Genomic DNA, 57,671 nt, shown 5'->3' with positions numbered 1-57,671 from the left:
TTATGATTCCTGGTTTTCGCGGCCACTGGTCGATGCCTTGCTCGATGCCCTGCGCCAGGGCTGCACGTTGGAGGCGATGGGGCTGGCAGGTGGAACTTTCTCTGTCCGGGTTGCACTGCCGTACGTCATGCGTAATACCGCCGGCGAGCCGTTGGAGTTTACCTCGGTAGCTGCGGACGGCGTACTGGCTGAGCTGAACCGACTGGTGTCGACACTGCCAGAGCGGTTTCGCCAGGCCCAGGTCGACTATTGGGCGAACGTCGGCTTCCATGGCGTTAGCCGGGATCGCTGGCTTGCGCAGGTCATCAAGTCGACCCTGCTGCAAAGCCTGCCCCTGCAAGACCTCGATGCCCAGCAACGTGACTGCGTATTGGGGCTGCTCAAGGGTGGAGCGCAGCTACCTTCGGTGTTCAGCGTCGAGGTGCAACTGAATGATGGCGCTGACAGCGTCACCCAGCTGCAGACGCAACTGCTTGTGCGTGGTGAGTGGGACGAAGGCGAGCAGGTGCTGTGGTGTGCCCCCAGTGGGGTGGTCAAAGGGTTTTCCGGCTACGATGCCTTCGCCACCGCATTGCGCGATGAGTTGGCCGAGACCCAGCGTTTTACCTCGTTGACTTGGCGCCGCCATGAATGCACTGGCGACGTGTTTTCCGTGCAGTGCACCCTGTTGCTTGAGCGCATGCTGGGCCAGGTGGATTGCTGGCAGGTTTCGACGTTCAATGATGTGGCGTCGCTGGAGCATTTCTATTCGAGCGCCAGCGACCCCGCGCAGTGGTTCATCGCGGGTTATCACGCTGCGGACGAGGCCGACGTTTCGACCCCTTTGGGGCTCTACCGCGCACAGGCACAAGATAAATTCGCGTTCCAGCGCGGGCTGTTCGAGCTGGCTTTGGCGCAGGCCGAGTCGCTAGGCAGCTCTGCCCTCGAGGGTGTCGAAGACCTGCACAGCTACACTGATGCGCAGCTCAGGCAGCAGATGCTGCTGGATCAACCCGATGAAACGAACTACTACGCCGCCGATTTGCTGCTGACCCTGACCACAGCGCGTGGCGTGCCCGGAGGGGTGGGTGTGGGGCCTGGGGATGGCGTCATCGAATCCCGCAGCATCACGCTGACCGAATTTGCCATCGGCAACCTGAGCGTGCTGGGCGATGCGGTGATCACGAAGATCGAGCATCGTGACGAGCAACTGATCGCCCCCTGGTTGACCGGCGACTATCTACGATCACTGGTCGAGCGTGTCGATATCGGCGGTCGCTATCCCACCTATGTATCCGAACAGCTCGACCCCGCCCTGCAGCCAGAGCGGGTCACCCGCTTTGCCCGCGAATGGCGCTGCTCCCTGCTGTTCAGTGCCCTCAGCGCCAAGCTGGGCGGCACGCTGAGTGAGGTAGGTCTGCAAGCTATCGTCGACTACTGTGCCGGACGGTTGGATGCCCAGCGCCCCCGAACCACGCTCATGCCGCTGGCGTTTCAGCGTGCGGTGGATCATCCGGCTCCGGATCTGGTCATGGGCATGTTCGTGCTGCACTCGGTCGAGCCGTTTTCGTTGGTACTTTATCGGCCGCTGTACGGCCAGCGGGGCTTGACCGAGTTTTCGGGCTTTGAGGCGCTGATGGAGGCGGTTCGCGACAATAAGGCGCTGCGCGAAAGTGTCCTGCAATGGCTCGATCCCCAGGCTCGCGCGGTATACGACCATGGTGGATTCTTCGAGCCACACCTGGGGGCACCGATCATCGATACTTCGCTGTTGCCGGGCCGGGCAGATCCACCGACCTTAATCCAACTGCCCTGGGTAGCGGATGTCGACCGGCTGATGTACGACGGCAATCGCCGCTTGCTGGTCGAGTTGGCCGGCCGGCAATCGGTCTCTACTCGCCAAAGCCGTTGGGCCCTGTTACGGCAGGGCGCCTGGCTGTTGTTCGATGTGGCCACACTGTTGCTGCGCGGGCCGATTGCCACGGTCGCCTGGCTGGCGCAGTCGGTGCTGGGGGCTATACGCGATGCGCAGGCATTCTCCGAGGGCAGCGCATTCGAGCGCAGCGCGGCGGTGGTGGATGCGCTGCTGAATCTGGGCATGGCGTTGGTGCATGTACGCTTGCCATCGGTCGACCCTGTCGGGCCGACGCGCATGACAAAACCACTGCCACGGCTTGCCATGGCCAGCACGGACAGCGCGCTGGCGGTAATGCCCGTACAAGGCGAGGCGTCTCAGCTGGCCAATCGTACCAGTCAGGTGCTGGATTTCTCCTGGCGAGGTGCACAGGGGGTCAATGTACTGACCTCCCAGCAGCGCACATCGCTTCGCCGTCTGGCTTCGGCCGTGGAACTGACGGGGGTGTCGCCGGATGCCTTGGGGGTCTATCAGGTGCAGGGCCGTCAATACGTCATCCTTGCCGGTGATACCTACCAGGTCGAATTGCAGGAAAGCGCTGCACGCATCGTTGGGCCGCAGGATGCGCATGGGCCCTGGCTTGTCCGGGGCCAGGGAAACTGGCGCATCGATACCGCGCTGAGACTGGTGGGGGGCGGGCCGAAGAGTCGCCTGGAGCTGGCGCAAAGGAAGAACAAGAGCGATTTCGAGCAGTTGAACCAGCGCCAGAACGAGTTGCTTGCAGAGCGCAACACCCTGGGCAATTTCTTCGAGGCGAGCAAGGACAAGGTCAAGGCCAAGGAAGCAGAGCTCGATCGGCTGCGCCAGCATGCCCAGTCGATCACCGATTCGAGCCTGGCAGCGAAGTTCGATGAGCGGATTGCCAGCGTCCAGGGGGAAGTTGCCATTGCGAAGGCGCTTTCCCTGGATGACCTCAAGAAGATGGTGGACTGCACCATAAGGTTGGATGACGTGATGACTTCAATGAGTGAGCAGCGCTTTGCGTCTCAGGCGTTGTTCGCTGTGCTGCCCCGTCAGCGGGGCATCATACGTCATGAGTTGATCGATTACGGCGTGGGGTTCTACAACGAAGCCGTGATGCAGGTGAACGAGGCGGATCTGCCTGATGTGCTCAATGGCATGGCCGCCAAGCCGGAGAGTGCCGAAGAGCTCAATCATTATCGGTTTGCCAGGGCGAAGTTGGAAAAGGTGCTGAGCTGGCAGCTGGATCTGATCGAAGTGTCCGAGGTGCTGGATGTGCTGATCGAGAGCTTGCAGAGCGACGGTCTCGTGCTATGGGACGCGGTGCTCGATACGAGGGTGGAGAAGCGTGCCGTCCTGAAGTTTCTGCAGGATAGCCGCAAGCTCAGCGGTATCGGCTTGCGCCTGCGGAGCTTGCTGGACCTTGGTGAACTGAGCCTGACGCGTGAGGCCCCGGTGGACGAGCGGGAATTGATTCAGGCGCTGGATTATCTGGCTGGTGACGAGCTCAAGAGTGCAGGCGCCGCCCATGAAGAGTTGATCACCGCCGACGGCCTGCCATTGACCACTCAACAGCAGGTACTGAGCAGTACCTTGGATACCTACCAGAGCACCCGGGCACGCTTGGATTATCTGGCCGAAACATCTCCCGAGCTGTTGGTAGAGGCCAAGGTCGCGCAATACAAGGACGTGCTGCACAGGCTGACCAGCCAGGCCGAACAGCTGCTTGCGCAGGTGGTGCGCGAGCTTGAGCTATCGACTCCGGCGCAGCCCAAGACGCGTCTGTATGCCCAGCGCCCTGGCACCTTGCGCATAGCGCGTACCTATGACGGGCGCAGTGTAGTGGGCGAGGAAGTCGAGGTTTCTGGCGAGCGGGTTGTTCAGCAGCATGATGTCACGGGTCAGGTGCTGCGCACGTTCCGCCAGGACGGCGATAGGTTCGTTGAGCAACGTCCTGCGGTGGCGGAGGAGCAAGGCACCGAAGCACCCGTCAATGCAGGGCTCGCCAGGGGTAAGGCCAGGGCCGCGCTGAAGCAGGTCGATGGTGTGATTCGTCTTGTGCGCAAGTATGCCAAGGCAGAAGACCCGTTTGGTATCCGTACCATCATCGACCATCATGTCAGCCAGCTGGAGGAGGCTGGGAAGCTGCTGAAGCGGGCTGGCATCGAAAGCGAGTTCGGCAGTCGCCTGGCCGACGACATCGAGCGCCTGGAATCGGTGCAGCGGGATTACCTGATTTCCACTTACACCTCGACCAGCCATCCTTCGGCCAACAGCCTCCGGTTTCTGGTGGAGCAGGAGCAGGTCCGGATCACTCGGACCGTGACCCGCAAGCCACTGGGCGCCGGTGATTTTCTCGATGTGTTCGAGATTCGACGCGTGCCCGCGCCCGGCAAGGCCAAGGGTGCGGGGTTATGGGAAGCACACTTCCACTACCCGGCCGCCGACACGCCTGTGCGGCAGTTCAGCAAGGGACATCTCAAACTGTGGGCGCAGCGCACGCTGGGGCGGGAGGCACAGCTGCGCGCTGCTGCCAGCGCCGGTGAACTGCTGGCCATTTATCGCGGTAATCTGCGCTGGGCGGATGTCGAGGGTCTGATTCCCTTCGAGTGAAGAGCTGGTGCGCACTTACTGCAGGCAAGTGCTTGTGCTACCGGCCTTCAGCGGTTCTGATACACGCCCTGTCGGCCATGTGCCGGCATCGCCTTGTTACTGCGTTCGGCGATCATCTGGCGCAGTGGGATCAGCTCGATGCCTTGGTGTTTGAGACCAGGCATCGCGCTTTCCAGCACTTGCAGCGTCTGCGGGTAGGGATGCCCGATCAGCACAGCCGACCCCTGCTTGCGGGCGAGCGCGACGCCTTGTTGCAACTGGGCGGCGATGGCCTCCGGGGTGCGCACGTCGTCCAGGAATACATCCCGCGACACGTGCGCCAGGCCAATGCGTTGGGCCTCGGCCGCCGCCACGGTGGCGGCGCTGGTGCGGCTGTCGACGAAGAACAGGTGGCGTTGCTGCAGTTCGCCCATCAGCCAGACCATGGGTTCACGTTGTGCCGTCATGCGGCTGCCCATGTGGTTGTTGATGCCCGCTGCGTAGGGGACTTTGGCCAGGGCGGCTTGCAAGCGGCTGGCAAGTTCCGGCAATGGCGCGCCGGGGTGCCAGGCGTAGGGCCCGGTGGCCGGGTCCATGGGCATGTGCAGGATCACCGTCTTGCCGGCCCTGTGGGCCTGGCGGGCGAAATCGCTGGCGTGGGGGGTGTCGGGCATGATCGCCATCGTGACTGGGCCGGGGAGGGCGAGGGTGCGGTTGTCGCGCTCGCTGCTCTGGCCCAGGTCGTCGATGATGATGCTCAGGTAGGCCTTGGCGGCCGGCGCCGCTTGCGCGACCCCGGCCAACAGGCACAACAACAGACACAGCAGGTAACGCATCGCGTGAATCATTTGCCCGAGGTGATGTTCAGCCCTTTGAGCAGGCTCAGCGCCTGGCTCAGTTGGAAGTCATCGTCCTGCGGACGTTCCTTGCGTTTGCTGCTGCCCGTCGGGCGGTCGGCGCCGCCGTTGCCGTTGCCCAAGTGGCCCTGCAGGTCGGCTTCCTTGAAGTTTTCGGTGTCGACTTCGGCGGTGAGCTTGGCCGGGCGCACCTCGATGTCCGGTACGATGCCCTGGGCCTGGATCGAGCGGCCGTTGGGGGTGTAGTACAAGGCGGTGGTGAGTTTCAGGGCACGGTCGTTGGCCAGCGGCAGCACAGTCTGCACCGAGCCTTTGCCGAAGCTGTCGGTCCCCATCAGCACGGCGCGCTTCTGGTCCTGCAGTGCGCCGGCGACAATTTCCGACGCCGAGGCACTGCCACCGTTGATCAGCACCACCAGGGGTACGCCTTCACTGGCGTCGGCCGGGTCGGCCGAGAAGCGCAGCTCGGAGTTGGCGATACGGCCCTTGGTGTAGACGATCAGGCCCTTGGTCAGGAAGTGGTCGGCCACTTCCACGGCCGACTGCAGCACGCCACCTGGGTTGTTACGCAGGTCCAGCACTACCCCGCGCAGCTTCTTGCCGTTGTCCTTGCGCAGCTTGGCCAGGGCTTTGCCCACTTCGTCGCCGGTCTTGACCTGGAACTGGGTGATACGGATGTAACCGTAGTCGTTCTCCAGCAGTTGGCTCTTCACGCTCTTGACCTGGATGACCGCGCGGGCCAGGGTCACATCAAACGGGTTGCCGCCATCGCGCACCAGGGTCAGGGTGATTTTTTCGCCGACCTTGCCGCGCATCTTGTCGACCGCTTCGGTCATGGTCTGGCCGCGTGTCGGGGCACCGTTGATCTTGACGATCAGGTCACCCGCCTGCACGCCGGCACGTGAGGCCGGGGTGTCGTCGATCGGCGACACCACCTTGATGAAGCCATCTTCCTGGCCCACTTCGATGCCCAGCCCGCCGAATTCGCCGCTGGTGCTCTCCTGCAGCTCCTGGAAGTCCTCGGGGCCAAGGTAGGCCGAGTGCGGGTCCAGGTTGCTGAGCATGCCCTTGATGGCGTTTTCCAGCAGGGTCTTGTCGTCTACCGGTTCGACGTAGGCGGCCTTGATACGGTCCATGACCTCGGCGAAGGTGCGCAGTTCTTCCAACGGCAGTGGTGCCTTGGCGGTCACCTCGGTGGCGGGCACTGCGGCAGCCTTGGCCGGCTCGGCGGCAGTGGCCAGGGGCGCGCCGACCGCCAGGGCGATGGACAGGGCCAGCTGGGTGAGACGAGGCGAGTGCAGCATGTCGAACGAACTCCTGATCCTGTAAGCGCTCCCTGGGGAGCATCGGCGCAGCACTCAGGCTACGCCGTAGAAATTTGACTAGCCCCGACACCACTGCGAGGGGTCGGTAGGCCGACCCTGCTGGCGAATGGCGAAGTACAAGCCTGCCGCGTCCTGGCCACCGCTGTCGCCAACGGTGGAAATGGCTTCACCAGCCTTGACGATATCACCGGCGCTCTTGAGCAGGCTCTGGTTGTGGCCGTACAGGCTCAGGTAACCGTTGCCATGGTCGAGAATGACCAGAAGCCCGGCGCCGCGCAACCAGTCGGCGAATACCACGCGCCCGCCGTGCACCGCACGTACCTGGGTGCCTGGGTTGGCGCTGATCATCACCCCGTCCCACTTGGCACGGGCATCGCTGCCACGGGCATCACCGAAGCGTGCCAGCAGTCGACCATTGACTGGCCATGGAAGTTTGCCCCGCGCGGCAGAAAAAGCGCCGCCGTAGTTCGCGCCATCGCTGGAAACCAGCGGGCCGAGGGTGGTGCGGGCTTTTTTCGGCGGCTCCACAGGCTCTGCAGGCTCACGGGCTCGGTCGCGTGCGGCGGCGGCGGCCAGCGCTTCCTGCTGGCGGCGCTTTTCCGCTTCCTGCTGCGCCAACAGGGCCTTCTTGCGTGCTTCTTCGGCTTCGCGGGCCTGGCGAGCGAGGGTTTCCTCGATGGTCTTAAGCACCTTGGCCAGGTCGGCCTGGTCCTGTTCGCGCGATTGCAGCTTCTGGTCGCGGTCCTTGACATCGCTGTTGAGCTTGGCCAGTACCTGCTGGCGCTTGCTGCGCTCGGTTTCCAGGGCCTGGCGACGGCTGTCGAGGTCAGCGCGTTGGGCCAGCAGCTGTTGTTGCTGGCTGGCAATGTCCTGCTCGACGTTGGCCAGTTGGCGCAAGGTCTCGTTGAAGGTGCGCAATTGCTCCAGGCGCGCCTTGCTCAGGTAGTCGTAATACGTGAGGGTGCGGGCGAACTTCTCGGGGTTCTGCTGGTTGAGCAGCAGTTTGAGGTATTCCTCGCGACCGTTGTTCTGGTAGGCCGAACGGGCCTGAATGGCGATCAGCCGCTGTTGTTCAACGCGGGCGCTCTGGAGTTTTTTTTTCTCGGTATCAAGGCGCTCCAGCTCGCCTTCAGTCTTTTTTAGTTCTTGCTGCAGGGCCTCCACCTGCTTTTCGAGGTTGCCGATGTCGGTCTCGGTGGCTTTGAGGTCCTTTTGCACACCGGCCTTTTCTTCCTGGAGCTTGCCCAGCGTCTTCTTGAGCTCGGCAATGTCCTGGCGGGTGGCGTCCAGTTGCTGCTGGGTCTGCGCACGCTCATCGGCAAAAGCCGGGCTGAGCAGGCAAGACAGGGCTAGGAGAATCAGGGCGCGAAGCATGGGGTTTGGCGTACCAAGGATGGAGACTGGCCTAGTATGCCCGCCTGGGCCGGCAAAAAAAACGCCTCGCTGCGGGTGCAGAGGGGCGTTTGTCCGGAATTCATGTGCCATTGGGGCTGCATGGCAGCCCCAGCGCCTGGGATCAGGCGTCGACCAGAATCGAAGTACCGGTCATTTCCACCGGCTTTTCCAGCCCCAGCAGTTGCAGCATGGTCGGCGCCACGTCGGCCAGTACGCCACCGTCGCGCACTTTCAGGTTGCGCTTACCCACATAGATGAACGGTACCGGCTCGGTGGTGTGCGCGGTGTGCGCCTGGCCGGTGCATTCGTCTTCCATCTGCTCGACGTTGCCGTGGTCGGCGGTGATCAGGGCTTCGCCGCCGACTTTCTCCAGTGCATCGACGATGCGGCCGACGCAGGTATCGAGTGCTTCGACGGCCTTGACCGCAGCTTCGAACACGCCGGTATGGCCGACCATGTCGCCGTTGGCGTAGTTGACCACGATCACGTCGAAGCGCTGCTGCTCGATGGCTTCGACGATGCGATCGGTCACTTGCGGTGCGTTCATTTCCGGCTGCAGGTCATAGGTGGCGACCTTCGGCGACGGGATCAGAATGCGCTCTTCGCCCTCGAACGGCTCTTCGCGGCCGCCGGAAAAGAAGAAGGTGACGTGGGCGTACTTCTCGGTTTCGGCGATGCGCAGTTGGGTCTTGCCGTTTTTTGCCAGGTACTCGCCCAGCACGTTGTTCAGGCTGGAGGGCGCAAAGGCTGCCGGTGCCGGGATTTTTGCCGAGTACTGGGTCAGGCCGATGTAGGCCGCCATTTTCGGCAGGCGCGCGCGGGCGAACTCAGTGAAGTCCGGCTCGACAAACGCACGGGACAGCTCGCGAGCACGGTCGGCGCGGAAGTTCATGAAGACCACGGCGTCGCCGTCTTCAACCTTGACCGCTTCGCCGATGCGCGTGGCTTTGACGAACTCGTCGCTTTCGTCACGGGCGTAGGCCGCTTCCAGGCCGGCCTGGGCGGTGTCGGCCGTGTATTCGGCTGCGCTGTCGACGATCAGGTTGTAGGCGGCGCTGACGCGGTCCCAGCGGTTATCGCGGTCCATGGCGTAGTAGCGGCCGATCAGGCTGGCGATGCGGCCCTTGCCCAGTTTGGCGAAGGTGGCGTCGAGCAGTTCGATCGACGACTGTGCGCTGCGTGGCGGGGTGTCGCGGCCATCGAGGAAAGCGTGCAGGTAGATCTTTTCCGCTCCGCGCTGCGCAGCCAGTTCGGCCATGGCCACCAGGTGGTCCTGGTGGCTGTGTACGCCACCATCGGACAGCAGGCCGAGGATGTGCACGGCCTTGCCGGCACTGGCTGCCTTGTCCACGGCACCGGTGAGCACCGGGTTTTTGAAGAACTCGCCATCGCGGATGGCTTTGGTGACGCGGGTGAAGTCCTGGTAGACGACGCGGCCGGCCCCCAGGTTCATGTGACCGACTTCGGAGTTGCCCATCTGCCCGTCCGGCAGGCCGACATCCATGCCCGAGCCGGAAATGAGGCCATGCGGCAAGGTAGCGCGCAGGCGATCATAGACCGGCGTATTGGCGGCAAAGATGGCGTTGTGTTCAGGGACTTCGCTGTGGCCGAAGCCATCCAGGATGATCAGGACCAGGGGTTTGGGCGTACTCGTCATCAATCAAACTCACGGTTGTTCAAAGATGATAAAGACACGCATTTTAGGGCAAATACGCCACCTGCGGCGAATATTCGTCCTGTTCCCTGACCAGCGCGGCCAATGCGGCAACATGAAGGTACCTTTCCGGCCGGCCCGTCGGGCTTTGGTGGCACTGGGGGGCTGTGTATACTGGCCGGCATTTTCAATCGCCTGGAACACCGCTGATGGTTGCTCACCTGATTCAATTCGCGACAGATCACTACATCCTGGTTGCGATCTTCCTCATTCTGCTGGTCCTGCTGCTGATCAACGAAATCCGTCGCGGCGGCCAGAGCCTGAGCAATGGCCAGCTGACGGCCCTGGTCAATGCCGAGAAGGGCCTGGTGGTCGACATTCGCCCGGCCAAGGAATATTCGGCCGGTCACATCGTCGGTGCGATCAACATTCCGCAGGACAAACTGGCCGCCCGCATGAGCGAGCTGGAGAAGCACAAAGAAAAGACCCTGATCGTCGTCGACGCAATGGGCCAGCAGTCCGGCACCCACTGCCGCGAACTGCTCAAGGCTGGCTACACCGCCGCCAAACTGAGCGGTGGCGTTTCCAGCTGGAAAGCCGATAACCTGCCCCTGGTGAAGTGATATGAAGCCCGTCATCGTCTATTCCAGCGACTACTGCCCCTACTGCATGCGCGCCAAGTACCTGCTCGAGAGCAAGGGCGTGGCCTTCGAGGAAGTCAAGGTGGACGGCAAGCCGCAAGTTCGCGCCGAGATGAGCCAGAAGGCCGGCCGTACGTCGGTGCCGCAGATCTGGATCGGCAGCACCCATGTCGGTGGATGCGATGACCTCTATGCCCTGGAGCGCGCCGGCAAGCTCGACGCGCTGCTGGCGGCCTGATTTGCACTGCATTCAAAAACATTAGGATAAGGATCTGCCATGACTGACCAACAGACCAACGGCGCTGCTGCAGAAGACAACAGCCCTCAGTTCTCCCTGCAACGCATCTATGTGCGTGACCTGTCGTTCGAAGCCCCGAAAAGCCCGCAGATCTTCCGCCAGACTTGGGAGCCGAGCGTTGCGCTGGACCTGAACACCAAGCAGAAAGCCCTGGAAGGCGACTTCCACGAGGTGGTGCTGACCCTGTCGGTAACCGTCAAGAACGGTGACGAAGTGGCCTTCATCGCTGAAGTGCAGCAGGCCGGTATCTTCCTGATCGCCAACCTCGATGCGCCTTCGATGAGCCACACCCTGGGCGCGTTCTGCCCGAACATCCTGTTCCCTTACGCCCGTGAAACCCTGGACAGCCTGGTGACCCGCGGTTCGTTCCCGGCGCTGATGCTGTCGCCTGTCAACTTCGATGCCCTGTACGCGCAAGAAATGCAGCGCATGCAGGAAGCGGGCGAAGTGCCGACCGTGCAGTAATTCTGCCTGTATCGAAAAAGCGCCTCTAGGGGCGCTTTTTTGTTGCCTGCAAGGGCGATCAGCTACCAGCGAACCCGTTCTGCCGCCATGCCTCGTACACCGTCACCGCCACGGTATTGGACAGGTTCAAGCTACGGCACCCCGGCCGCATCGGCAGGCGCAGGCGTTGTTCGGCCGGCAGGCTGTCCAACACCTCGGCCGGCAACCCGCGGCTCTCTGGCCCGAACAGGAACGCATCGCCCGGTTGGTAAGCCACTTCGTGGAAGGGGTGCGAGCCCTTGGTGGTGAAGGCGAACAGCCGCGGGTTGCCCAGGCTTTCCAGGCATCCGGCCAGGCTCTCGTGGCGCTTGAGCGTGGCATACTCGTGGTAGTCCAGCCCCGCGCGGCGCAGGCGCTTGTCATCCAGTTCGAAACTGATGGGTTCGATCAGGTGCAGGTGGCAGCCGCTGTTAGCGCACAGGCGAATGATGTTGCCGGTATTCGGCGGAATTTCTGGTTGAAAAAGGATGACGTGAAACATGCACGGCTCCAAGCGTGAAGATGACGGGCATTCTACCCCTGAACCGGACGTGCGTTCGAAGGCCTTCCCGCGGGTGATGCTGTCGTTGGCGATTGTCGGCTTGATGGTGGGGCTGATGATTGGTCGCCTGACTACGCCCGACGAGCGTGAGCTGCAGCAGGTGCAAGTGGTGCAGGACGGCCTGCAGTTGTGGTTCAACGAAGAGCCCAAGCTGCACGGCGAGAACGTGGAAGGTACAGTGGCATTGCTGTTCCAGGCCCAGGGCAAGGCCCAGCAGGGGCAACTGAGCCTGCAGGGCAAGCCGGTGAGCTGGCGGGTACAGAACAGCCAGGAAGGGTTGTTGCTGACGGTGGTGGCCGCGCGCCCCCTGCACGGCGAGTGGAGCGGTGCAGAGGACGACGGGCGCTGGCGTGTGCAGGTGAAATTGCACGAATAAAAGAGGGGATTTCCCGGCCTGCCTGTACCAGGGTCCCCAAAAGGGGTGCTGCGCATAAAGGGGGGATTTCCCGGCCTGCCTGTACCGAGGTCCCCAAAACGGGCGATGCTGCGAATAAAAGAGGGGTTCACCCGGCCTGCCTGTACCAGGGCCCCCGAAACTGGGTATGTATTAGCTATTGCAGGGGGCGTGCCAGTTTTGCAAAGCCCGTGAATGTTGGGCTTTGAGGGGGAATTGGCCGGGTTTTGAGGGGATTTGTGCCTTCGCGAGGTGCATCGGGCACAGGATCGGTGCATCGGGGCTGAAAAAGCCGGGCCTGCTTCGCAGGCCTATTGCGACACAAGGCCGCTCCCACAGGACGCCGCTCCGTTCAGAGGCGGCGCTATCCCTGTGGGAGCGGCCTTGTGTCGCGAAAGGGCCGCAAAGCGGCCCCCGGGATCTTGAGGGTTTACTCAGAACTCAGTGGTCTTCACCTTCCTCATCATCCCCACCCGCCACATTCATCCCCAGCTCCTTGATCTTGCGCGTCAGGGTGTTACGCCCCCAACCCAGCAACAGCGCCGCATCCCGGCGCCGACCGGCGGTGTGCTTGAGCGCCGTCTCGATCATGATCCGTTCAAAACTCGGCACCGCGCTGTCCAGCAGGTTGGTCTGGCCGCGCGCCAACGCCTGGTCGGCCCACTGGCGCAGGGCCTGCTCCCAGTTGGTCACCGGTGCGGCGTCCTGTGGCAGGTTCAGAAGCTCGGGCGGCAGGTCGCCGATCAGCACTTCGCGGCTGGAAGCCATCACGGTGATCCAGCGGCAAGTGTTTTCCATCTGCCGCACGTTGCCCGGCCAGGGCAGGTTGCGGATGAACTCTTCGGTCTCAGGCTTGAGGACCTTCGGCTCGACCGCCAGCTCCTGAGCGGCCCGGGCAAGGAAGTGGCGGGCGAGTGCGGGGATGTCTTCGCGGCGGTCGGCCAGGCGCGGGATATGGATACGGATCACGTTCAGGCGGTGGAACAAGTCCTCACGGAACTTGCCGGCTTGCACCAGTGACTCCAGGTTCTGGTGGGTGGCGGCGATGATGCGCACGTCGACCTTGACCGGTACATGGCCGCCCACACGATAGAACTCGCCATCGGCCAGCACGCGCAGCAGGCGGGTCTGGGTGTCGGCAGGCATGTCACCGATTTCGTCGAGGAACAGCGTACCGCCATCGGCCTGCTCGAAACGGCCCCGGCGCAGGTTGGCAGCGCCGGTGAAGGCCCCCTTTTCATGGCCGAACAGCTCCGATTCCATCAAGTCCTTGGGGATGGCGGCCATGTTCAGGGCAATGAACGGCGACGCCGCGCGCGGGCTGTGCCGGTGCAGGGCGTGGGCCACCAGCTCTTTGCCGGTGCCGGACTCGCCGTTGATCAGCACGGTGATGTTGGAGTGGCTGAGGCGGCCGATGGCGCGGAACACCTCCTGCATCGCCGGGGCTTCACCGATAATTTCCGGGGTACGCGCCAGGTTCTGTGGCACATCCAGGCCCTGCTGTTCCTGAGCGTGCTGGTTGGCGCGCTTGACCAGCGAGACCGCTTCGTCGACGTCGAATGGCTTGGGCAGGTACTCGAAGGCCCCCCCCTGGTACGAGGCCACCGCGCTGTCCAAGTCGGAATGGGCGGTCATGATGATCACCGGCAGGCGCGGGTGCTGTTCGCGGATCTGTGCCAGCAAGTCGAGGCCGCTGGCGCCAGGCATGCGAATGTCGGAGATGATCACGTCCGGTTGCTGGCGCGCCAGGCGCCCCATCACACCGTCTGCGCTGTCGAAGCTCTGGGTGGTCATGCCTTCTTGTTGCAGGGCTTTTTCCAGGACCCAGCGGATGGAGCGATCATCGTCGACGATCCATACGGTTTCACTTCGGCTCATGAGGCGGTGGCTCCTTGTTCCAGGGGCAGGTAGATCGAGAAGGCGGTGTGGCCTGCGTGGCTTTCACACTCGATCAGGCCCTGGTGCTGGCTGATGATGTTCTGGGTAATGGCCAGGCCCAGCCCGGTGCCGTCCGGGCGGCCACTGACCATGGGATAGAAGAGAGTGTCCTGCAGTTCCGGCGGGATGCCCGGGCCGTTATCGATGATCTCGACCCGCGCCACCAGGCGGTGGCGCACGTGGCCGATGGTGAACTGGCGCAAGGCGCGGCTGCGCAAGGTGATGCGGCCCAGCCGCAGTTCATTCTGCGAGCTGATCGCCTGCATGGCGTTGCGCACGATATTGAGTACGGCCTGGATCATCTGCTCGCGGTCGATCAATACGTCCGGCAGGCTAGGGTCGTAATCGCGCACCAAAGTGATGCAGCCCTGGCTTTCGGCGTCGACCAGGCTACAGACTCGCTCCAGCACTTCGTGAATGTTGGTCATGGCAAGCGACGGCAGCTTGTTAGAGCCGAGCATGCGGTCGACCAGGTTACGCAGGCGGTCGGCCTCTTCGATGATCACGTTGGTGTAGTCGCGCAGGCCTTCCTCGGGCAGTTCGCGGGCCAGCAACTGGGCCGCGCCACGGATGCCACCAAGGGGGTTCTTGATTTCATGGGCCAGGCCGCGCACCAGCATCTTGGTGGTTTCCTGCTTGCTCAGCTGAGCCTCTTCCTTGGTGATGCGCAGCAGCCGGTCGCGTGGGTGCACCTCGAGCAACAGCAGGGTCTGGCCCTGATGCAGGATTGGCGTTACCGCGTAGTCGACGGTGATGGTCTGCCCGGTCAGCGAAGTGAGCTGCGCTTCACGCTTGGTGAATGGATGCGCCTGCTCGACCGCCTGGCGCAGCGAGCTGAGTGCCTCGGTCGATTCGGTGAACAGCTCGCTGATGAACTGCCCATGGCTACGCTGGCCACTGACGGCCAGCAGCATTTCCGCTGCCGGGTTCATGTACTCCAGGCGCAGCTCGGCGTTGAGCAGCAACGTGGCGGTAGTCAGGTTGTCCAGAAGCAGACGGTGCTGTGCATCGCTGATGGTCATAAGGCGTCGTTGACCTCTTTTGGCGCTTGCCCGGCACTGCTTTGGCCTGGGCCGGACGCGGGGTGGTTCCGCTGGTGCGAGACTCTCGACAAGAAAATGCAAGAAACAAACCAAGGCTCCGAAAAGAAGCGGAATTGCCTGATAAAGACCTGGAATTGTGCTTATTCGGACCAGATTGCCCTGATTTATCGTTTCAAGTGACCCGTTTTGGGTTGCAGATTGAAGCGTTCGGCGTACTTATGCACCAATATAGAGCATTGCGATGTTCAGTGTTCTACACACACTTGTGCGGTCGCGCGGACCATGGCCCTGTACCTCATCGGGTCGTTGGCATGCCTGGCTAAGGCATCTGAGAGGTGGCGGGGGCAGTCATTCAGCGGTGCGCGGTCCAGATTGCCCAGTTCTGACAGCAGCGTTGCCTGGAGCATATCCAGGCGTGGGCGTAGTTCATGGGCAAGATCCCGAGCTTGCTGCGGGGGGCGCTTCGCCAGTGCCGTCCAGCGGTCGATCAGGCCGTACTGGATCATCTTGCTGGCTTCGATCTGGTCGGCAAAAAAGGCTGCTGCTCGTGCGGCAGGCAGGCCGTAATCCTGCGCCGCAGCCTGAGCCTGCTGCAGAACCTCTTGTTCGCGCGCGGGAGCCTCGACCGGCACACCGTTGTCCCATTTGTGCACGGCCACGGAGTAGGCCAGATCGAGGCGCTGCCCGATTGCCGTGAGTAAAGGCTTGAGTTCAGGTTGTGCGGGGGAGCTGCAGCCGAGAAGCGCAAAGATGGAGCACAGCACTACGGATGTGAGGCGCATGTCAATCTCCTTGTGGTCGGAGATTTGAGTGTGGGCAGTGAGCCAACTGTTGCTTGTAGGAAGCATCTGAAACGGATGTACGTATAACAAAAACGGCCTTCAGAAGAAGGCCGTTTTTGGTGTTTCAGATTGGCGCTAGACGCCAATCAGATCAGCAGCTGTAGTACAGCTCGTATTCCAGCGGGTGTACGAAGGTGCGGACCTTGATTTCTTCTTCGCTCTTCAGCTCGATGAAGGCATCGATGAAGTCGTCGGAGAACACGCCGCCCTTGGTCAGGAACGCGCGGCCTTTGTCCAGCTCTTCCAGAGCCTCTTTCAGGCTGCCGCACACTTGCGGGATGTTCTTGGCTTCTTCTGGTGGCAGGTCGTACAGGTTCTTGTCGGCCGCGTCGCCTGGGTGGATCTTGTTCTGGATGCCATCCAGGCCAGCCATCAGCAGGGCCGCGAAGGCCAGGTACGGGTTGGCCGATGGGTCCGGGAAGCGGGCTTCGATACGGCGGGCTTTCGGGCTGCCGACGTAAGGAATACGGATCGAGGCGGAACGGTTGCGAGCCGAGTAGGCCAGCATTACCGGGGCTTCGAAGCCTGGGACCAGACGCTTGTAGGAGTTGGTCGACGGGTTGGTGAAGCCGTTCAGGGCCTTACCGTGCTTGATGATACCGCCGATGAAGTACAGGGCGGTGTCGGACAGGCCGGCATAGCCTTCACCCGAGAAGGTGTTCTTGCCGTCTTTCCAGATCGACATGTGTACGTGCATGCCCGAGCCGTTGTCGCCGTACAGAGGCTTAGGCATGAAGGTGGCGGTACGGCCGTAGGCGTCGGCAACGTTGTGCACGACGTATTTCAGCGCCTGTACTTCGTCAGCCTTTTTCACCAGGGTGTTGAACTTGACGCCGATTTCGTTCTGGCCGGCAGTCGCCACTTCGTGGTGGTGAACTTCAACGGTCTGGCCCATTTCTTCCAGTGCGTTGCACATGGCAGTACGGATTTCGTGGTCGTGGTCGAACGGCGGAACCGGGAAGTAGCCGCCCTTCACGCCTGGACGGTGGCCTTTGTTGCCGCCTTCCACGTCAGCGTCGGTCATCCACGAGCCTTGCTCGGAGAAGATCTTGAACATCGAGCCGGAAATGTCCGACTTGAACTTCACTTCGTCGAAGATGAAGAACTCAGGCTCTGGGCCGGCGAAGACGGTGTCACCGATGCCGGTGCTCTTCAGGTACTCTTCGGCACGCTTGGCGATGGCGCGTGGGTCGCGATCGTAGCCCTGCATGCTCGACGGGTCGACGATGTCGCAGGTGATGATCAGGGTTGGCTCTTCGGTGAACGGGTCCAGGACGGCAGTGTCGTCGACCGGCATCAGGATCATGTCGGAGGCTTCGATGCCTTTCCAGCCAGCGATGGAGGAACCGTCGAACATCTTGCCGACTTCGAAGAAGTCTTCGTCCAGCGCATCACGCGACGGCATGGTCACGTGGTGCTGAATGCCTTTGGTGTCCGTGAAACGCAGATCAATCCACTTGACGTCATGATCTTTGATGAGTTGAACCGACTTCGACATGTTGTCCTCCGGATGGTCTAGAGCGCGGTGGGCCGCTGCCCTGGAAAAAGGGTGTTGCCGGGCGCGGATAGTCGGCCAAGCTTACCTGCCTCACAAGGGAGCAAATTGCATGCCAGTGCCCGAAAATGGCGAAGGCGGGATAAAAGGGGGCGTTTGTGGGCATTTGGCGTAGGGGTGGCGGGTAAAAATGCACCCTTTAGATGCGAGTTTTGGTGTCAACGCACCAATACAGTGCGCGATCTGGGCTTTGTGCTTTCTTTGAGGGCTTTCCGCGGGTTTGCACGCGAAAAGGCCGGAACAGGCGGCACAAAACCCGCCTCATGCATTTATCTCAAAGCTTCTGATCAAAAGTTGGTCAAATCCTGAGCAATTTCCGATATAATTCGCGCCCCTCATTTTCGGCAGGCCCTGCGCGCGCTGTTAACCAATGAAACTTATCGTCAAAGTCTTCCCAGAAATCACCATCAAGAGCCGGCCGGTGCGCAAGCGTTTCATCCGCCAGCTCGCCAAGAACATCCGCAACGTGCTCAAGGACCTCGATCCTGAGCTCGCGGTCGATGGTGTCTGGGACAATCTCGAAGTGGTCACCCGCATCGAGGACGAAAAAGTCCAGCGCGAGATGATCGAGCGCCTCACCTGCACGCCGGGTATCACCCACTTCCTGCAGGTAGAGGAATACCCGCTGGGTGACTTCGACGACATCGTCGCCAAGTGCAAGCACCACTTCGGTCACCTGCTGGCCGGCAAGCACTTCGCCGTGCGCTGCAAGCGCGGTGGCCACCATGACTTCACCTCGATGGACGTCGACCGTTACGTCGGCAGCCAGCTGCGCCAGCAGTGTGGCGCCGCCGGCATCGAGCTGAAGAAGCCCGAAGTGCTGGTGCGCATCGAAATCCGCGACCAGCGCCTGTACGTCATCCACAACCAGCACCAGGGCATCGGCGGTTACCCGCTGGGCGCCCTGGAGCAGACCCTGGTGCTGATGTCCGGTGGCTTCGACTCCACCGTGGCGGCTTACCAGATGATGCGCCGTGGCCTGATGACCCACTTCTGCTTCTTCAACCTCGGCGGCCGTGCCCACGAGCTGGGCGTGATGGAAGTGGCCCACTACCTGTGGAAAAAGTACGGCAGCAGCCAGCGCGTGCTGTTCATCAGCGTGCCGTTCGAAGAGGTGGTTGGCGAGATCCTCAACAAGGTCGACAACAGCTACATGGGTGTGACCCTCAAGCGCATGATGCTGCGCGGTGCCGCGCACATGGCCGACCGCCTGGAAATCGACGCGCTGGTGACCGGCGAGGCGATCTCCCAGGTATCCAGCCAGACCTTGCCGAACCTGTCGATCATCGACTCGGCCACCGACAAGCTGGTGCTGCGCCCGCTGCTGGCGAGCCACAAGCAGGACATCATCGACCAGGCCAACGAAATCGGCACCGCCGACTTCGCCAAGCACATGCCAGAATACTGCGGCGTGATTTCGGTGAACCCGACCACCCATGCCAAGCGTCACCGCATGGAGCATGAAGAGAAGCAGTTCGACATGGCGGTGCTGGAGCGCGCCCTGGAACGCGCCAAGCTCATCTCCATCGACCATGTGATCGACGAGCTGGGCAAGGACGTCGAAATCGAAGAAGTGACCGAGGCTCTGTCGGGGCAGATCGTCATCGACATTCGTCACCCTGATGCCCAGGAAGACGAACCTCTGGTGCTGGACGGTATCGAAGTCCAGGCCATGCCGTTTTATGCCATCAACAGCAAGTTCAAGCACCTGGACCCCACGCGCCAGTACTTGCTGTATTGCGACAAGGGTGTGATGAGCCGTTTGCACGCACACCACCTGCTCAGTGAGGGACATGCCAATGTGCGTGTTTATCGTCCGACATAAGACGCCGGGGCTGTATGGCGGCAGTATCCGCCATCGCCCTCCCGACCGCCGGGCCCGCTGAGCCTTAAACAGTACATATTGGCCGCCTACACTGGGCGGCAACCGAATCCTCTGATCGAGATACACTTGTGATCGAAAATCTGCGTAACATCGCCATCATCGCCCACGTTGACCATGGTAAAACCACCCTGGTCGACAAACTCCTGCGTCAATCCGGCACTCTGGAGCGTAACGAGCTCAACGACGAGCGCGTCATGGACTCCAACGACCAGGAAAAAGAGCGCGGTATTACCATTCTGGCGAAAAACACCGCCATCAACTGGAACGGCTACCACATCAACATCGTCGACACCCCCGGCCACGCCGACTTCGGTGGCGAGGTTGAGCGTGTAATGTCGATGGTCGACTCCGTGCTGCTGCTGGTCGACGCCCAGGACGGCCCAATGCCGCAAACCCGCTTCGTGACCAAGAAGGCCTTCGAAGCCGGCCTGAAGCCAATCGTCGTGATCAACAAGGTTGACCGTCCGGGCGCACGTCCTGACTGGGTTCTGGACCAGATCTTCGACCTGTTCGACAACCTCGGCGCTACCGACGAGCAGCTGGACTTCAAAGTGGTCTACGCCTCGGCCCTGAACGGCATTGCCGGTCTGGACCACACCGAAATGGGCGAAGACATGACCGCCCTGTACCAGTCGATCATCGACAACGTACCGGCTCCTTCCGTTGACCGTGACGGCCCGTTCCAGATGCAAATCTCGGCACTGGACTACAACAGCTTCCTCGGCGTTATCGGTGTTGGCCGTATCGCCCGTGGTCGCGTCAAGCCGAACACCCCGGTTGTCGCCATCGACACCAACGGCAAGAAGCGTAACGGCCGTATCCTGAAGCTGATGGGTCACCATGGCCTGCACCGCATCGACGTCGAAGAAGCCCAGGCTGGCGACATCGTCTGCATCAGCGGTTTCGACGAGCTGTTCATCTCCGACACCCTGTGCGCCCCGGACGCGGTAGAAGCGATGAAGCCGCTGACCGTTGACGAGCCAACCGTTTCGATGACCTTCCAGGTCAACGACTCGCCGTTCTGCGGTAAAGAAGGCAAGTTCGTCACCAGCCGTAACATCAAGGACCGTCTGGACAAGGAGCTGCTGTACAACGTTGCTCTGCGCGTTCAGGAAACCGATTCCCCAGACAAGTTCAAGGTTTCGGGCCGTGGTGAGCTGCACCTGTCGGTACTGATCGAAACCATGCGTCGTGAAGGCTTCGAGATGGCTGTGGGCCGTCCTGAAGTGATCATCCGCGAAGTCGACGGCGTCAAGCAGGAACCGTTCGAGAACGTCACCATCGACATCCCTGAAGAATCCCAGGGCAAGGTGATGGAAGAGATGGGTCTGCGTAAAGGCGACCTGACCAACATGGTTCCGGATGGCAAAGGCCGTGTTCGCCTGGAGTACAACATTCCAGCCCGTGGTCTGATCGGTTTCCGTAACCAGTTCCTGACCCTGACCAACGGTGCAGGCATCCTGACCTCGATCTTCGATCGCTACGACACCATGAAGTCGGGCCAGATGTCCGGCCGCCTCAACGGCGTACTGGTTTCGGTCGAGACCGGCAAGGCGCTGACCTACTCGCTGGAAACCCTGCAGGCACGTGGCAAGCTGTTCGTTGAACACGGCCAGGAGATCTACAACGGTCAGATCATCGGCCTGAACAGCCGCGATAACGACCTGGGCGTGAACCCGACCAAAGGCAAGAAGCTCGACAACATGCGTGCTTCGGGCAAAGACGAAGTCATCGCCCTGGTACCGCCAGTTCGCCACACCCTCGAGCAGGCCCTGGAATTCATCCAGGACGACGAGCTGTGCGAAGTGACGCCGAAGTCGATCCGTCTGCGCAAGAAGATCCTGGACGAAGGCGAGCGTACCCGCGCTGCCAAGAAAGCCAAGAACTGAGTTAGCTCAGGCTGAATGAAAACGCCCCCGGTCGTAAGGCCGGGGGCGTTTTTTTTGCCTTGCGTTCATCAAAAGTTAGTATTTCAGGTGTGTGGATTTCTGGTAAATGCCACTGTATCAGTAAATGTTTCCATGTGTCTGGGTGTTTGATTATTCATTAGTCTCATCTCTCTACTTTATTTGAGGGTGAGGGACTGAATATGTCTGATGTGATTGTCGGCAAGGATATATGCATTATCGATGACGGCATTACTGATAAAGAGCATGCGCAAATCTTGCAGCTCCTTACTGATTCGGTGTGGCGCTATGGGTGGCCTTATCCTTATTCGCCGCTTGAGCGCCCTTGCTGGCACAGTTTCATAGCCGGCTCTCGCAGAGACAAGTTGGAAGATTGCGAGCAGGAGCTGCGTGAGCGCTCGGACTGGGGTTTCCTGGCGGACATCTGGGCACGCATTAAAGCCGCTCACATGCCTTCAGCCGTATTGCTGGGTGTGTACGCGAACGGGCAAACCACCAGTCAGGATGGACCTATACATCGGGATAATACTGCGGAGGCGCCGGGACGAACTGTCATGCTGTTCTGTAGTGAACATTGGGCCACTTGCTGGGGAGGCGAGTTAATGTTCTACGACGCCGGCAAGGAGACCATCATTATGTCGGTACAGCCCAAGCCAAGAAGGGTTGTCGTTTTCAATGGCGAGATACCGCACGCCGCACGGGCACCTGCAGCAAGCTGTAACCGTCTGCGTATGAGTATTGCCTTCAAGACGATGATAAAGGAGTGATGGCAGATGGCTAAAACAGTTGAAATAATCCTGGGCTATGTCGATGCACCCGTCGCGGTGGGGGCGGCTTCGACCTCCACAGTGGATCAGTACGATAGCGACAAGTCTGGTTTCGATTTGGTGAACCAGAGTGCGCAGACAGGTGCTGCGGTCGCAGGCGTCACGTCGATTGTAAAGCTGACAGCGGGTTTTACACCATTTCTGAACATAAAAACGAATACCCTGGCGGCAACTACAGTGCTTCTAAAGATTACAGCGAGGTACAAGACGAAGCAGGAATTTGAAACCGGAGATGTCTTAAGTCTGATTGGGAATGTTGCTGGGATTGTTGGAGGAATTACCTTGCTGGCTGGTGCAAGTTCAGCTGCAGTGGCATTCACAGCTGTGGGTGTAGGGGCTAATGCGTTTGGGGTTTTTAATTCTGATGTGGCGAAGAAATTGTATCATTCTGCAATTATCCCTGTTCTGGAAAAATATTTTGTTGCGGATACAAGCGCGGTGTTTCCAGATTACTGGGTTGCACCGGACTTGACACTGGCATCTCTTGATCAAATAATTGCGAGCTACTCAGGTGGCATTGCGGTAAGTCAGTGGAATCCTGATACACATAATGTTTCGCTTGGCAGTAACTCCGTTTACATATTTGGAGTGAGCGCGGGAAGTGGGGGCGGATATATAGAGGGTGACAGTGGAGGGAGTCAGGTCATTCCACTGACTGGCTCCGGTTGGGGTATTGGCGTCGGTCCTCTAGAGTACCCAGGGTGGAATATTGATATTGGTCCCATACAAATTATCGAGCCTGGCGGTAGTAATTGGGGTGTTGACAGGTATCACTGAAGAGCGTAGTTCTGCATTGTTTTGGTAAGATATAAGGAGGAGGTGTGCATTCAATGTCTGGTTTTTTCAAAATATACAGAGCCTCTCCTCCGTTTAAACGTATTCAATTGCTATCAATTGTTTTGGTTACAATGCTGTCATTTGCAGCGCTGTATTACAGTGACTTAAAAGTATACAAAGCTCCTGATTTTTCCAGGTTGACGTTTGTTGAAGGGCGTGTATCGGGTTACCCGGACACTTGGGAGCATAATCGTTCGATTATACATTTCGCAGTTGCATACACGCTGGATGGAGTACGGTATGGTAAAGGGATCTACACGTATCCGGCGTTGTACAAGGAGTCAGGGCTGCGAATAAACAAGAAGGTATCCTTGACGGTGGAGCGCCTGGACGACGGCAGCCAAGTGCGTGAACTGGCCACCTTGGATGGCCGTGTCCTTTTCGATGATCGATTCCATCAGCAAGTCATCGCTTGGAACAATCAATCAATAAAGTTCAAGGTGGTGTTGGCAGGCCTGATGTCATTTGGGCTCGCTGTCGCGGCTTTGGTCGTAGCTATACGTCATCGGGGCAAGCTTTTTCAGGCTGGTTGAGCTCAAGCTTGTTTCAAGCAGGCTGTAAAAACACAAAACCCCCAATGAAGGGGGTCGTATCGCGGATGCCCTTAGGGATTTCTCCCGTCAACCGGCACGGCCGGAACCAGGTGGCGGCGTCTAGACACTTCCTGAAGGAAGCTCCGTATACATCAAGACGAGTAAAAGTCTATTGAGTCTTGGCGTGGCCGTCAACGGCCAACCACCTTGGGCTTGTACGCACAATACCCCGGCCGCGGCCCGACCTTGGGGTGGTTGCGGCAGGTATCCGGGCGCTTGTCATAAATGGTGCACAGGCGGCTTTTACGATCCAGGTACATGCAGTCATCGTTGCTCATCCGGGTCAGGGTGAAAATCCCCGACTTCTGGTTGAAGCGCTCGATGATGCCTTCCTTCTGCAAGCGTTTAGCCACGTTCTTCGGCGGTTCGTCTTTTTCGAACTCGTCGACCACGCCGATTCGGATCAGATCCTTGATCTTCACCTCCACCGGTAGGGTGCAGCAGGTCGAATGGCAGCCATGGCACATGTTGCTGGTATAGCGCTGCCAGGTCTCCAGGCGGTCGACTTCGGCCGCGGCGATCAGGGTCGTTTTCATCTTTATAGGGTGGATCACGGTCTTGGGGCGCGCGATGATACCGGAATTGTTCAATTTATGAACAACCTTTTGCCGGAATCGCAGCGTCGGCATGAAAACTGCGAACCGTAACTGTCACTCCCGGTCGAAGGGTCTAGTCTCATCAATCTCCCTCCGCTTTCGTCAACTTGCCCGAGGATGCCGCATGTCCCAGGAACCTAAAGCTCGTGACGCCGAAGTCGCGGATTTTCGCGCTGCTGTACTGAACAAGCTGACCTACGCGGTCGGCAAGGACCCGGAGCACGCCTTCGACCATGACTGGTTCGAAGCCATTGCCCTGGCTGCGCGCGATCACATGGTCGATCACTGGATGGATCACACGCGTCAGGCCTATCGGCGCAGCCAGAAACGGGTCTACTACCTTTCCCTGGAATTCCTCATCGGCCGCCTGCTGTACGACAGCCTGAGCAACTTGGGCTTGTTGGACATTGCGCGCGATGCGCTGGAAGGGCTGGATGTGGACCTTGAACGTATTCGTCTGCTTGAGCCGGATGCTGCGTTGGGCAATGGTGGCTTGGGCCGATTGGCTGCATGCTTCATGGAGAGCATGTCTACCTTGGGTATCGCTGCCCATGGCTACGGCATCCGCTACGAGCACGGGCTGTTCCGGCAGGCGGTGGTCGATGGCTGGCAGCAGGAGCAGACTGAAAACTGGCTGGATTTCGGCAACCCCTGGGAGTTCGAACGCGCCGAGGTGATCTACCCGATCAGCTTCGGCGGCAGTGTCGAAACCGTGCACGATGCCAGCGGTACCCCGCGCCAGGTATGGTCGCCCGGTGAAACGGTGCGGGCGGTGGCTTACGATACGCCGGTGGTCGGCTGGCGCGGAGCCAGCGTCAATACCCTGCGCTTGTGGCGTGCACGGGCGTTGGAAGAGCTGCACTTGGAGCGTTTCAACGCCGGTGACCATCTGGGGGCGGTGGCCGAAGTGGCGCGTGCCGAGAGCATCTCGCGTGTGCTGTACCCGGCTGACAGTACCGAGGCCGGTCAGGAGTTGCGCCTGCGCCAGGAGTATTTCTTTGTGTCGGCTTCGCTGCAGGACTTGCTGCGCCGTCACCTGAACATGCACAAGGACCTGCTCAACCTGCCCGATGCGGCGGCCATCCAGCTCAACGACACCCACCCCTCGATTGCCGTGGCGGAGTTGATGCGGTTACTGGTGGATCAGCACGAAGTGCCTTGGGAAAAGGCCTGGGAGCTGACCGTCGGTACGCTCGCCTACACCAACCACACCCTGTTGCCCGAAGCCCTGGAAACCTGGCCGGTAGCGTTGATGGAGCGCATGCTGCCGCGGCACATGCAGATCATCTACCTGATCAATGCCTTCCATATCGATGCCTTACGGGCCAAAGGCCTGCACGATTTCGACGTGCTGCGCGCGGTGTCGTTGATCGAAGAAGACAACGGCCGTCGGGTGCGCATGGGTAACCTGGCGTTTCTTGGCTCGCACAGCGTCAACGGCGTGTCGGCGCTGCACAGCAAGCTGATGAAGAGCACGGTGTTTTCCGAACTGCACAAGCTCTACCCGCAACGGATCAACAACAAGACCAATGGCATTACCTTCCGCCGCTGGTTGTACCAGTCCAACCCTCAGCTGACCGAGATGCTGGTCGAGGCGCTTGGCCCGGAACTCAAGGACGACCCGGAGGCGCTTCTGGCCGGCCTGGTGCCGTTCGCCGACAAAGCCGGTTTCCGCAAGCAGTTCGCGGCCCAGCGCCTGCACAGCAAACGCGCCCTGGCCAGCATCATCCAGGACCGCATTGGCGTTACGGTCAACCCCGAGGCGCTGTTTGACGTGCAGGTCAAACGCATTCACGAGTACAAGCGCCAGCTGCTGAACCTCCTGCACACCGTTGCGCTGTACCAGGCCATGCGCAATGACCCAGGCACCAATTGGGTGCCGCGGGTGAAGATCTTCGCTGGCAAGGCTGCGGCCAGTTACCATCAGGCCAAGCTGATCATAAAGCTGGCCAACGACATCGCCCGGGTGGTGAACAACGACCCGACCGTGCGCGGCTTGCTGAAGGTGGTATTCCTGCCTAACTACAACGTCAGCCTGGCCGAAAGCATCATTCCGGCGGCGGACCTTTCCGAACAGATTTCCACCGCCGGTTACGAGGCCTCTGGCACCAGCAACATGAAGTTCGGCCTCAATGGCGCGCTGACCATCGGCACCTTGGATGGCGCCAACGTAGAGATGTGCGAGCAGGTAGGGGCCGACAATATGTTCATCTTCGGCCTGACCGCGCAGCAGGTCGAGGCACGCAAGCGGGCCGGTGATTTTGGTGCCAATGCCGCCATAGCCGCCTCCAGCCGCTTGAGCGATGTGTTGCAGGCCATTCGCAGCGGCGTGTTCTCGTCAGACGACCCGTCACGCTACACCGGGTTGATCGATGGCCTGGTGGCCTACGATCGTTTCCTCGTATGCGCCGATTTCGATGCCTACTGGGATGCCCAGCGACGGGTCGAAGACCTGTGGCACACGCCGCAGGAATGGTGGCGCATGGCGGTGCTGAACACCGCGCGGATGGGTTGGTTCTCGTCGGACCGGACCATTCGCGAATATGCCAACGAGATCTGGAAGGCTCTGGATTGATGTAAGCCTGTGCTGACCTCTTCGCGGGTAAACCCGCTCCCACAGGGAAATCTACAGCTGCAAGGCCTGTGTAGATCCTTGTGGGAGCGGGTTCACCCGCGAATGGCCCTCACTCCGACCACCGGCCTGGCGAAGGCTGAACTACCGACCTATTGTGCCGTCTGAGAGCCGTGGCGAGTCTCATCACTCGCTAGCCCGCCACTCTCCCTGTAAACTGCGGGGGTTTTTTATCTCCCCCATCCATTCGGAGCCATACATGTCCCGCGTTACCCTGAGTCGCTATCTGATTGAGCAGACCCGCAGCAACAATACCCCTGCCGATCTGCGCTTCCTGATCGAAGTGGTGGCGCGTGCGTGCAAGGAAATCAGCCATCACGTCTCCAAAGGCGCCCTTGGCGGCGTGCTGGGCAGCATGGGCACTGAAAACGTGCAGGGCGAAGTCCAGAAGAAACTGGACGTGATTTCCAACGACATCCTGCTGGAAGCCAACGAGTGGGGCGGCCACCTGGCCGGCATGGCGTCCGAAGAAATGGACAACGCCTACCAGATCCCGGGCAAGTACCCGAAAGGCGCCTACTTGCTGGTCTTCGACCCACTGGACGGCTCGTCGAACATCGACGTCAACGTATCGGTCGGCACCATCTTCTCGGTGCTGCGTTGCCCTAACCAGTACCTGAGCCAGAACGAAAGCCTCAACGAAGAAGCCTTCCTGCAGCCAGGCACCGAGCAGGTTGCCGCCGGCTATGCCATCTACGGCCCGCAGACCATGCTGATCCTGACCCTGGGCAACGGCGTCAAGGGCTTTACCCTGGACCGTGAGCTGGGCAGCTTCGTACTGACTCACGAAAACATCCAGGTGCCGGCCACCACCGCCGAGTTCGCTATCAACATGTCCAACCAGCGTCACTGGGAAGCCCCGGTACAACGCTACGTTGGCGAACTGCTGGCAGGTGAAACCGGCCCGCTGAAGAAGAACTACAACATGCGCTGGATTGCCTCGATGGTAGCCGACGTGCACCGCATCCTGACCCGTGGCGGCCTGTTCATGTACCCACGTGATGCCCGCGAGCCAAGCAAACCGGGCAAGCTGCGCCTGATGTACGAAGCCAACCCGATGTCGTTCATCATCGAACAGGCCGGCGGCGCTTCCACCAACGGTTACGATCGCATCCTCGACATCAAGCCAGAAAGCCTGCACCAGCGCGTGTCGGTGATCCTTGGCTCGAAGGAAGAGGTCGAGCGCGTCACCGCCTACCACAAGGAGTAAGTCATGCTCGCACCTTGGCAGCCGTTGCTGGAGTGGTGGTTCGGTTGGGGCACCAGTGCCCAGGCCGTGGCTGACGAGAAGAGCACGCTGTGGTTCGGCAAGCATCATGATGCCGACGCCCATGCGCTGTTTGGCGACCTGGTCGAGCAGGCCCTGGCGGGCGGGCTCGACGAGTGGCAGCAAAGCCCGCAGGGCTGGCTGGGCCTGCTGATCTTGCTGGACCAGCTGCCGCGCATGATTTACCGCGACACGCCGCGCGCCTTCGAGGGCGACCGGCGTGCCCAGGTGGTGGCCATGCAGGGGCTGCAGAAGGGCTGGGACTATCAACTGTTGCCCATCCAGCGGGTGTTCGTACTGCTGGTGCTGGAGCATGCCGAGGTGCTGGACTGGCAGAACTTGTGTGTCGAGCGCTATCAGATGCTGCTGGATGAGCAGCCAGAGGCTACCCGCCGGCTGTTCGAAGGCTTCCTCGACTATGCCGAGCAGCACCAGCGAGTCATTGCCCGGTTCGGGCGTTTCCCGCACCGCAACCTGGTGCTGGAGCGACCGAGTACCAGCGAAGAGATGGACTTTTTGCTGGAGCCTGGTTCCAGGTTCTGATGCCCGAAGGGCCTGCTGCGCAGGCCATCGCGATGCAAGGCCGCCCTCAGGGCGGCCTTTTTATTGGGTGCGCCAGGCATGGCGCGTTGCGCGTAGCGCAACCCGCTTGGTTGTGGTGGCCAAAGCGGGTGACTTGGAGGTGAAAGTCCTCTACACACCCGGCAAGGGGAAGTGTTAGCCAGAGGCAAGGGTGTCGTGGGCGACCGCGAATCTGAAGGAAGCCCGAGGCAAACTGCTGGCCTGACGAACAGGAAGCGGATAGAGGCGGCACAGCGGGGTGAGGCGGCCCAAATCGTCAAAGCCCAGTACTTGCACGGGACGCTGTGACGTAAATCCGACAGGCATAAGCAGGAAGGTCACGCGAATTACCCTGGGAGATCTGCACGTTTGCCACTGTGCTACCGAGCGTCGAGAGGCGACGGGACGAGCGTGCAGAAGTCAGCCGAGGCCGTAGTAAGTGGCGGTTAACCGCGCCACCAAGGGCCGAACAGGTTATGCCGCCAGTAGGCGTCACTGTCTCGTTGGTAGCCGTAATGCAGAAATTTCCTACAACGGAATCTGTCACTCCGAATCCCGGCCAGAAGCCGAGGGTGATGCCTGACAGTGCAAAGGTGCCGGCGGCGTCAGCGACGTGGACGAACGCGGAGCCGGACACGCTGATGGAGCGGGTGCTTGCACCGGCCAACCTCAGGCGTGCGTATCAACGCGTGGTTAGCAACAAGGGGGCTCCGGGTGCCGATGGCATGACGGTCGCTGACTTGGCGGGCTACGTGAAACAGTATTGGCCAACCCTCAAGGCCAGGTTGCTGGCCGGTGAATACCATCCCCAAGCAGTGCGAGCGGTTGAAATTCCCAAGCCGCAGGGCGGCACACGGCAACTGGGAATCCCCACCGTCGTGGATCGCCTGATCCAGCAAGCATTACAGCAACAACTCACGCTACTCTTCGATCCGCTGTTTTCGGACTACAGCTACGGTTTTCGTCCGGGCAAAAGCGCTCACCAAGCCGTTGAACTGGCCCGCTCCCATGTGGCGGCGGGGCATCGCTGGTGCGTGGAGCTTGATCTGGAAAAGTTCTTTGATCGGGTCAACCACGACATCCTGATGGCCTGCTTGCAGCGTCGCGTCGAAGACAAGCGAGTGCTTAGGCTCATCCGCCGCTACCTTGAAGCTGGGGCCATGTCGGGCGGTATCGTCAGCCAACGGCAAGAGGGGACACCGCAAGGCGGCCCACTCTCGCCGTTGCTGTCGAATATCCTTCTGGATGAGCTCGACCGCGAATTGGAACGGCGGGGTCATCGCTTCGTGCGCTACGCCGATGATGCGAACATTTATGTGCGCAGTCCTCGGGCGGGCGAGCGGGTGTTGGCCAGTATCGAGCGCTTCCTGTGCCATCGTTTGAAACTGACGGTGAACCGGAAGAAGAGCCAAGTAGCAGGGGCTTGGAAGTGTGACTACTTGGGTTACGGGATGAGCAGGCACCAGCAACCAAGGCTGCGTGTGGCAACGATGAGCCTGGGGCGCTTACGCGACCGACTCAGAATATTGCTACGCAGTGTAAGGGCCCGCAAAGTGGCGACTGTCATTGAGCGAATCAACCCTGTCCTGCGAGGCTGGGCTGGCTACTTCAAGCTCAGCCAGAGCAAACGCCCACTTGAGAAATTGGATGGTTGGGTCAGGCATAAACTTCGCTGCGTCATCTGGCGTCAATGGAAACGGCCCTCAACGAGGGCGCGCAACCTGATGCGCCTGGGCCTGAGCGAAGAACGTGCCTGTAAATCGGCCTTTAATGGCCGAGGCCCGTGGTGGAACTCGGGAGCATCTCATGTGAATCAGGCGCTACCGAAGAGGCTATGGGATAGGTTCGGACTGGTCTCGATACTGGATACGATAAACCGGCTTAGCCGTATAACCTGAACCGCCGTGTACGGAACCGTACGCACGGTGGTGTGAGAGGACGGCGGCTGTGAAGCCGCCTCCTACTCGATGTGCGCCAGGCATGGCGCGTTGCGCGTAGCGCAACCCGCTTGGTTGTGGTGGCCAAAGCGGGTGACTTGGAGGTGAAAGTCCTCTACACACCCGGCAAGGGGAAGTGTTAGCCAGAGGCAAGGGTGTCGTGGGCGACCGCGAATCTGAAGGAAGCCCGAGGCAAACTGCTGGCCTGACGAACAGGAAGCGGATAGAGGCGGCACAGCGGGGTGAGGCGGCCCAAATCGTCAAAGCCCAGTACTTGCACGGGACGCTGTGACGTAAATCCGACAGGCATAAGCAGGAAGGTCACGCGAATTACCCTGGGAGATCTGCACGTTTGCCACTGTGCTACCGAGCGTCGAGAGGCGACGGGACGAGCGTGCAGAAGTCAGCCGAGGCCGTAGTAAGTGGCGGTTAACCGCGCCACCAAGGGCCGAACAGGTTATGCCGCCAGTAGGCGTCACTGTCTCGTTGGTAGCCGTAATGCAGAAATTTCCTACAACGGAATCTGTCACTCCGAATCCCGGCCAGAAGCCGAGGGTGATGCCTGACAGTGCAAAGGTGCCGGCGGCGTCAGCGACGTGGACGAACGCGGAGCCGGACACGCTGATGGAGCGGGTGCTTGCACCGGCCAACCTCAGGCGTGCGTATCAACGCGTGGTTAGCAACAAGGGGGCTCCGGGTGCCGATGGCATGACGGTCGCTGACTTGGCGGGCTACGTGAAACAGTATTGGCCAACCCTCAAGGCCAGGTTGCTGGCCGGTGAATACCATCCCCAAGCAGTGCGAGCGGTTGAAATTCCCAAGCCGCAGGGCGGCACACGGCAACTGGGAATCCCCACCGTCGTGGATCGCCTGATCCAGCAAGCATTACAGCAACAACTCACGCTACTCTTCGATCCGCTGTTTTCGGACTACAGCTACGGTTTTCGTCCGGGCAAAAGCGCTCACCAAGCCGTTGAACTGGCCCGCTCCCATGTGGCGGCGGGGCATCGCTGGTGCGTGGAGCTTGATCTGGAAAAGTTCTTTGATCGGGTCAACCACGACATCCTGATGGCCTGCTTGCAGCGTCGCGTCGAAGACAAGCGAGTGCTTAGGCTCATCCGCCGCTACCTTGAAGCTGGGGCCATGTCGGGCGGTATCGTCAGCCAACGGCAAGAGGGGACACCGCAAGGCGGCCCACTCTCGCCGTTGCTGTCGAATATCCTTCTGGATGAGCTCGACCGCGAATTGGAACGGCGGGGTCATCGCTTCGTGCGCTACGCCGATGATGCGAACATTTATGTGCGCAGTCCTCGGGCGGGCGAGCGGGTGTTGGCCAGTATCGAGCGCTTCCTGTGCCATCGTTTGAAACTGACGGTGAACCGGAAGAAGAGCCAAGTAGCAGGGGCTTGGAAGTGTGACTACTTGGGTTACGGGATGAGCAGGCACCAGCAACCAAGGCTGCGTGTGGCAACGATGAGCCTGGGGCGCTTACGCGACCGACTCAGAATATTGCTACGCAGTGTAAGGGCCCGCAAAGTGGCGACTGTCATTGAGCGAATCAACCCTGTCCTGCGAGGCTGGGCTGGCTACTTCAAGCTCAGCCAGAGCAAACGCCCACTTGAGAAATTGGATGGTTGGGTCAGGCATAAACTTCGCTGCGTCATCTGGCGTCAATGGAAACGGCCCTCAACGAGGGCGCGCAACCTGATGCGCCTGGGCCTGAGCGAAGAACGTGCCTGTAAATCGGCCTTTAATGGCCGAGGCCCGTGGTGGAACTCGGGAGCATCTCATGTGAATCAGGCGCTACCGAAGAGGCTATGGGATAGGTTCGGACTGGTCTCGATACTGGATACGATAAACCGGCTTAGCCGTATAACCTGAACCGCCGTGTACGGAACCGTACGCACGGTGGTGTGAGAGGACGGCGGCTGTGAAGCCGCCTCCTACTCGATGGCGACGTCCGGGGCCTGGACTGGCATATGTTTTGTATTGTTTTTCAAATAGATAGCTTGGCCAGGCCGGGGTATCTGATCTGTAACAATACTTACGTAAATTAGCCGCTCACGGGCCAGGGAGTACGTGTGGACATGAACGTAGCAAGTGAGTCGGCTTTGCGCCCATCGGCAGTGAATCACCAATCGCTCAGGGTTGTGGCGAAGTGGTTGAAACACCATGGAAGCATCAGGGTCAGGACGACCGACCCACGACGTCTGCTTGCCGGGCGATACCCCCAGGGGCTGATCAGCGAAGCAGAAATGCAGGCGCTGATGGCGGTGTGGCACTGATCGAATCGGTTCTACCTGCACCGGCCTCTTCGCGGACATGCCCGCGAAGAGGCCGGTGCAGTCAACCAAGATCAGAAGCTGTAGCTACCCGTCACCACCAGGCTACGCGGGTCCCCTACCTGAATCTGCGCCGCACTGGTCGCTGAGCTGTAGTAGGTCTTGTCGGCAATGTTGCTCAGCGCCGCCCGTACATCCCAGTCATGGGTGCGGTACCCCGCCAATGCATCCCAACGGCCATACCCCGGCAATACCGTGGTGTTCTGGTTGTCCGCATAACGTTCACCCACCAACGTCAGGCCGGTTTCAGCGTACCAGCCCAGCTCTGGCTTCCAGGTCACGAACAAGCTGCCGTTGCGCTTGGCCACGTCATTGATGCGGTTGCCTTCCTGGCCGTTGTTGTCCTTGACGATGATGGCGTCCTGCAGGCCGATGCCGCCGCGTACATACCAGTTGCCAACGATATTGCCGGTGGCGGTCAGCTCGATGCCGCGCGAACGCTGCAGGCCGCTGAGCAAAATGTTTTCCGGGATCAGCGGGTCGCGGGTGCGGCGGTTGTACAGCTCCAGCTCGTAAATGGCCAAGGTGGTGGTCAGGCGCTGGTCGAGCCAGTCGCTCTTCACGCCGATTTCCTTTTGACGGGTTTCTTCCGGCTTGGCGTCGTTGCCGTTGCCCGGCGCATCTGGAGTGATGCCGATCAGGCCGCCGCCCACCGGCGAAAAGGTCTTGCTCCACGAAGCGTAGAACGAATGGTCGCGCCACGGCGTGTAGACCACGCCCAGGCGCGGGCTGGTGCTGTTGCTGTCCTGTGGTTCGCGCACGCCATCTTTGTTGGTGGTTTGCACATCGAATTGGTCGAAGCGTACCCCAGCAAGGATCTGCCACTGATCGTTCAGGCGGATCTGGTCCTGCAGGTAAAGGCCACGGCTATCGACCACGGTGTGGTTGTCACTCGACACCGTCATAGGGCCATTGTGCTGCTGGCTGCGGTCGGGGTTGTTCAGGTCCAGGCCTGGAACCGCCTGGCCACCCTTCGCAACAGGCAAGGCGGTGTACAGCAGAGGGTCACGCCGCTGATTACCGAACTCCAGGCCTACAAGCAGCTTGTGTTCCAACCCCAGGGTGTCGAAGTCGCCCTCGGCCTCCAGGTTATTGAATAGGTTGCGGGTGTTGAGGTCCTGCTGCCAACGCTGGCGGGTCACGGTGTTGGTGCCGGCGTTGTAGCCGACGACATAGGTGTTGTCGAACTCACTGTCGAGCTTGAACAGGCCCAGGGTATGGCGCAGCTGCCAGGTTTCGTTCAGCTGGTAGTTCAGGCGTGAGCGCAGGGACTGGGCGTGATCATCGATATAGTCGCGCGGGTCACCGTAGGTGTTGCCGCGGCTCACGTCGGCCGGGCGGCCGTTGACCCCGGGGATACCCCGGTCGGGTGTGCGGTTGTAACGGCTGTATTCGTATTGCACCAGCCAGTTCAGGTCGGGGTTGATCTGCCAGCTGATCGACGGGGCGAACAGTTGGCGGCTGCCGTGAACACCATCGCGGAAGCTGTTGTTGTCCTGGTTGCCCATGTTCAGGCGCAGGCTGACGGTGTCGCTGGGGTCGGCGCTGAGGTCGGCATACAGGCTGCGCAGGTCTTCACTGCCGGCCTGCGCTTCGAGGGTCGAGCGTCGGCCCGGCTCCGGTGCCTTGCTGACCCGGTTGACGATACCGCCCTGGCTGCCACGGCCGTATAGCACCGCCGCAGGCCCCTTCAGCACCTCGACCCGCTCGATGTTGTGCAGGTCGCGGATGTACTGGCTGTCGTCACGAATGCCGTCCAGGTAAAAGTCGTTGCTGGCCTCGAAGCCGCGGATGCGCACACTGTCGAAGCGGGTATCGGCGCCGCTGCTGACGTTGGGGATGCCCTCCAGCGCCTTGCCCAAGGTGTTGCTGCCGTAATCCAGCACGTTGACGGTCTTCACCGTGTCGATGGCCTGGGGGACATAGCGCACCGGCGTCGAGGTGCGGGTGGCGGTGCTTACCTCCTTGACCCGTGGGTTGTCCTTCTCGCGCTCGCTGTCGGCGGTAATCGACGACTCTGGCAGCGTGGTGGTGGCGGCACTCGCCAGGTCGACGCTGAACAGCAGCGACAGGCCAAGCGTCAGGGGTGAAAGGCGGCAGGGTACAAGCATGGGCACATCCGGACCGGGCAGGTGAAAAGAAAGGCGCGAATGGTAATGCTTGCTATTTACTCTTGCTTGGGTATTTGTAAAGGCTTGTCTTTACATATGTGTCTGTTTGTAACATCCCTGATCGCAGCGACTTTGCCTGTTGGGGCAACCTTGTGCTGTGAAAACGGCTCCACGGGAAGTTGTCCGTACGATCAAAAGGCTTTTTCCCACACAAGATAAAATGCCCGCTGATAGCGCAAACCTGTATGGAAATGCACCAGGCTCACCGGTGATTTTGGTTATATCAACCTGCATTTCACGATTTTTTGACATTTGTAATCGCACACGGCTAGGATTCGGCCAACGCCTGCTGGCCATGATCTTGGCCAAGCTGCTGCCAAGGGCCGCCGTGTATTACCGGTTGGCCCGCCCGGCTGGATCCGCATAGCGTCGAACCTACGAAGGGGCGTTGGTTCCTGGCGTCATATTGCAGAGCGTTTTTGATTAAGAAATAAGGAAAACAACATGTTGAAAACCAGGATCAGCCTGGTCGCCTTGGCGATGATCGCCGCGACCCAGGCACAGGCCAATGAACAGGCCGACAGCAAGGGCTTCATCGAGGACAGCCACGCCAACGTCCTCCTGCGCAACGCCTACATCAACCGTGACAAGAAGCACGGCACCGACGACCAGATCGAATGGGGCCAGGCGTTCATCGCCAACTTCTCCTCCGGCTTCACCCAAGGCACCGTCGGCGTCGGTGTCGACGCATTCGGCCTGTACGCGGTGCGCCTCGATGGCGGCAAAGGCCACAACGGTGGCGGCGGCGTCGACTTCTTCAAACCGCACGAAACCACCAACGCCGAAGGCAACGCCAGCTCGCCGCACAACCTGGCCCGTGGTGGTGCTGCAGTGAAATTCCGCATCTCCAACACCGTGCTGAAATACGGTGACCAGATGCCAGCACTGCCTGTGCTGCAGTACGACGATGCACGTCTGCTGCCAGAAAGCTTCACCGGTACCCTGATCACTTCCAAAGAAATCCAGGGCCTGGAACTGAACGCCGGTCGTTTCACCCAGGAAGCGCGCAAGAGCGCAGAGGGGCGTGATAGCGGTGGCCTGAAGTCGATCAACGTCTTCGGTGGTAGCTACAAGTTCACCGACAACTTCACCGCTTCGCTGTACACCGCCGACAACGAAGACGTGATGAAGAAGCACTACCTGGGCTTGAACTACGTCTTCCCGATCGCCAGCGACCAGTCCCTGACCCTGGACTTCAACGGCTACAAGTCGGACATCGACCACAAGTACGTACAAGCCGCTGGCCTGAACGGCGACTCCAACACCATCTGGAGCCTGGCCGCCACCTACGCGTACGGTGCCCACTCGTTCACCCTCGCTCACCAGCGCAGCACCGGCAGCACTGGCTACAACTACGGCTTCTACCAGAACGCCGGTGGCGTGGGTGACGGTGGTTCGACCATCTACCTGGCCAACTCGTACTGGTCCGACTTCAATGCCGAAGACGAGCGCTCCTGGCAGCTGGGCTACGGCCTGGACTTCGGTGCCTACGGCATTCCGGGCCTGACCTACAAGCTGGCCTACGTGGTGGGTGACAACATCAACACCCGCAACGTTGCCAACCCGCAGGGCTTTGGCGAAGGTAAAGAGCGCGAGATCTTCAACCAGATCCGTTACGTGGTGCAGGACGGCCCGGCCAAGGACCTGTCCATCAAGCTGCGTAGCTCGTTCGTGCGTACCAACAACGCCGTGCAGCAGAACGGTTACAACGACGACGGCAACGAAGTCCGCGTATTCGTCGAGTACCCGATCAGCATCTTCTGATGCTGATGTGATGTACCCAACAGCCCTGGCCTATGCCGGGGCTGTTTCTTTTCGGCGCAAGGTTACTGCCGGAGCCGGTGTTGCATCTGCGGTTTCCGGTGCAAAACTGTCGCTACGCGCCATACGCCACATCCGTGCATAAAACTCGCTTTCGATCGAGCCGCTGAGCAATTCGCCCGGCTTGAGGAAGGTGTGCAAGTCTGAAAACAACCCGATCTCGCTGGGGCTGATACGCCGTGCCAGGTGCTTGGGCTTGAGCTCCGAAGGGTGCTCCAGGCCCGCGGCAGCCAGCATCTCGGCCAGGGTGTGCAGGGTGTTGCGGTGGAAGCTGGCCACCCGCTCGGCCTTGTCCGGCACTACCAGGGCGCGCTGGCGCAGTGGGTCTTGCGTGGCCACGCCGGTCGGGCACTTGTTGGTATGGCAGCTTTGCGACTGAATGCAGCCAATGGCGAACATGAAGCCGCGTGCCGAGTTGACCCAGTCAGCGCCGATGGCCAACACGCTGGCAATGTCGAAGGCGCTGACGATCTTGCCTGCTGCGCCAATGCGAATGCTCGAGCGCAGGTTCAGGCCAACCAGGGTGTTGTGCACGAACATCAGGCCTTCGCGCATCGGCACGCCCATGTTGTCGCTGAATTCGCGTGGTGCCGCGCCGGTACCGCCTTCCTTGCCATCGACGACGATGAAGTCCGGGGTGATGCCGGTGGCGAGCATGGCCTTGGCAATGCCCATGAACTCCCACGGGTGGCCCAGGCAGAACTTGAAGCCTACAGGTTTGCCGCCCGACAGCTTGCGCAGGCTGGCCACGAACTGCAGCAACTCGACTGGTGTGCGGAAGGCGCTGTGCGCTGCCGGCGAGATGCAGTCCTCACCTGCGCGCACGCCGCGGGTCTGGGCAATTTCAGGGCTGACCTTGTGCCCCGGCAAAATGCCGCCGTGGCCTGGTTTGGCGCCCTGGCTGAGCTTGATTTCAATCATCTTCACTTGTGGCGACTTGGCCTGTTCGGCAAAGCGCTGTGGGTCGAAGCGACCGTCCTCGGTGCGGCAGCCGAAGTAGCCGCTGCCGATTTCCCAGATCAGGTCGCCGCCGTGTTCACGGTGATACGGGCTGATGCTGCCTTCGCCGGTGTCATGGGCAAACCGGCCCATGCGTGCGCCGCGGTTGAGCGCGGCGATGGCGTTGGCACTGAGGGCACCGAAGCTCATGGCCGAAATGTTGAAGATCGAGGCCGAATAGGGCAGGCGGCATTGCGGCCCACCGATGGCAATGCGAAACGATGCCGGGTCTGGCGTAGCCACTGGCAGCATCGAATGGCTGATGAATTCGAAACCGGGCTTGTAGGCATCGTTCAGTGTGCCGAAGGCTTTCTCGGCACTTTCGTTCTTGGCCCGTGCGTAGACCAGCGAGCGCTGCGACCGGGAAAACGGCAGCTTGTCGTCGTCACCCTCGATCAGGTACTGGCGGATTTCCGGGCGGATAGTTTCGATCAGGTAGCGGATGTTGCCGAGGATCGGGTAGTTGCGGCGTACCGCGTGGTGACTTTGTCGCAGGTCGTTCAGGCCGACCAGGCTAAGCAATGCGGTGATCAGCGTTACTGGCCACAGCCAGGCATGTTGGGCGAGCAGCGGTAGGCTGGCGAAGCTGAAGACAAGGCAGAGCGCGAGGCAGGCGTAGCGGCTGGGCAGAGAGTGTTTCATGGGTCCATCGCAGGCAGGATGACCGGGCATAGGATAGGCAAAGGCGGGGCAGGGAAAACCTGGGGAATTGGTAAAAGACTATTACCTGATTGCGTATGCCAGAGCGCTCGCCGTCAGATGGGGAGCAGTATGCTGACCCGCAATCCACCGCCCTCACGGTTCGACAGCATCAGCTCACCGCCATGGCTGGTTGCAATCCGCTGGGCAATGCTCAACCCCAGCCCATACCCTCCCGAGGCCTGGTTACGCGAGCCTTCGCCGCGCACGAACGGGTCGGTAATGGTCGTCAGCAGCGCGGGCGCGATCCCCGGCCCACGGTCGTCGATATGGATGAATACCCCTGTGCTCGCTCGCTCCAGCGTGACCGAAATGTCTTGGGCATAGCGCAACGCATTCACCAACAAATTTTGCAGGCAACGCTGCAACAGCAGGGCATCCACCCGCAAGCTGCCTGCCTGGCCGTGTACTGGCAGTGGTTCCTCGGCGCAGGCCAGGTCCGCACACTGGCGCGCCACCAGCCGGTCCAGGTCCACCTGCTGCAAATTCTGCTGTTCCCCCGCACGCAGGTAATCGAGGACCTGGCCGATCATGTCGTCCATCTGTGTGATGTTCTGCCGCAGGCGTTGGCGGTGTTCGTCGTCGGGCAGGCGCTCCAGGCGCAGGCGCATTCGGGTCAGTGGTGTGCGCAGGTCGTGTGATACGGCAGCCAGGAAGTAGGCTTTGTCGTTGACCATGGCTATCAGCCGCTGCTGCATGGCGTTGAACGCTTGCGCCGCCTGACGCACTTCCTCCGGGCCATCCAGCGCCAAGGGCGGTTGCTCGAGGTTAGCGCCCAGGCCGCGTGCGGCATCAGCCAGGCGACGCAGCGGGCGCAGGCACAGGCGCACGGCAATCAGGCATACCAGCAATACCGCGACAATCCGCAGGGCGTACACCCGCAACAGGTAGTCGCTGATCAGCACCCAAGCCGACTCGCCGCTCCAACCCTGCAGTTCCTGGCCATCGACGGTCAGCCAGTGACCATCGGCCAACGGCACCGCGAACTGGATATGCGCCTGGGCCGTGCGCAGGCCGAACAAGCTGCGCCAGACGATCGGCTGGCCCAGTTCATCGGTCAGTTGCACCTTCATCAGGCGCACGTCCTGGGCATGCCCCAGCTCGTACTTGAGGGCCTGCTGCAGCAACAGCTCGATGCGCCTGCGCCCGCGGCGCTCGTCATGCTCCGGCGTGGGCAGACTTTCGGCGCAGCGTAGCTGGTAATGGGCTGGCGGCTGCAGCATGCCGCCGTGGCAGTCGGCCTGGGCAATCAGTGGAGCGCTGCGCGCAGCGACCAGCCGTACGGGCGCCTCGAGCACCTGGGCGAAACGCACATCGAACCAGATGCTGCTCGACATCAACTGAATCACCAGCGTGCCGCTGACCATGATCAGCAGCAACTGACCAAACAAGGTGCGTGGCCACAGCCGGCGAAGCCAGCGCATGTCAGGCATCGGCCTCGTGGCTGGCGATGCTCAGCAGGTAGCCTTCGTTGCGGATGGTTAGGATTTGCGCGGCCCCCGCCGGTGCACGGCGCAGTTGCTGACGCAGGCGGCTGACGCACATGTCAACCGAGCGGTCGTCGGGCAGGTGGTCGCGGCCGAACGCACTGCGCGTCAGCTGGTCGCGGGAGACCACGCGGTTGTTGGCTTCCAGCAGTTCACGCAGTACGCGGTAGTCGGAGCGCGGCAGGGTCAGGGTCTCGCCATCGGGCCGAGTCAGCAGGCGCTTTACGTGTTCCAGGCGAAACCCGGCGAACAGCTGCGCATCCATCACGGCGGGCTCTTCGGCCTGTGCGTCCAGGCGTTGCGGGCGACGCAGCACGGCCTTGATCCGGGCGATCAGCTCGCGTGGCTCGAAGGGCTTGGCCAGGTAGTCGTCGGCACCCACCTCCAGGCCGATGATGCGGTCCAGCGTGCTGCCTTTGGCCGACAGCATGATCACCGCCAGCCCAGGTGTGGCCTGCAGCTGACGGCACAGGCTCAGACCGTCCTCGCCAGGCAGCATCAAGTCGAGCACCACCAGCTCCACTTTTTGCCGGGCCAGCTGCTCGCGCATCTGTTCACCGTCGGCCGCAGCTAACACGTTATAGCCGGCATCTTTCAGGTAATCGCAAAGAAGTTCGCGGATCTCGTCGTCATCATCGACAACCAGCAAGGTCGTGCTCATGCGGAAAAACACCTGTTCGGTGAGGGCCGGTGGCGCTCATTACGTTCAATTACATCCCCGTACATGTCGGGTCTGGAGCCCGGAGGGCCGGTCCCTAGAATCCTAACAAAAAATCATCTGCAAATACGAAGTCTTCCCAAATGAATCCTATGAGCACCCCGAAAGTCTTCACCCCCAGCAGCCCAAGTGGCAGTCGTCTCAAGCCGCTGGCCTTCTTCGTTGCCGTTGCCATCAGCGGTGGCGCCATGGCTGCCGACGGTAAACCCCTGGAGCTGGATGCCACGCAGATCGAAGACAGCGCGTTACTGCCAGCCGACGATGCCGGCCAGTTGGGCTACACGGTCGAGCGCACTCGCAGCTCCACCGGCCTCGATCTGACGCCGCGACAGACGCCACAATCGGTCACCACCATCACCCGTCAGCAGATGGATGACCGCGACATCCACACCATCGAGCAGGCGCTGCAAACCACGCCGGGGGTAACGGCCAACAAGTCCGAAGTGGGTGGGCGTACCGACTACCGTGCCCGTGGTTACTCGATCAGCAACTGGAAGGTCGATGGCCTGCAGACCCAGGGCGGCTCTGACTTCAGCGGCAGCGGCAATGCGCTGAACATGGACCTGTACGAGCGCATCGACATCGTGCGCGGCGCCAACGGTCTGCTGGGCGGCACCGGCGACCCGTCGGCCACCGTCAACCTGATCCGCAAGGCACCGACCAAGACCTTTGGTGGCAGCGCCTATGCCACCTACGGCAGCTGGGACAAACGCCGTCTGGGTGCCGACCTAAACCTGCCATTGTCCGAAGACGGCCGGCTGCGCTCGCGCTTCGTGATGACCCAGCAAGACGCCAACTCGTTCCGCGACAACCAGTCCGAGCGCTCCCGCGCCGCGCTGGCCAACTTCGAATTCGACCTGGACGAGGCGACTACCCTCGGCGCTGGCTACCAGTACGAGTACAACAAGGTGGTTGGTGGCGGCTGGGGGGCGAACATCCCGCTGTGGTACCGCGACGGCAGCAAGACCGACCTGCCACGTAGCACCAACGTGGTGCCCAGCTGGAGCTTTGGCGAGTACACCACCCGCACTGCGTTCGGCTCGTTGGAGCACCGCTTCGACAACGACTGGACCCTGGACCTGAAAGGCGCCCAGGCCACTACCGAAGCCCTGAACCACCGTGGCCTGGCGAAGGTCAACTCGGCGGGCCGTGGCAGCTACGGCGGCTACTGGGACCAGAATGGCAGCGGCGCCGTGCTCAATGGCCTGCACAGCTCCAGCGACACCACCCAGCAATCGGCGCAAATCGACCTGTCCGGTCCGTTCCAGTTGTTCGGCCGTACCCACCAGGCCATGGTTGGCTACAACGACAGCCGCACGGTGAGCTGGTCGCCGGAATACTCCTGCACCATGGTCGGTGACGGCATGGCCAGTGCGCCTGCTTTGGGCTGCCAGTTTCGCGCCAACAACGGCTTCCCGCTGACCGACTGGCGCAATGGAGTGGATGACGACTACGACATCCTCGCCTCGCGCACCGGCCGCCACAGCAAGACCACCACCCGCCTGCAGGGCATGTACGCCGCCACCCGCCTGAGCATCACCGACCCGCTGTCGGTGATCGTCGGCGTGCGCACCAGCAACTACTCGTCCGTTACCCGTAGCGTGGCCGGCGTGCGCAGCAGCCAGGAAGAGAACGGCATCGTCACCCCTTACCTGGGTGCGGTGTACGACCTCAACGAGAATTACTCGGTGTATGCCAGCTACACCGACATCTTCACACCGCAAACTTCTGAAACCAGCAGCGGCAGCAAGGTCGAGCCGATTCGCGGGCAAAGCTACGAGACCGGCATCAAAGGTGAGTGGTTCGATGGCCGGTTGAACGCCTCGGCGGCGTACTTCCGCACCAAGCAGGAAAACAAGGCCGTGCTGGATGGCGACCTGACCACCCCGACCGGTGGCAATGCCTACAAGGCCGGTTCCGGGCAGGAAACCGACGGTATCGACCTGGAAGTCGCGGGTGCCCTGAGCCCCAACTGGAACGTGTATGCCGGCTACACCTATCTGCATTTCCGCCGCGTCGACAGCGACGGTCGCAGCGACCCGTCGCACCTGTTCAAGGCCTCGACCACCTACCGCCTGAGCGGCCCGCTCGACCGCCTCACCCTGGGCGCAGGCGTGACCGCGCAAACCAACATTCGCGCCATTTCCAGCCCGGCAGGTCAGCCCACCAATGGCGTGAGCAATGGTGCCACTGACGTGAACTGGTCCGGTTATGCCATCTGGAATGCCATGGCCAAGTACCAGCTGACCGACGACACCAGCGTCAGCCTCAACGCCAACAACCTGTTCGACAAGCACTACTACACCCAGTACGGGTTCTACGCCGGGGCAATCTATGGCGACCCGCGTAACCTTTCGCTGACTGTCAGCACTGCCTTCTGATCAGGCACGGTCAAGTGTAGGAGCGGCCTTGTGTCGCGATGGGCCGCGCAGCGGCCCTTCTTCACCCGGGCTCTGCCTCTTGCCCCCGAACAACCGGCTTCTCCAGCCGGCCCTCCAAGCTCTCCCAATCCTCGCCAAACAGCTCTATCGGATGCATTGTTCGATCTGCACCGTTGCCACAGGCTAGGGCTTTGGCTGGGCAGTAGAGGTCGCAGCCCCAGCAGATACGCTCGGGATGGCTGGGGTTTGTGGGGAATTTCTTGGCCATGGGGTGCTTCCCTCAAGGGCTGCCTGAAAACAGGCTATGCCTCATGGCTGCAGGGAGCTTGATCGAAATCAAACGCTGCAGTAATTGCACGAGCACGCTGAGGGGGAAGGCTGCAGTCTTTTGGCGACTGCAGGGTGTTTGATGTGGGTATTCAAAGAAAAACGGTACAAACAAAAGAGGCCCACCTTTCGGTGAGCCTTTTTGATACTGCGTATGGTGCCGGCACCAGGAATCGAACCCGGGACCTACTGATTACAAGTCAGTTGCTCTACCATCTGAGCTATACCGGCAATGGGGCGTCATTATAGCGATCGTTTGGCGCCTGTAAACCACTTCCTTGCGATTGTTCGCAAAAGACCTAAGTTACCGGCCCAAAAGGAGAATTTTCTTACCAGCCGCGGTGGATGGTGTTGACGCTTGGCTCGCTTTTGCCTGGGTTGAAGAACAGCTTGTCATTGTCGCAGCCGCGTTTGCGGCAAGGGCTTTCGGTGCGCAGGGGCAGGCCGTTATCACCGCCCAGCTGCATGCCGGGGTGGTTCCAGCCCAGGTTGCTGTTGGCGTGGGGCGCGGTGCCGTTGGTGCAGCCGGTCAGGGCCAGAGCGAAGGTCAACAGGGCGAGGGGGGTGGCTCGGGTCACGATGGTCAAGTCCGTTGGTCCATTGTCGGTTCTGGCGCAACGCCAGAAGGTCGCGGGGCTGGCGGGCAGCGCGCGACGTCACTTTTTAATGATTTGGGGGGCGGATGATACACCGTTACGGCGGTTGGGCATTAGCCTTGTGTTGCCTGTCAGGCGCTCTTCGCGGGAATTCTCACACCCATAAATGACCGCGCAAACAGCGCTTGCATCAACCACAAGAAATGTTTATGCACAAGTGGCATTGCCGACTTGCGCGAAAGGCATGCCGGATCGCTACGCCGCTGGTCTTTGCGCAAACGCCTGTTTTTGTTGGGCTTGACGCGTAAGCTGGAATAAGCCAAGCGCTTGAAATAGCGCTGGCTCCAACAGGTAATCACAAGCTTGTTCACAGACTTATCCACAGGTTGTGCTGCGGCTAACGGTCGCGTTCCGCAAGGATGAGCAGGTTGCGCGGGGTCAGTGGGTAGTCGCAAAACAGGCCAAGGCGCACCTCATAGCCTTGTTCTTCGAGAAACAGGGCGCGATCGAGCACCAGCCATAGTTCCAGCGGCCGGCGGAATAGGTTGCGCACGCGCTCCAGGTTGCGTACCTCGGCCAGGCGCTGCCAGCCCGCGGCCTCCAGGGCGGCCCAATCCGGGTTGCCGTGCAAAGGCAGTTGTTTCAGATCTGCCAGGTCGCGGCAGTAGTGCTCGAAAGGCTTTTCCAGCCAGGCTACCGGCAGCGACGGCGTCGGCAGGTATTCGCTGCTCTGGCGCTGCTGGCGTTGTAGCAGGTCGAAGCCCAGGCGCCGGGCCATCGAGGTGTCGCGCTGGCGCCGCACGCGGGCGCCAGCGGTGACGGTTTCGCTCAAGGGCAGGCCCAGGTCGTCCAGCGACAGCTGCAAGTTGGACGCTTGCGCGGCTGTGGATAACGCCTGGTATTGCTGCACGGCTGTGCGGTTGTAGCAGCAGGGGGCTACGGCCAACTGCCGGCAACCTTGCCGGCTGGCCAGTTGCATCAGGCGTACATGCAGGTCGCCACAGGCGTGCAGGGCGACCACGCTCTTGTCGCCTGCCAGGTGGCGGACGCTGTCGCTGGCCATCACATCCTGGTGCACATGCTGCGCTGGCACGTGGTGGTGCGCGCTCAGGGCCTGGCCGGCGGCGACCAGGTCGGCGTCGTACTCAAGGCAGGTCAGTTGCTGGCCGGGTTGCAACAGGCGGCGGCCCAGGTGGCCTTTGCCGGAGCACCAGTCCAGCCAGTGTTGCGGCGGTTCACGGAAGGCCAGGTGGCTGGCGAAGGCTTCGATCTGCTGCCATTTGCGGCCGGGGACAGCAACGTCCAGGCGGTGGGCGGCGGAGGGTAGAGCGCTCTGAGGGAGGCTGCCAAGGGTGGAGAGCTGCTGGGCTTGCTGGGCCAGTTGCGGGAATGGGGCGGGCAAGTGGTCAGCGGTACTATCGGCTTCGGCGTCTGCCAGGGAGCATTGGCGCAGGTGGGTGGCCAGTTCGGGGTGGGTGGTTTCCCAGCCCAGGTGCAGGGTAGTGAAGGGGCGGGGTTTCCACAGCTGTTGGTGCTCGATCAGGAACTGGTCGAGTGCCTGGAAGCGGGTGCTTAGGTGATGGCTGTGGAGGTGACTGGGCATGGGAGGACGTGTGTTGGGTTTTAGGGCCTCTTCGCGGTTGCACCCGCGAAGAGGCCGGGACGGCTCAGCGGCCTTGGCAGGCATCCACGCGCAACCAGCGCTCCAGCAGCTTGAAGCCCTGCACCAGCAAGAACGAGATCACCAGGTAGAACACCCCGGCCGCGAAGAAGATTTCCACCGGCAGGTAGGTCCGCGCAATGATGGTACGGGCCATGCCGGTCAGTTCCAGCAGGGTCACGGTACTGGCCAGGGCGCTGGCCTTGAGCATCAGGATCACTTCGTTGCTGTACGCCGGCAGGCCGATGCGCGCAGCACGTGGCAGCATGATGTAGAACAGTGCCTTGCCCCGTGACATGCCCAGCGCGCGTGCCGCTTCGATCTCGCCCTTGGGGATCGACTGCAGCGCGCCACGCAGGATCTCGGCGATGTACGCGGCGGTGTGCAGGGTCATGGTCAGCACCGTGCACCAGAACGGATCGCGCAGGTACGGCCACAGCGAGCTGGAGCGCACGGCATCGAACTGCGCCAGGCCGTAGTAGACCAGGAACAGCTGCACCAACAGTGGCGTACCACGGAAGAAGAAGATGTAGCTGAACGGCACCGCACGCACGTACCAATGGCGTGAGGAGCGGGCGATGCCCAGCGGGATGGCCAGGATCAACCCGGCAACCACGGCAATGGCCACCAGCTCCAGGGTAAGGGTTGCGCCTTCGGCCAGGCGTGGCAGCCATTTGAAGATGACTTCCCAATTCATTATTCGGCCCTCGCAAAGCCGCGAGCGGCGCGTTTTTCCATGAAGTGCATGCCGGTCATGGCAAGGACGGTCAGGCCCAGGTAAATGCAGGCCGCGACCATGTAGAAGGTGAACGGCTCTTTGGTCACGGTCACGCCTATCTGCGAATGACGCATGATCTCTTCAAGGCCGATTACCGACACCAGTGCGGTGTCCTTCATCAGGATCATGAACAGGTTGCCAAGGCCGGGCAGGGCGATGCGCCACATCTGCGGGAGGATGATCCGCGACAGGATGCGGCCCTTGGACAGGCCCAGTGCCAGGCCCGCTTCACGGTGGCCCTTGGGAATCGCCAGGATGGCGCCACGGAACACCTCGGTGGCATAGGCGCCGAAGCACAGGCCCAGGGCGATCACGCCGGCCGCGAAGGCAATCAGCTCAAGGCCAGGCATGTTCAGGGCTTCGCCGAGGCTGTTCATCAGCCCGACGGTGCCGAAATAGATAAGCAGCACCCACAGCAGTTCGGGCACGCCGCGAACCAGGGTCGAGTAAAAGCCGCCAAGCCATTGCAGCGGCTTGAGCGGGGAGGTCTTGGCCAGGGCGCCGAGCAGGCCCAGCACCAGCCCCAGCAGCAAGGCGCAAAGCGCCAGTTTTACGGTCATCAAGGTGCCGGCCATCATGGCCGGACCGAATCCGTGCAGGTCGATATTCATGGGCAGGTCATTCTAGGGACTGGCGCGCCGCAAGGGCGCGCCGGTCAGGGCGGGTCATTCGATGCTGAACGGGAAGTACTTGTCGTTGATCTTCTTGTACGTGCCGTCGGCTTTGATTTCTGCCAGGGCTTTGTTCAGGTCGTCGCGCAGCTTGGTGTCACCTTTGCGCACGGCAATGCCGATCTTGTCGCTGTCCATCACCGGCTCGCCCTTGAACTCGAAGTTCGAGCCGTCTTTGCTCTTCAGCCACTCGTACTGTACGTACTTGTCGGCCAGGATGCCGTCGATGCGGCCGGACACCAGGTCCAGGTAGGCGTTTTCCTGGGTGTCGTACAGCTTCACGTCGACGCCCTTGAAGTTGTCTTCAAGGTAGGTGCCGGCCAGGGTGGCGCGCTGGGTGCCGATGGACTTGCCTTTCAGCGACGCTGCGTCAGTCTTGAAGTCGACGTTTTTCGGCGCGATGAATTGCAGCTTGTTGGAGTAGTACGGCTCGGTGAAGTCCACGGCCTGCTTGCGCTCGTCGGTGATCGACAGCGACGACACCAGGAAGTCGAACTTCTTGGCGTTCAGAGCCGGGATGATGCCGTCCCAGTCGGAGGTAACGACCGAGCATTCGACTTTCATCTTGGCGCACAGGGCGTCACCGATGTCTTTGTCGAAACCAACCACGTTACCGCTGGCATCCTTGTTGTTGAACGGTGGGTAGGCGGCTTCGATACCCATGCGCAGTTTTTCTGCGGCCATGGCGTTTGCCGACATCACCAGCGTGGCAGCAGCTGCCAGGAGGAACTTCTTGTAAGTGTGCATGTATTGCTCCGTTAGCGGTGGCTGGACATGAATTGCTTGCAACGCGCCGAGGTCGGGTTTTCGAAGACCTGCTGCGGCGATCCCTGCTCTTCGACCAGGCCTTGGTGCAGGAAGACGACTTCACTGGACACATGGCGGGCAAAGCTCATCTCGTGCGTCACCAGCAGCATGGTACGGCCTTCTTCGGCCAATGCGCGGATAACGTTTAGCACTTCCTGGACCATTTCCGGATCGAGCGCCGAGGTGGGCTCGTCGAACAGGATCACTTTGGGCTTCATGGCCAGGGTACGGGCAATGGCGGCGCGCTGTTGCTGGCCACCGGAAAGCTGGGCGGGGTAGCTGTGGCGCTTGTCGTAGATGCCGACCTTGTTCAGCAGCGCTTCGGCGGCTTCGATGGCCTCGGCCTTGCTTTGGCCGAGCACGCGGCGTGGCGCCTCGATGATGTTGTCGAGGATCGACATGTGCGGCCACAGGTTGAAGTTCTGGAAGACAAAGCCGATTTCGCTGCGCAGGCGATTGATCTGGCGGTTGTCGGCTGCGACCAGGTCGCCGTTCTTGGCGGCCTTGAGCTTGAGGGCTTCGCCGGCGACCAGGATTTCGCCCTGGTGCGGGTTCTCGAGCAGGTTGATGCAGCGCAGCAGGGTGGACTTGCCGGAGCCGGACGACCCCAGGATGGAGATCACGTCACCGTCGCGTGCGGTCAGCGAAATGCCCTTGAGAATTTCCTGCTCGCCGTAGCGTTTGTGCAGATTGCGGATTTCCAGCGCGGGCGTGGCCTGAGCCATGTGCGGTCCTCATGTGTTCGGGTGCGTTCCCAGCTATTGGCGGCCTTCCTGGCGTGCGCCAAGCTAGCATAGCGGCATTATGACGGCCAACAGGGTCGCCGGGGACTGTGGGCACTGGTGGGGCAGTTTGTCGCATCGCTACAGCGTAACGTCGCGCAGATGTCCGCGAAGGTGTCGCCCAGCACCAGAGCCTTGATGAAAAAAGGCGCGATGGTGCCACCTTTGGGCCGCTCATGGAAGCGGTTTTGGCCCATTGGCGGGGTAAAGCCGACCTTTAGGTCAAACGATTCCAGTGGGGGCAGGTTTACCCGCGAATGCGTCGCTAGCTTTAAAGGTTGTACCTCAAGGTTGCACTTTTTTGCATTGCGGTGGTGCACAGGTGTTACCGGGGAGCACCTGTGGTGCATTTGTAAGTGGGTATTTCAGTAATCCGATGATTTGGTGCTCTTTCGGTCAAGTCTTGGCCGAAAGCCCTCCAAGCCGCGTCCTAAAAGGCCCGCAGAAACTTCTGACGAATGCATTCAGCACATGGCGCGCTTATTGCCAGTAGGAAACCGCCGATTGCAGCGACGCCTAGGCCAACCCTTGGTGCGCTTTGTACCCGCAGTCGGAGTGGTCCACTCCTTACAAAGGTAGTTTCAATGAGCGGTAACAATTCCAATGACCTCGCTCAGGGGCTCAAACAACGGCATGTGACCATGCTGTCCATCGCTGGCGTCATCGGTGCCGGCCTGTTCGTAGGCTCCGGCCACGCCATCGCAGCTGCCGGCCCTGCCGTGCTGCTGGCATATGCCGCCGCCGGTACCCTGGTGGTGCTGGTGATGCGCATGTTGGGTGAAATGGCTGTCGCCTCGCCTGACACCGGTTCGTTCTCCACATATGCCGACCGCGCCATCGGGCGCTGGGCCGGTTTCACCATTGGCTGGCTGTACTGGTGGTTCTGGGTGCTGGTGATACCGCTGGAGGCCAATGCCGCCGCAGCCATCCTGCATGCGTGGTTCCCTGCGGTCGACCTGTGGGCATTCTCCCTCATCATTACCTTGGCGCTGACGCTGACCAACCTGTGCAGCGTTAAGAACTACGGTGAGTTCGAGTTCTGGTTCGCCCTGCTCAAGGTGCTGGCGATCATCGGCTTCATCGCCGTGGGCTGTGCTGCCTTGTTCGGCTTCGTGCCAAACAGTCAGGTGAGCGGTGCCAGCCACCTGTTCGATACCCAAGGTTTCATGCCGAACGGCCTGGGCGCCGTGCTGGCCGCGATGCTGACCACCATGTTCTCGTTCATGGGTACTGAAATCGTCACCATCGCCGCTGCCGAGTCGAAGGACCCGGGCAAGCAGATCAGCCGTGCCACCAATTCGGTGATCTGGCGTATCTGCCTGTTCTACCTGGTGTCGATCTTCCTGGTCGTGGCCTTGGTGCCTTGGAACGACCCAGCGCTGGCCGAAACCGGTTCCTACCAGACCGTGCTGAGCCGTATCGGCGTACCGAATGCCAAGCTGATCGTCGACATCGTGGTGTTGATCGCGGTGACCAGCTGCCTGAACTCGGCGCTGTACACTTCGTCGCGCATGCTGTTCTCGCTGAGCAAGCGTGGCGACGCACCGGCCATCGCCCAGCGCACCACCAAGGCGGCTACCCCGCACGTGGCGGTTTTGCTGTCCACGGCAGCGGCGTTCCTTTGCGTGTTCGCCAACTTCGTGGCCCCGGCCCAGGTGTTCGAGTTCCTGCTGGCCAGTTCGGGCGCCATTGCGCTGCTGGTGTACCTGGTGATTGCCGTGTCGCAGTTGCGCATGCGTGCCCAGCGTGAAGCCCGCGGCGAGAAAATCACATTCAAGATGTGGCTGTTCCCGGGCCTGACCTGGGCGACCATTGCCTTCATCGTTGCCATTTTGGTGGTAATGGCGTTGCGTGAAGATCACCGCGCCGAAATCATCGCGACTGCGCTGCTGAGTATTGGTGTGGTGGCAGCTGGCTTGCTGGTGCACCGCAAGCGTGAGGCTGCCGGACGGGTGGCGCTGGATAACTGATCCGCGCTGGCTGAAATGAAAAGGCCGTGCCCTGTGAGGGGCACGGCCTTTTTCGTTGGCAGGTTAAACGGCCCTGTCAGCCGAACTGCTTCTGCTGTTGCTGCTGCTTGGCAACCAGTTCGGAAGCGGCGATATAGGCCTCCTGGAACTCATCGCTCTCCAGCCAGGCCATGGTGGCCTCTTCGTCAGCGCCGTCCAGCCATTTGCGGTAGGCGTTGAACACCAGCACGATGTAGTCGGTGGCGTGCTCTTCCTTGTGCCCCTTGAGTACCAGGGCCAGTAGCGGGTCCACCAGGAACACCGAGATCATCGGTACCAGGCCGCCCTCCTGGGCTTCCTTCATCTTGTTGAACATCGCGTCGTAGCTGCCCGACTCCATGGCCTTGTTGTACACCTGCTCGACGCTGGCGCTGTCGCCGGCACTGGCCTTGACCGCCTGGCCGCTGCGCACCATGCGGTTCTGCTTGGCCTTGCTGGCGGCGCGTTTGGCGCGTTTCTGTTGCTTGGTAGGGGTGGCCATGGGGTGAATCCTTGGGGTGTTCGGAAATTGCGCGTATTGAAGCGCAGCTGCCTCGGCGTTTCAACTCGCCAGCGGGGCGGACTCATCCTCTTCGAACCCGTGCGATGCCCTGCCGACCAGTAGCTCATCCGGCGCATGGGCCACACTATGGTCCTTGCCCGGGTAGTCCAGTGAGTGCAGGAAGTGGCGGATGCAGTTGAGCCGCGCACGCTTCTTGTCATCGGACTTGATCACTGTCCACGGCGCATCGGCAGTGTCGGTATGGAAGAACATCGCCTCCTTGGCGGCGGTGTAGTCTTCCCACTTGTCCAGCGACTTGATGTCGATAGGTGACAGCTTCCAGTGCTTGAGCGGGTCGTCGCGGCGCGAGATGAAGCGGCGCAGCTGCTCTTCGCGGTTCACCGAAAACCAGTACTTGAACAGCAGGATGCCGCTGTTGCACAGCATGCGCTCAAGGTCCGGCGCCTGGCGCATGAATTCCAGGTACTGCAGTGGCGTGCAGAACTCCATCACCTTCTCTACCCCGGCGCGGTTGTACCAGGAGCGGTCGAAGAACACCATTTCACCCGCCGTGGGCAGGTGCTGGATATAGCGCTGGAAATACCACTGGCCCTGCTCCTGCTCGGAAGGCTTCTCGAGCGCAACGATTCGAGCGCCACGTGGGTTGAGGTGCTCCATGAAGCGCTTGATGGTGCCGCCCTTGCCGGCGGCATCGCGCCCCTCGAACAGAATCACCACACGTTGGCCGGTGTCCTTTACCCAGCTCTGCACCTTCAGCAGCTCTATCTGTAGCGCGTGCTTGGCCTTCTCGTAGTCCTGGCGGCGCAGCCGGGTGCGGTAGGGGTAGCTGGCCGGCAGGCGCGCCGAGGTGCTGTCTTCATTGCTGCCCTTGGGGGCGGTAGCCACTTCCAGCGCTGCGGGTTGCTGGCTGATGCGGGTGATCGTCGGTTCCGGCTTGCGCTGGCGTGGGCGGCGCGTGCGGACTGGGGTGACGGCAGGTTCGCCGGGGGCGGGGAGCAGTAGGGGGGATTCTTCGCTCATGGGGTCCTTGCTAGTCGATTCGGATGTCCGTCCTCGATTATGAAGGTGAGCGAATGGTGGCTACTTGATGCTGGTCAATGAGCAAAAATCACAGGCAACAAAAAACCCGCACTAGGCGGGTTTCTTGTTGTCGCTTCGGGTAACTTTGCAACCACCAGAAGCTTGAAGGTGGTGCCCAGAGACGGAGTCGAACCGCCGACACGAGGATTTTCAATCCTCTGCTCTACCGACTGAGCTATCTGGGCGACGAGGTGAATTAAATAGATTTCCGGACCGCTCGTCAACGACTTTTTGAAAAAATTTTAAATTAATTCCGTCGCTTACGATTTTTGGGGTCATTCGGCCGGTGGAACGTAGCCTTCGGCCTGGGCGTATTCTTCGCCGGCGAAAAACTTGTCCATCTCGGCCTGGAGGAATTTGCGGTCCTCGGCGTTCATCATGTTCAGGCGCTTTTCGTTGATCAGCATGGTCTGGTGCTTCTGCCAGTCAGCCCAGGCTTTCTGCGAGATGTGTTCGAAGATGTCCTGGCCCTTGGCGCCTGGGTAGGGCGGGCGTTCCAGGCCTGGGAGTTCTTCTTGGTACTTGCGGCACATCACGGTGCGGGTCATCGGGCGTCTCCTGCAATCAGTTCGTCGGCCGCGCGTTCAAGCAGCTTTTTTACCGGGGCGGCAAGGCCCAGGCGCGGCGGGGTGGCGAGGTTATACCAGAGCCAGTCGGCCTCGGCCATGTGCTCGCCGACCGGGTCGACGCGCACCAGCCAGGGCTCGATCGCCAGCTGGAAGTGGCTGAAGGTGTGGGTCAGGCCATCCATGGCGTGGCTGCCAGCCAGGCGTAGGCCGTGCTGATAGGCCAGGTCTTCGAGTTGGGCAATGTCATCCAGCTCCGGCAGGCTCCACAAACCACCCCACAGGCCGCTGGAGGGGCGGCGATACAACAGGATGGCGCCTTCGGGGTTGGTCAGCAGAGGCATCAGGGTGCGCCGTTGCGGCAGCGCTTTGCGCGGCTTGGGCTCGGGGTAGCGGGTTTCTTCACCGTGCAGGTGCGCTTCGCAGCCGCGCTGCAGCGGGCAGATCAGGCAGCTGGGCTTGCTGCGCGTGCACAGCGTGGCGCCCATGTCCATCATCGCCTGGGTGTAGTGGTTGGCGCGCAATTGTGGGGTGAAGCGCTCGGCGGTGGCCCACAGCTGGTTGGCCACCTTGGGCTCGCCGGGGTAGCCCGCCTGGGCGCTGTAGCGGGCCAGCACGCGCTTGACGTTGCCGTCGAGGATCGGCGCGCGGATGCCCATGCTGATGCTGGCGATGGCACCTGCCGTGGAGCGGCCGATGCCGGGCAGCTCGGTAAGCTGCTCGACACTGCGCGGGAATTCGCCGCCATGTTGTTCGACGACGATCTTCGCGGCCTTTTGCAGGTTGCGGGCACGGGTGTAGTAGCCCAGCCCGGTCCACAGGTGCAGCACTTCGTCCTCCGGCGCCTCAGCCAGGGCCTGCACGGTCGGCAGGGCCTGCATGAAGCGGTCGAAGTAGTTGAGCACGGTGCTGACCTGGGTCTGCTGCAGCATGATTTCTGACACCCATACCCGGTACGGGGTGATGCCCTGTTGCCAGGGCAGGTCGTGCCGGCCGTGCTCGTCATACCAATCCAGCACAGCGCTGGAGAACTGCTCGGGGCTCATCGCTTGAACAGCCCCTTGAGCGCGTCTTTCACTTCCGGGCTCACTTTGTCTCCAAGTTTTTCTTCAAGCTTTTCGTCGATCTTGTCTTGCAGGCGGTTGCCGGCCAGCTTGGCCGCCACCTTGCCCAGGCCGTTCTGGTCCAGGCGGCAGGCCTTGGCGCCAAGTTCCAGCGGGCCGCGGCAGCGCAGCGGCACTTCAACGCCAACATACCGTTCGTTGACCTGGCAGGCAGGGTCCGGCATGGCGCGCTGGTCGCCTTCGACGATCACACCCACGTTGTAGTCCATGCCCAGCACGCGCAGGTCGAGGTCGCCATGGCCGTTGACGGTCAGGCCTGGGATGCGGGCCTTGAGGTCCGGGTTGCTGGCGACGCCATTGCGTACCACGAGGCTGCCGCGCAGCTCCTGGAACGGGGTGTCCTTGCCGCGTGGTTCGCCGCTCAGGGTTTTGCGGTTGAGGGTGGCGATGGCCTGGCACAGCTGCTGTTCTAGGTTGGCATTGACCAGCACACCGTCGTTGATGGTGAAGTTTGCGCTGCCGTTCAGGGTGTCGACCAGTGCCTTCTGGCTGTTACCGGTGGCCGTCAGATCACTGGTCAGGGTCAGCAGGCCCTTGACCGGTGGCGTCTGCTCCTTGCCTTCGGTCTTGATGAAGTGCTCCACCGGCACCCGTTGGATGTTGGTGTTCACGCCCAGTTGTGGCACGGCAGGGCGCACGTCGACCGTGCCCTTGGCTTCGAAGGTGCCGTTGTACAGTTCGCCGCGCAGGGTTTGCAGGGTCAACAGGCCAGCTTGGCCAATGGCCTTGAGCTGGGCGTCTTCGATCGGCAACTTGTCCAGGGTCAACGAACCGAAGGCCAGGTCGGCCTGCAGGTCGAGGGCGCGCAGGCGGTCCACCGGCAGCAGTTTGTCGTCGCTCCAGGCCACCTGAGTCGGGGCATTGGGCAGTGGCGTGGTGCCGGCACCGGCCACGGCGCTGGCTTCCTGTTGCTTCACCTCGGCCTGGCGCGCAGCGGTGGCGCCCTTGGCTTCTTCGCTCTTGGCCGGCAGGTAGCGGTCGGCGTCGAAGGTGTCGCCTTTGAGCTGCAGGCGCAGGGCCTGCTTGGCGAAGTCTTCGACGGCCACGCGGCCGCTGAAGGTGCTGTCGTCCAGCTTCACCGCCAGGTCTTCCAGGGCCAGGCTGTTGGGCGTGCCCTGCAGGCGAGTCACCAGCTCCAGCTTGGCGAAGGCGGCCGGGTCGTTGGTGGCCGGCAGTGGGCGGCCGATGCTGTCGAGGAAGGTGCGCAGGTTGAACTGGGCGATGGACAGACCGCCGCTCAGCTGGGGTGCCTTGTCCAGGTCACGCAGGTTCAGCTCACCGAGGGCGCGCAGCTGGTTGGCGGAGACTTTCAGGCCGTTCCACGAAGCCACATTGGCAGCCAGGTCTACCAGCAGTTGGCCTTGGGCGGCAAAGGTCACGGTCTTGCCACCAGTGGGTTCACCCGAGGTTTCGCCCGACAGGCGCATGTCTTCGAAGTTGTAGCGCTTGAGCTTGCGGTCGAAGCGCAGTTCGCCGGCCAGCTCGGTGCGGGCCTTGATGCTCGGTTGGCTGGCGCTGATGAAGGCGCTGGCCTTGAGCGGAATGTTGGCGCCTTCATGGACCGGGCCGGTGCTCAGCTGGATGCTTTCGGCGCTATAGCTTTGGCCGGTCTTGGCATCGGTGTACTGCACGCGGGCGTTGTTCACGGTCAGGCTGTCGATGTCCAGCTTGACGGCGCGGTCGTTGTTGTCGGCGGTCGTGGGCTTCTGCTCGGCAGGTGGCTGCGCGGGTGCACCGGCGGTTGTGCCGTTTTGCGCAGGCAGCGGCTTGCCGATGTCTTCCCAGTTGCCATGGCCCTGTTCGTCACGCGCCAGGGTCAGGTTCAGGCCTTCGACGCGTACATCGCTCATTTGCACTTCGCGGCGCAGCAATGGCAGTACACGGACCGAAAGGCCGAGCATCTGCAGGTCGGCGAACGGTTCCTTGGGTTTGGCCAAGGTGGCGATGCTGGCTTCGTGCAGCTCCAGGCCCAGCCATGGGAACAGGCTCCAGCCGATATCGCCGTTGAGGGTCAGCTCCACGTGAGCCTTGTCGCGTGCCAGCTGGCGAATCTCGTCTTTGTAGTCGTTGGGATCAAAGAGGTGGGTCAGGGCGAAGCCCAGCGCCACGATGATCAGCAGCAACCCGAGAAGCCCCAGTCCCAGGATTTTGCCGAACGCTTTCATGGGCGAGTCCTTGTAGTCCGTTAGTGAAATTCAGGCGGCAGAGTATAACGCCGCGAGGGTTGTCCCTGCGTATTCGACCAGAGATACAGGGCATATCCTACGTTTTCAGCAGATGGTACGGCTTTCGGCGGGCAGATGTTCGCCTGTGCCGGCCTCTTCGCGGGTTTACCCGCGAAGAGGCTGGCACAGGAAAGAGGACCGTTTCAGCCAAGCAATAAATCACGATATCAGATTGCTTTCACGCTACTTGGCTCTGCTAACCTTGCGCCGCTTTGCGAGCACCCTCCCTATAACAAGGATCAGATCCATGACCAGTACCGTCGCGACGGGCTCCTCGGCCAGTGCGCCAGGCTTCCTGTCGAAGGAGCGCATCATCGCCCGCCCGGGCTTCAACCGCTGGCTGGTGCCACCCGCCGCCCTGGCCATTCACTTGTGCATCGGCATGGCCTATGGCTTCTCGGTGTTCTGGTTGCCTTTGTCGCAAGCCCTCGGCATCACCGCCCCCGTTGCCTGTGCCGCAGACATGAGCTTCATGGCCCGGATGTTCAGCGCCGAATGCGACTGGCCGATCTCGATGCTGAGCTGGATCTACACCCTGTTCTTCGTCTTTCTCGGCTGCTCGGCGGCGGTGCTGGGCGGTTGGCTGGAGCACGCCGGCCCGCGCAAGGCTGGCCTGGTTTCGGCCCTGTGCTGGTGTGGCGGCATGCTGCTTTCGGCAATCGGCGTGAAAACCCACCAGCTATGGCTGATGTGGCTGGGCTCCGGCGTGATTGGCGGTATCGGCCTGGGATTGGGCTATATCTCGCCAGTGTCGACCCTGATCAAGTGGTTCCCGGACAAGCGCGGCATGGCCACCGGCATGGCGATCATGGGCTTTGGCGGCGGGGCCATGGTGGGTGCACCGCTGGCCACCGCGCTGATGGGGCATTTTGGCAACGAGCATGAAGTTGGCGTGTGGCAGAGCTTCGTCGCCATGGCGGCGATCTACTTCGTGTTCATGACTGCCGGCGCTCTGGCATATCGTGTCCCGCCGACCGGCTGGAAGCCTGAAGGCTGGACGGCCCCGGTGAAAAAGGCCGGCAACGCCATGGTCACCGACCGTCACGTGCACGTCAGCGTGGCCTGGAAGACGCCTCAGTTTGCGCTGATCTGGCTGGTGTTGTGCCTGAACGTGTCGGCAGGCATCGGCATTCTTGGCATGGCTTCGCCGCTGCTGCAGGAGGTGTTCGCCGGCAAGCTGCTGGGCAACGAACTGACCTTCAGCCAGCTGAACACTGCCCAGCTGGCGCAAATTGCCGCGATCGCTGCCGGTTTCACCGGCTTGCTGAGCCTGTTCAACATTGGCGGGCGGTTCTTCTGGGCGTCGTTCTCCGACTACATCGGCCGCAAGAACACCTACTTCGCTTTCTTCGCCTTGGGCGTTGGCCTTTACAGCCTGGTGCCGAACATGGGGCACTTGGGTAACGTGGCGCTGTTCGTGGCCGCGTTCTGCATCATCCTGTCGATGTAT

Annotated in this window: 46 protein-coding genes and 2 tRNA genes (2 of these 48 running past the window's edge); 20 read left to right on the top strand and 28 right to left on the bottom strand. The window is 61.2% G+C overall.

Annotated elements, in window-relative coordinates:
* Window positions 1–4,468, top strand: partial view of a DUF6543 domain-containing protein gene (locus Q9451_RS29555; protein WP_012274614.1) — the 3' portion only. It extends 212 nt beyond the left edge of the window; 4,468 of the gene's 4,680 nt are visible here — the last part of the coding sequence; its start codon lies off the left edge, out of view; it ends in the stop codon at window positions 4,466–4,468.
* Window positions 4,469–4,515: 47 nt separating this feature from the next.
* Here Q9451_RS29555 and Q9451_RS29550 read toward each other — a convergent pair whose 3' ends face one another.
* The 4 genes from Q9451_RS29550 to gpmI form a co-directional block, all read right to left on the bottom strand.
* Complete coding sequence (locus Q9451_RS29550; protein WP_041166612.1) at window positions 4,516–5,283, bottom strand: divergent polysaccharide deacetylase family protein; 768 nt, start codon at window positions 5,281–5,283, stop codon at window positions 4,516–4,518.
* 8 nt (window positions 5,284–5,291) lie between these two features.
* The gene (locus Q9451_RS29545) at window positions 5,292–6,608 is read right to left on the bottom strand and encodes a S41 family peptidase (RefSeq protein ID WP_012274612.1); all 1,317 of its coding nucleotides are present in this window, start codon (window positions 6,606–6,608) and stop codon (window positions 5,292–5,294) included.
* Window positions 6,609–6,686: 78 nt separating this feature from the next.
* Window positions 6,687–8,003, bottom strand: a complete 1,317-nt coding sequence (locus Q9451_RS29540) for a murein hydrolase activator EnvC (protein ID WP_012274611.1) — start codon at window positions 8,001–8,003, stop codon at window positions 6,687–6,689.
* Between the two features lie 142 nt (window positions 8,004–8,145).
* Window positions 8,146–9,681 (bottom strand): 2,3-bisphosphoglycerate-independent phosphoglycerate mutase, encoded by a 1,536-nt coding sequence (gpmI, locus tag Q9451_RS29535; protein WP_012274610.1) that lies wholly within the window; start codon window positions 9,679–9,681, stop codon window positions 8,146–8,148.
* Window positions 9,682–9,887: 206 nt separating this feature from the next.
* On the opposite strand from gpmI, the gene Q9451_RS29530 reads away from it, so the two are divergent.
* Genes Q9451_RS29530 through secB form a run of 3 tightly spaced genes read left to right on the top strand, consistent with a single transcriptional unit; the run spans window position 9,888 to window position 11,082 of the window.
* A complete protein-coding gene (locus Q9451_RS29530; RefSeq protein WP_012274609.1) occupies window positions 9,888–10,301 on the top strand; it encodes a rhodanese-like domain-containing protein in 414 nt (137 codons plus the stop codon).
* Between the two features lies 1 nt (window position 10,302).
* Window positions 10,303–10,557, top strand: a complete 255-nt coding sequence (gene grxC, locus Q9451_RS29525; RefSeq protein WP_012274608.1) for a glutaredoxin 3 — start codon at window positions 10,303–10,305, stop codon at window positions 10,555–10,557.
* Between the two features lie 39 nt (window positions 10,558–10,596).
* Window positions 10,597–11,082 carry a protein-export chaperone SecB gene (secB, locus tag Q9451_RS29520; protein WP_012274607.1) on the top strand — a complete coding sequence of 162 codons (486 nt, stop codon included), beginning with the start codon at window positions 10,597–10,599 and terminating at the stop codon, window positions 11,080–11,082.
* 58 nt (window positions 11,083–11,140) lie between these two features.
* On the opposite strand, the gene trmL is transcribed toward secB, so the two are convergent.
* A complete protein-coding gene (trmL, locus tag Q9451_RS29515; RefSeq protein WP_012274606.1) occupies window positions 11,141–11,602 on the bottom strand; it encodes a tRNA (uridine(34)/cytosine(34)/5-carboxymethylaminomethyluridine(34)-2'-O)-methyltransferase TrmL in 462 nt (153 codons plus the stop codon).
* Between trmL and Q9451_RS29510 the strand changes: the two genes are divergently transcribed.
* Window positions 11,601–12,038 (top strand): hypothetical protein, encoded by a 438-nt coding sequence (locus Q9451_RS29510; protein WP_041166611.1) that lies wholly within the window; start codon window positions 11,601–11,603, stop codon window positions 12,036–12,038. The genes trmL and Q9451_RS29510 overlap by 2 nt on opposite strands.
* A 459-nt stretch (window positions 12,039–12,497) precedes the next feature.
* On the opposite strand, the gene ntrC is transcribed toward Q9451_RS29510, so the two are convergent.
* The 4 genes from ntrC to glnA form a co-directional block, all read right to left on the bottom strand.
* Window positions 12,498–13,934 (bottom strand): nitrogen regulation protein NR(I), encoded by a 1,437-nt coding sequence (gene ntrC / locus Q9451_RS29505; RefSeq protein ID WP_012274604.1) that lies wholly within the window; start codon window positions 13,932–13,934, stop codon window positions 12,498–12,500.
* Window positions 13,931–15,016: a nitrogen regulation protein NR(II) gene (gene glnL, locus Q9451_RS29500; RefSeq protein ID WP_003249215.1), complete on the bottom strand. Its 1,086-nt coding sequence runs from the start codon at window positions 15,014–15,016 to the stop codon at window positions 13,931–13,933. The genes ntrC and glnL overlap by 4 nt, the downstream gene beginning before the upstream one ends.
* 266 nt (window positions 15,017–15,282) lie before the next feature.
* Window positions 15,283–15,819 (bottom strand): gamma subclass chorismate mutase AroQ, encoded by a 537-nt coding sequence (gene aroQ, locus Q9451_RS29495; protein ID WP_012274603.1) that lies wholly within the window; start codon window positions 15,817–15,819, stop codon window positions 15,283–15,285.
* 151 nt (window positions 15,820–15,970) lie between these two features.
* Window positions 15,971–17,377, bottom strand: coding sequence for a type I glutamate--ammonia ligase (gene glnA, locus Q9451_RS29490; protein ID WP_012274602.1), 1,407 nt, complete (start codon window positions 17,375–17,377; stop codon window positions 15,971–15,973).
* 427 nt (window positions 17,378–17,804) lie between these two features.
* On the opposite strand from glnA, the gene thiI reads away from it, so the two are divergent.
* The 5 genes from thiI (at window position 17,805) to Q9451_RS29465 (ending at window position 23,423) form a co-directional block, all read left to right on the top strand.
* Window positions 17,805–19,259: a tRNA uracil 4-sulfurtransferase ThiI gene (gene thiI / locus Q9451_RS29485; RefSeq protein ID WP_012274601.1), complete on the top strand. Its 1,455-nt coding sequence runs from the start codon at window positions 17,805–17,807 to the stop codon at window positions 19,257–19,259.
* A 128-nt stretch (window positions 19,260–19,387) separates the two neighbouring features.
* Window positions 19,388–21,208, top strand: a complete 1,821-nt coding sequence (gene typA / locus Q9451_RS29480) for a translational GTPase TypA (RefSeq protein ID WP_012274600.1) — start codon at window positions 19,388–19,390, stop codon at window positions 21,206–21,208.
* Window positions 21,209–21,408: 200 nt separating this feature from the next.
* Window positions 21,409–21,993, top strand: a complete 585-nt coding sequence (locus Q9451_RS29475; RefSeq protein ID WP_012274599.1) for a 2OG-Fe(II) oxygenase — start codon at window positions 21,409–21,411, stop codon at window positions 21,991–21,993.
* Window positions 21,994–21,999: 6 nt separating this feature from the next.
* Window positions 22,000–22,830: a hypothetical protein gene (locus tag Q9451_RS29470; protein WP_012274598.1), complete on the top strand. Its 831-nt coding sequence runs from the start codon at window positions 22,000–22,002 to the stop codon at window positions 22,828–22,830.
* Window positions 22,831–22,883: 53 nt separating this feature from the next.
* Entirely contained in the window at window positions 22,884–23,423 is a 540-nt protein-coding gene (locus tag Q9451_RS29465) for a hypothetical protein (protein ID WP_012274597.1), read from the top strand.
* A 191-nt stretch (window positions 23,424–23,614) separates the two neighbouring features.
* On the opposite strand, the gene Q9451_RS29460 is transcribed toward Q9451_RS29465, so the two are convergent.
* Window positions 23,615–24,019 (bottom strand): YkgJ family cysteine cluster protein, encoded by a 405-nt coding sequence (locus tag Q9451_RS29460; RefSeq protein WP_003249225.1) that lies wholly within the window; start codon window positions 24,017–24,019, stop codon window positions 23,615–23,617.
* 184 nt (window positions 24,020–24,203) lie between these two features.
* Here Q9451_RS29460 and Q9451_RS29455 point away from each other — a divergent pair, with 184 nt between their 5' ends.
* The 6 genes from Q9451_RS29455 to Q9451_RS29430 all read left to right on the top strand — a co-directional run bounded on the left by Q9451_RS29455 (window position 24,204) and on the right by Q9451_RS29430 (window position 32,761).
* Window positions 24,204–26,654 (top strand): glycogen/starch/alpha-glucan phosphorylase, encoded by a 2,451-nt coding sequence (locus tag Q9451_RS29455; RefSeq protein WP_012274596.1) that lies wholly within the window; start codon window positions 24,204–24,206, stop codon window positions 26,652–26,654.
* Between the two features lie 256 nt (window positions 26,655–26,910).
* Window positions 26,911–27,921 carry a class 1 fructose-bisphosphatase gene (locus tag Q9451_RS29450; RefSeq protein WP_012274595.1) on the top strand — a complete coding sequence of 337 codons (1,011 nt, stop codon included), beginning with the start codon at window positions 26,911–26,913 and terminating at the stop codon, window positions 27,919–27,921.
* Window positions 27,922–27,924: 3 nt separating this feature from the next.
* A complete protein-coding gene (locus Q9451_RS29445) occupies window positions 27,925–28,521 on the top strand; it encodes a DUF924 family protein (RefSeq protein ID WP_012274594.1) in 597 nt (198 codons plus the stop codon).
* Between the two features lie 494 nt (window positions 28,522–29,015).
* Entirely contained in the window at window positions 29,016–30,437 is a 1,422-nt protein-coding gene (gene ltrA, locus Q9451_RS29440; protein ID WP_024718247.1) for a group II intron reverse transcriptase/maturase, read from the top strand.
* 498 nt (window positions 30,438–30,935) lie between these two features.
* On the top strand, window positions 30,936–32,357 hold the full coding sequence (ltrA, locus tag Q9451_RS29435) for a group II intron reverse transcriptase/maturase (RefSeq protein WP_024718247.1): 1,422 nt from the start codon (window positions 30,936–30,938) through the stop codon (window positions 32,355–32,357).
* 206 nt (window positions 32,358–32,563) lie between these two features.
* Window positions 32,564–32,761: a hypothetical protein gene (locus tag Q9451_RS29430; RefSeq protein ID WP_012270072.1), complete on the top strand. Its 198-nt coding sequence runs from the start codon at window positions 32,564–32,566 to the stop codon at window positions 32,759–32,761.
* Between the two features lie 71 nt (window positions 32,762–32,832).
* On the opposite strand, the gene Q9451_RS29425 is transcribed toward Q9451_RS29430, so the two are convergent.
* Entirely contained in the window at window positions 32,833–34,929 is a 2,097-nt protein-coding gene (locus Q9451_RS29425; protein ID WP_012270073.1) for a TonB-dependent siderophore receptor, read from the bottom strand.
* Window positions 34,930–35,433: 504 nt separating this feature from the next.
* On the opposite strand from Q9451_RS29425, the gene Q9451_RS29420 reads away from it, so the two are divergent.
* Window positions 35,434–36,753: an OprD family porin gene (locus Q9451_RS29420; protein ID WP_012270074.1), complete on the top strand. Its 1,320-nt coding sequence runs from the start codon at window positions 35,434–35,436 to the stop codon at window positions 36,751–36,753.
* A gap of 30 nt (window positions 36,754–36,783) precedes the next feature.
* Here Q9451_RS29420 and Q9451_RS29415 read toward each other — a convergent pair whose 3' ends face one another.
* The 3 genes from Q9451_RS29415 to Q9451_RS29405 all read right to left on the bottom strand — a co-directional run bounded on the left by Q9451_RS29415 (window position 36,784) and on the right by Q9451_RS29405 (window position 40,656).
* Window positions 36,784–38,451: an FMN-binding glutamate synthase family protein gene (locus Q9451_RS29415; RefSeq protein WP_012270075.1), complete on the bottom strand. Its 1,668-nt coding sequence runs from the start codon at window positions 38,449–38,451 to the stop codon at window positions 36,784–36,786.
* 113 nt (window positions 38,452–38,564) lie between these two features.
* On the bottom strand, window positions 38,565–39,932 hold the full coding sequence (locus Q9451_RS29410) for an ATP-binding protein (protein ID WP_012270076.1): 1,368 nt from the start codon (window positions 39,930–39,932) through the stop codon (window positions 38,565–38,567).
* Between the two features lies 1 nt (window position 39,933).
* Window positions 39,934–40,656, bottom strand: coding sequence for a response regulator (locus tag Q9451_RS29405; protein WP_012270077.1), 723 nt, complete (start codon window positions 40,654–40,656; stop codon window positions 39,934–39,936).
* A gap of 140 nt (window positions 40,657–40,796) precedes the next feature.
* Here Q9451_RS29405 and Q9451_RS29400 point away from each other — a divergent pair, with 140 nt between their 5' ends.
* A complete protein-coding gene (locus Q9451_RS29400; RefSeq protein WP_012270078.1) occupies window positions 40,797–43,094 on the top strand; it encodes a TonB-dependent siderophore receptor in 2,298 nt (765 codons plus the stop codon).
* Window positions 43,095–43,155: 61 nt separating this feature from the next.
* Here the strand turns inward: Q9451_RS29400 and Q9451_RS29395 are convergent, their stop codons facing one another.
* The 8 genes from Q9451_RS29395 to Q9451_RS29360 form a co-directional block, all read right to left on the bottom strand.
* On the bottom strand, window positions 43,156–43,362 hold the full coding sequence (locus Q9451_RS29395) for a DUF3079 domain-containing protein (protein ID WP_012270079.1): 207 nt from the start codon (window positions 43,360–43,362) through the stop codon (window positions 43,156–43,158).
* A 214-nt stretch (window positions 43,363–43,576) separates the two neighbouring features.
* Window positions 43,577–43,652: transfer RNA gene (locus Q9451_RS29390), tRNA-Thr, on the bottom strand.
* 98 nt (window positions 43,653–43,750) lie between these two features.
* Window positions 43,751–43,999: a hypothetical protein gene (locus Q9451_RS29385; RefSeq protein ID WP_012270080.1), complete on the bottom strand. Its 249-nt coding sequence runs from the start codon at window positions 43,997–43,999 to the stop codon at window positions 43,751–43,753.
* 415 nt (window positions 44,000–44,414) lie between these two features.
* Window positions 44,415–45,620, bottom strand: a complete 1,206-nt coding sequence (locus Q9451_RS29380) for a methyltransferase (protein WP_012270082.1) — start codon at window positions 45,618–45,620, stop codon at window positions 44,415–44,417.
* Window positions 45,621–45,684: 64 nt separating this feature from the next.
* On the bottom strand, window positions 45,685–46,374 hold the full coding sequence (locus Q9451_RS29375) for an ABC transporter permease (protein WP_012270083.1): 690 nt from the start codon (window positions 46,372–46,374) through the stop codon (window positions 45,685–45,687).
* On the bottom strand, window positions 46,374–47,066 hold the full coding sequence (locus Q9451_RS29370; RefSeq protein WP_345960832.1) for an ABC transporter permease: 693 nt from the start codon (window positions 47,064–47,066) through the stop codon (window positions 46,374–46,376). The genes Q9451_RS29375 and Q9451_RS29370 overlap by 1 nt, the downstream gene beginning before the upstream one ends.
* 54 nt (window positions 47,067–47,120) lie before the next feature.
* On the bottom strand, window positions 47,121–47,873 hold the full coding sequence (locus Q9451_RS29365; protein ID WP_012270084.1) for an ABC transporter substrate-binding protein: 753 nt from the start codon (window positions 47,871–47,873) through the stop codon (window positions 47,121–47,123).
* 11 nt (window positions 47,874–47,884) lie between these two features.
* Entirely contained in the window at window positions 47,885–48,658 is a 774-nt protein-coding gene (locus tag Q9451_RS29360; RefSeq protein WP_003257472.1) for an ABC transporter ATP-binding protein, read from the bottom strand.
* A gap of 641 nt (window positions 48,659–49,299) precedes the next feature.
* Between Q9451_RS29360 and gabP the strand changes: the two genes are divergently transcribed.
* The gene (gene gabP, locus Q9451_RS29355) at window positions 49,300–50,685 is read left to right on the top strand and encodes a GABA permease (RefSeq protein ID WP_012270085.1); all 1,386 of its coding nucleotides are present in this window, start codon (window positions 49,300–49,302) and stop codon (window positions 50,683–50,685) included.
* A 76-nt stretch (window positions 50,686–50,761) separates the two neighbouring features.
* Here the strand turns inward: gabP and Q9451_RS29350 are convergent, their stop codons facing one another.
* The 6 genes from Q9451_RS29350 to Q9451_RS29325 all read right to left on the bottom strand — a co-directional run bounded on the left by Q9451_RS29350 (window position 50,762) and on the right by Q9451_RS29325 (window position 56,161).
* A complete protein-coding gene (locus Q9451_RS29350; protein ID WP_012270086.1) occupies window positions 50,762–51,205 on the bottom strand; it encodes a hypothetical protein in 444 nt (147 codons plus the stop codon).
* A gap of 60 nt (window positions 51,206–51,265) precedes the next feature.
* Window positions 51,266–52,246, bottom strand: a complete 981-nt coding sequence (gene ppk2 / locus Q9451_RS29345) for a polyphosphate kinase 2 (RefSeq protein WP_012270087.1) — start codon at window positions 52,244–52,246, stop codon at window positions 51,266–51,268.
* Between the two features lie 169 nt (window positions 52,247–52,415).
* Window positions 52,416–52,491: transfer RNA gene (locus Q9451_RS29340), tRNA-Phe, on the bottom strand.
* Window positions 52,492–52,581: 90 nt separating this feature from the next.
* On the bottom strand, window positions 52,582–52,854 hold the full coding sequence (locus Q9451_RS29335) for an oxidative damage protection protein (RefSeq protein WP_003255742.1): 273 nt from the start codon (window positions 52,852–52,854) through the stop codon (window positions 52,582–52,584).
* Window positions 52,851–53,918 carry an A/G-specific adenine glycosylase gene (gene mutY / locus Q9451_RS29330; protein ID WP_060493522.1) on the bottom strand — a complete coding sequence of 356 codons (1,068 nt, stop codon included), beginning with the start codon at window positions 53,916–53,918 and terminating at the stop codon, window positions 52,851–52,853. Before mutY ends, Q9451_RS29335 begins: the two co-directional genes overlap by 4 nt.
* Window positions 53,915–56,161, bottom strand: coding sequence for an AsmA family protein (locus Q9451_RS29325; protein ID WP_012270089.1), 2,247 nt, complete (start codon window positions 56,159–56,161; stop codon window positions 53,915–53,917). Before Q9451_RS29325 ends, mutY begins: the two co-directional genes overlap by 4 nt.
* A 307-nt stretch (window positions 56,162–56,468) precedes the next feature.
* Between Q9451_RS29325 and Q9451_RS29320 the strand changes: the two genes are divergently transcribed.
* Window positions 56,469–57,671, top strand: partial view of an OFA family MFS transporter gene (locus tag Q9451_RS29320; RefSeq protein WP_012270090.1) — the 5' portion only. It continues 459 nt past the right edge of the window; only the first 1,203 of its 1,662 coding nucleotides appear in the window; its start codon is at window positions 56,469–56,471; its stop codon lies off the right edge, out of view.

Source organism: Pseudomonas sp. NY8896 (assembly GCF_039634505.1).
Note: the sequence above shows the minus strand (reverse complement) of the source record. Positions and strands in the feature narration are given on the sequence as shown.

Coding starts and splice junctions, on each gene's coding strand:
- Q9451_RS29550 (WP_041166612.1), bottom strand. CDS start 5,283: ATGCGTTACCTGCTGTGTCTGTTGTTGTGCCTGTTGGCCGGGGTCGCG.
- Q9451_RS29545 (WP_012274612.1), bottom strand. CDS start 6,608: ATGCTGCACTCGCCTCGTCTCACCCAGCTGGCCCTGTCCATCGCCCTG.
- Q9451_RS29540 (WP_012274611.1), bottom strand. CDS start 8,003: ATGCTTCGCGCCCTGATTCTCCTAGCCCTGTCTTGCCTGCTCAGCCCG.
- gpmI (WP_012274610.1), bottom strand. CDS start 9,681: ATGACGAGTACGCCCAAACCCCTGGTCCTGATCATCCTGGATGGCTTC.
- Q9451_RS29530 (WP_012274609.1), top strand. CDS start 9,888: ATGGTTGCTCACCTGATTCAATTCGCGACAGATCACTACATCCTGGTT.
- grxC (WP_012274608.1), top strand. CDS start 10,303: ATGAAGCCCGTCATCGTCTATTCCAGCGACTACTGCCCCTACTGCATG.
- secB (WP_012274607.1), top strand. CDS start 10,597: ATGACTGACCAACAGACCAACGGCGCTGCTGCAGAAGACAACAGCCCT.
- Q9451_RS29510 (WP_041166611.1), top strand. CDS start 11,601: ATGCACGGCTCCAAGCGTGAAGATGACGGGCATTCTACCCCTGAACCG.
- trmL (WP_012274606.1), bottom strand. CDS start 11,602: ATGTTTCACGTCATCCTTTTTCAACCAGAAATTCCGCCGAATACCGGC.
- ntrC (WP_012274604.1), bottom strand. CDS start 13,934: ATGAGCCGAAGTGAAACCGTATGGATCGTCGACGATGATCGCTCCATC.
- glnL (WP_003249215.1), bottom strand. CDS start 15,016: ATGACCATCAGCGATGCACAGCACCGTCTGCTTCTGGACAACCTGACT.
- aroQ (WP_012274603.1), bottom strand. CDS start 15,819: ATGCGCCTCACATCCGTAGTGCTGTGCTCCATCTTTGCGCTTCTCGGC.
- glnA (WP_012274602.1), bottom strand. CDS start 17,377: ATGTCGAAGTCGGTTCAACTCATCAAAGATCATGACGTCAAGTGGATT.
- thiI (WP_012274601.1), top strand. CDS start 17,805: ATGAAACTTATCGTCAAAGTCTTCCCAGAAATCACCATCAAGAGCCGG.
- Q9451_RS29475 (WP_012274599.1), top strand. CDS start 21,409: ATGTCTGATGTGATTGTCGGCAAGGATATATGCATTATCGATGACGGC.
- Q9451_RS29470 (WP_012274598.1), top strand. CDS start 22,000: ATGGCTAAAACAGTTGAAATAATCCTGGGCTATGTCGATGCACCCGTC.
- Q9451_RS29465 (WP_012274597.1), top strand. CDS start 22,884: ATGTCTGGTTTTTTCAAAATATACAGAGCCTCTCCTCCGTTTAAACGT.
- Q9451_RS29460 (WP_003249225.1), bottom strand. CDS start 24,019: ATGAAAACGACCCTGATCGCCGCGGCCGAAGTCGACCGCCTGGAGACC.
- Q9451_RS29455 (WP_012274596.1), top strand. CDS start 24,204: ATGTCCCAGGAACCTAAAGCTCGTGACGCCGAAGTCGCGGATTTTCGC.
- Q9451_RS29450 (WP_012274595.1), top strand. CDS start 26,911: ATGTCCCGCGTTACCCTGAGTCGCTATCTGATTGAGCAGACCCGCAGC.
- Q9451_RS29445 (WP_012274594.1), top strand. CDS start 27,925: ATGCTCGCACCTTGGCAGCCGTTGCTGGAGTGGTGGTTCGGTTGGGGC.
- ltrA (WP_024718247.1), top strand. CDS start 29,016: ATGCCGCCAGTAGGCGTCACTGTCTCGTTGGTAGCCGTAATGCAGAAA.
- ltrA (WP_024718247.1), top strand. CDS start 30,936: ATGCCGCCAGTAGGCGTCACTGTCTCGTTGGTAGCCGTAATGCAGAAA.
- Q9451_RS29430 (WP_012270072.1), top strand. CDS start 32,564: ATGAACGTAGCAAGTGAGTCGGCTTTGCGCCCATCGGCAGTGAATCAC.
- Q9451_RS29425 (WP_012270073.1), bottom strand. CDS start 34,929: ATGCTTGTACCCTGCCGCCTTTCACCCCTGACGCTTGGCCTGTCGCTG.
- Q9451_RS29420 (WP_012270074.1), top strand. CDS start 35,434: ATGTTGAAAACCAGGATCAGCCTGGTCGCCTTGGCGATGATCGCCGCG.
- Q9451_RS29415 (WP_012270075.1), bottom strand. CDS start 38,451: ATGAAACACTCTCTGCCCAGCCGCTACGCCTGCCTCGCGCTCTGCCTT.
- Q9451_RS29410 (WP_012270076.1), bottom strand. CDS start 39,932: ATGCGCTGGCTTCGCCGGCTGTGGCCACGCACCTTGTTTGGTCAGTTG.
- Q9451_RS29405 (WP_012270077.1), bottom strand. CDS start 40,656: ATGAGCACGACCTTGCTGGTTGTCGATGATGACGACGAGATCCGCGAA.
- Q9451_RS29400 (WP_012270078.1), top strand. CDS start 40,797: ATGAATCCTATGAGCACCCCGAAAGTCTTCACCCCCAGCAGCCCAAGT.
- Q9451_RS29395 (WP_012270079.1), bottom strand. CDS start 43,362: ATGGCCAAGAAATTCCCCACAAACCCCAGCCATCCCGAGCGTATCTGC.
- Q9451_RS29380 (WP_012270082.1), bottom strand. CDS start 45,620: ATGCCCAGTCACCTCCACAGCCATCACCTAAGCACCCGCTTCCAGGCA.
- Q9451_RS29375 (WP_012270083.1), bottom strand. CDS start 46,374: ATGAATTGGGAAGTCATCTTCAAATGGCTGCCACGCCTGGCCGAAGGC.
- Q9451_RS29370 (WP_345960832.1), bottom strand. CDS start 47,066: ATGAATATCGACCTGCACGGATTCGGTCCGGCCATGATGGCCGGCACC.
- Q9451_RS29365 (WP_012270084.1), bottom strand. CDS start 47,873: ATGCACACTTACAAGAAGTTCCTCCTGGCAGCTGCTGCCACGCTGGTG.
- Q9451_RS29360 (WP_003257472.1), bottom strand. CDS start 48,658: ATGGCTCAGGCCACGCCCGCGCTGGAAATCCGCAATCTGCACAAACGC.
- gabP (WP_012270085.1), top strand. CDS start 49,300: ATGAGCGGTAACAATTCCAATGACCTCGCTCAGGGGCTCAAACAACGG.
- Q9451_RS29350 (WP_012270086.1), bottom strand. CDS start 51,205: ATGGCCACCCCTACCAAGCAACAGAAACGCGCCAAACGCGCCGCCAGC.
- ppk2 (WP_012270087.1), bottom strand. CDS start 52,246: ATGAGCGAAGAATCCCCCCTACTGCTCCCCGCCCCCGGCGAACCTGCC.
- Q9451_RS29335 (WP_003255742.1), bottom strand. CDS start 52,854: ATGACCCGCACCGTGATGTGCCGCAAGTACCAAGAAGAACTCCCAGGC.
- mutY (WP_060493522.1), bottom strand. CDS start 53,918: ATGAGCCCCGAGCAGTTCTCCAGCGCTGTGCTGGATTGGTATGACGAG.
- Q9451_RS29325 (WP_012270089.1), bottom strand. CDS start 56,161: ATGAAAGCGTTCGGCAAAATCCTGGGACTGGGGCTTCTCGGGTTGCTG.